We start from the raw sequence: 55,763 nt of genomic DNA, 5'->3' as shown, positions 1-55,763 counted from the left end.
ATGGCGTGCCGGCGGGGCTGACCGCGGTGATCGTGCAGAGCCAGGCGCTGTTCACCGTCGCGTTCGCCGCGGTGCTGCTCGGCGAGCGGCCGACCCGGGTGCAACTGATCGGCATCGGCGTCGCCGCGTGCGGCCTGCTGATGATCTGCTTCACCGTCGGCTACGATTTCACCTTCGTTGCCTTCGCCGTCACCATGACGGCGCCGATCGCCTTCGCCTTCACCAATCTGTTGCTGCGGCAGGCCCGCGACGTGCCGATGCTCGACCTGTTCGCCTGGATCAGCCTGGTGTCGCTGCCGCCGCTGGCGCTCGCCGCCTTCGCCGCCGACGGCGGCCCGGCGATCTGGCGGGAGGTGAGCGGTCTGTCGCCGGGGGTGATGGCGGCGATGCTGTCGCTGTCGATCGGCTCGACCACGGTCGGCTACTGGATCTGGGGCCGGCTGCTGCAGCGCTACAGCGCCGTCCAGGTGGTGCCGTTCGCGCTGCTGGTGCCGTTCATCGGGGCGGGGGCCTCCAGCCTGGTGTTCGGCGAGACCTTCGGCCCGCTGCGGCTGGCCGGGATGCTGATCGTGGTGGCGGGGCTCGCCATCATGCTGCTGTTCGGCCGGGCGCGACCGGCGCTGCCGGAGACCGCCTGAAAGTCGTAGGCGCCCCGTCTTCGCGGTGCGGCAGCCATGCCGCAGCCACAAAACACCGCCGCGGGCTTGTCTCAGGGCACCTCCCGCCCTAGAAACCGGCAGCAATTTCACGGTCGGCCGGGACTGGCCCGATCACCACAGCAGGGGGCGGGACGGGCCGCCGAAGAGAGGAACGAGAATGCGAGTTTACTACGATCGCGACGCCGACCTGAATCTGATCAAGGGCAAGAAGGTCGTCATCGTCGGCTACGGCAGCCAGGGCCACGCCCACGCGCTGAACCTCAAGGATTCCGGCGTCAAGGACGTCGCGATCGCGCTGCGCAAGGGCTCGGCCACGGCCAAGAAGGCCGAAGCCGCCGGCTTCAAGGTGATGGAAGTCGCCGAGGCCGCCAAATGGGCCGACGTGATGATGATGCTGACGCCCGACGAATTGCAGGGCGAGATCTATCGCGACCACCTGCACGACAACATGAAGCAGGGCGCGGCGCTGCTGTTTGCGCACGGCCTCAACGTCCACTTCAACCTGATCGAGCCGCGCGCCGATCTCGACGTGCTGATGGTCGCGCCGAAGGGCCCGGGCCACACCGTGCGTTCGGAATATCAGCGCGGCGGCGGCGTGCCGAGCCTGATCGCGATCCACCAGGATCCGTCGGGCAATGCTCACGACCTCGGCCTCAGCTACGCCTCGGCGATCGGCGGCGGCCGCGCCGGCATCATCGAGACCTCGTTCAAGGAAGAATGCGAGACCGATCTGTTCGGCGAGCAGGTGGTGCTGTGCGGCGGTCTGGTCGAACTGATCAAGGCCGGCTTCGAGACGCTGGTGGAAGCCGGCTACGCGCCGGAGATGGCGTATTTCGAGTGCCTGCACGAAGTGAAGCTGATCGTCGACCTGATCTATGAAGGCGGCATCGCCAACATGAACTACTCGATCTCCAACACCGCGGAATACGGCGAATACGTCACCGGCCCGCGCATCGTCACCGCCGAGACCAAGGCGGAGATGAAGCGGGTGCTGGCCGACATCCAGAACGGCATCTTCACCCGCAACTGGATGCTCGAGAACAAGGTCAACCAGACCTCGTTCAAGGCCACCCGCGCCAAGCTCGCCGCCCACCCGATCGAGGAAGTCGGCGCCAAGCTCCGCGACATGATGCCCTGGATCAAGAAGGGCGCGCTCGTGGACAAGAGCAAGAACTAAGCGCGCGACGCGCTCGGCGTCATCCTGAGGCGCCGCCGCAAAGCGGCGGCCTCGAAGGATGGACCGCTTGCACTCGCCGCCGCATCCTTCGAGGCTCGCCCTGCCGGGCGAGCACCTCAGGATGACGACACGATGATGGTGGCATCGAAGCGGGATCGCGGCGACGCGGTCCCGTTTTCGTTTGCGGCGGGCACTTCTTCACCCGCTCCCCGCGAAAAGCGGGGCGAGGGGGCGCGCCGTGCGCGGGGCGAGGCCGGACGGTTCAATCCGCCGCAGCCTCGGCGCCTTGATCTGGTCAGACCAGATTGGTAGGGTCAGTTATGGCGACCCCGCTCAATTCCGAGACCACCCACACGGTCCGCAGGACGCTCGAATTCGTCCAGCACCATCGGCTGGCGAAGGGCGACCGGCTGCCGTCGGAGCGGGAATTGTCGGAGCGGTTCGGGGTGGCGCGCAGTTCGGTGCGCGAGGCGCTGGCGGTGCTGGACGCGATGCGGATCACCGAGCGCAAGCCGAAATCGGGCATCTTCCTGCGCAACGCGGTCGAGGACGGCGGGCTCGATGCGCTGGTGCTGCAGGCCGATCTCGGGCTGGCGTTCGATCCGCAGGTGACGCGCGACGTCACCGAGGCGCGGATCATCTGCGAGGAGCAGGCGCTGCGGATTGCCTGCCGCAGGCGCACTGACGCTGATCTGGCGAAGCTGCACCGATTGCTCGACGGCTATGCCGGGCTGGTCGACGCCGACCGCAATCCCGCCGATGCCGACGTCGATTTTCACCTCGCGCTCGTCGCCGCGAGTCAGAACCGGATTCTGGTGCGCACGCTGACGCCGCTGATGCTGATGAGCACGAATTGGCGGCGGCGCTATTTCGATTCCGCCGCGATCCGCCGTCGTTCGCTCGACGATCACCGCGCCTTCGTGGCCGCGATCGAAGCGCGCGACGAAGCCGCCACCTCGGCGCTGGTGCAGCGCCACGTGCAGACCGCCGCGGCCGACGTGCGCGCTCTGGCGGAGCAGGGCGGCGCGACCGCGACCGACACGCCATCCAAATCAGACACGCGCGCATCCGACGCGCCGACATAACCCCGGTCAACGGGAGAACTTCGCGCGGCCAACAGCCGCTTCGGGGAAACGCAAAAAGAAGGATCAAAAATGCGTATGACGACGACTTCCGTGGCCGCGTTCGCGGCTGCGATCGCGATGCTGGCCGCGAGCCCGGCAGCGGCCCAGAAGAAATACGGCCCCGGCGCCAGCGACACCGAGATCAAGCTCGGCAACACAGTGCCCTATAGCGGCCCAGCCTCGGCCTACGGCATTCTCGGCAAGACCTATGCCGCGTATTTCGCAAAGATCAACGAGGAAGGCGGCATCAACGGCCGCAAGATCGTCCTGATCTCTTATGACGACGCCTATTCGCCGCCGAAGACCGTGGAACAGACCCGCAAGCTGGTCGAAAGCGACGAGGTGCTGGCGATCGTCGGCAATGTCGGTACCGCCTCCAACATCGCGATCCAGAAATATCTGAACGCCAAGAAGACCCCGCAATTGTTTCTCGCCACCGGCGCGACGCGCTGGAACGATCCGAAGCAGTTTCCGTGGACCATGGGCTGGCTGCCGAGCTACCAGGCCGAGGCCACGGCCTATGCGAAATATCTGCTGAAGGAGAAGCCCGACGCCAAGATCGGCGTGTTCTACCAGAACGACGATTTCGGCAAGGACTACGTGCGCGGCCTGAAGGAGGGGCTCGGCGACAAGGCGGCGACGATGATCGTCGCCGAATCCAGCTACGAGGTCTCCGAGCCGACGGTGGATTCCCACATCGTCAAGCTGAAGGCGGCCGGCGCCGACACGCTGCTCACCTTCGCGACCGGCAAGTTCGCCGCGCAGGCGATCAAGAAGGTCGCCGAACTCGGCTGGAAGCCGCTGCACATCGTGCCCAACGCCAGTTCGTCGCTCGGCAGCGTGCTGCGCCCGGCCGGCCTCGACAATGCGCAGGACCTGGTGTCCGCGACCTTCGCCAAGGACCCGACCGATCCGCAGTGGAACGAGGATCCGGGGATGAAGAAATTCCACGCCTTCGTCGAGAAATACATTCCCGAAGGCAAGGCGATGGAGAGCACCGTGCTGTCCGGCTACAGCATCGCCCAGACCATGGCGGAGGCGCTGCGGATGTGCGGCGATGATCTGACCCGCGACAACCTGATGAAGCAGGCGGCGAACATGAAGGACGTCAAGCTCGACGGCCTCTTGCCGGGCGTCACCGTCAACACCAGCGCCACCGACTTCGCGCCGATCGACCAGTTTCAGATGATGGTGTTCAAGGGCGAGCGCTGGGGGCGGTTCGGCGACGTCATCAAGGGCGAACTGGCCGTGGCCGGACGGTAAGCGCTTCGATCGCCACCGTCTTCACCTCTCCCCGCGCGCGAGGAGAGGGAGCTCGCTGTGCTCGGCGCAAGACTTCGCGTAGCATTCGATGCGAACGGGACCGCGGTGACGCGGTCCCGTCTTGCTGTGATAGGGTCGCGGCGCATTGGGGCACGGAGTTGAGCCATGAAGTCTGTCGTCGTCACCGGGGTGTCCAGCGGGATCGGTCACGCCATCGCGAAACTGCTGCTGGACAAGGGTTTTCGCGTATTCGGCAGCGTCCGCAAGCCGGCCGATGCGGAGCGGCTGATCCACGAATTCGGGGCGAACTTCACGCCACTGATTTTCGACGTCACCGACGAGGCCGCGATTCGGGCGGCGGCGGGCGAGGTCCGGGCGGCGCTCGGCGGTGAGCGGCTCGCCGGCCTGGTCAACAATGCCGGCATCGCGGTGTCGGGGGCGGTGGTCGATCTGTCGGCCGACGACTTCCGACGGCAGTTCGAGGTCAATGTGATCGGCCCGATCGTGGCGACGCAGGCATTCGCGCCGCTGCTGGGCACCGACGATACGCTGCGCGGGCCGCCGGGGCGGATCGTGATGATGTCGTCGATCGCAGGCCGGTTCGGCAATCCGCTGATGGCGGCTTACTCCGCGTCGAAACACGCGCTCAACGGCCTGTCGGACGGGCTGCGCCGCGAGATGATGCTGTTCGGCATCGACGTGGTGATCATCGCGCCCGGCGCGGTCAAGACGCCGATCTGGGCCAAGGCCGAGCACGAGGACGTATCGCGCTTCGCCAACTCACCGTTCTATCCGGCGCTGCAGACGATCCGCGCGATGCTGCCGAAGATGGACCAAAGCGGCCTGCCGCCGGAGACGATCGCGCAGCATGTGTTCGATGCGCTGACATCGCCGTCGCCGAAGGCCCACGATGTGATCACGCCGGGACCGCTGCAGTTCTGGCTGTCGACCAAGCTGCCGCCGCGGTGGATCGACAAGGTGGTGGCAAAGCGGCTCGGGCTGCGGCCCGCGAAGTAAGCGCGCGGCGATCAGCGCGCCTTGATGCCGTCCCACAGCGCCCGCGCCACCGCGTCGGGCGTGCCGTCGCCGCCGCCCGAGGCGGCGCGCAGATTGGCGGCGCGCATCGCGCCGATATCGATGCGGCCGACCAGCGGCGTCAGCGCATCGCGTAGCTTCGCGTCGCCGGCGCGCTTTGGTGAGATCAGCAGCACCGCGTCGTAAGGCGGGATCGCCTGCTTGGGATCGTCCAGCACGACGAGATCGTATTTGGCGATCAGCCCGTCCGAGGTATAGCCGGCGATCAGATCGACCTCGCCGGTGGCGACGGCCGCGTACATGAAGTCGGGCTGCATCTGCCGTTCGGCCTTGAAAGTGAGCCCATAGGTGCGGCGCAGATTGGCCCATTCCGGGCGGGAGAAGAACTCGTAGTCGCCGGCGATCGTCATCGCCGGCGCGCGCGCGGCGAGATCGGCGATCGAGCGGATACCGAGCGCCTCGGCCCTGGCGCGCGGCATCGCCAGCGCATAGGCGTTGGCGAAGCCGAGGTCGCCGAGCAGGGTGACGCCGTCCTTGGCGAGATCCTGCTTCAGATCGGCCAGCACCTGGTCGCGCGCGGCGATGCCGGGGTGCTTGAACTGATTGGCCCACAGCGTGCCGGAGTAGTCGACATAGGCGTCGATGTCGCCGCTCCTCAGCGCGTCGTAGATCACGCTGGAGCCGAGGCCGGCGCGCGTCGTGGCCGACAGCCCGGCGGCGTCGAGCCGCTGCTGGAGAAGGGCCGCGAGCACATATTGCTCGGTGAAGGTCTTGGCGCCGACGAAGTAGGTCGATCGCGTGCCGGCCAGCGACGGCGCCAGTGTCGCGATCAGCAGCGCGGCGAGGCCAAGGCCGCCGAGCGCGGTGCGGACGCGGCTGCGCAGCCGCAGGCCGCTCTCGATCAGCGCCAGCAGTTGATCGACCGCGAGCGCCAGCACTGCGGCGGCGGCGCAGCCGAACAGCACCAGCACCCAGTTCTGCGTCTGCAGCCCGGCGAAGATGTAGTTGCCGAGGCTGGTCTGGCCAATGGGCGTGGACAGCGTCGCGGTGCCGATCACCCATACGGCGGCTGTGCGAATGCCGGCCATGATCACCGGCAGCGCCAGCGGTACCTCGACCATCGTCAACACCTGCCGCGGCGTCATGCCGACGCCCTGCGCCGCCTCGACGAGCGCCGGATCGACGCCGTCGAGCCCGGTGATGGTGTTGCGCAGCACCGGCAGCATCGCATACAGCGCCAGCGCCAGCACCGCGGGCAGGAAGCCGAACGCCGAGAAGCCGACGCCGAAGGCGCGGAGACTCAACGCCGCCAGCGCCAGCAGCAGCGGATAGAACAGCGCCAGTAGAGCGAGGCCGGGGATGGTCTGGACGATGCCGGCGAAGCCGAGCAGGGCGCCGCGCAGGATCGGGCGGCGTCGCGCAACAATCGCCAGCGGCAGGCTGACGACGAGGCCGAGCGCCAGCGCGGCGAGGCTGACGCGGACATGCGCGCCGAGCGTGTCCGGCAGATTGGCCAGCGCCTCGTTCCAGCGCGGATCGCCGAACAGGCTCATACCGCGCCGTCCTGTGGCAGCAGCGCAGAGAGCCTGAGAGCCTGCCTGCGCGGCGTCTGCAGGAGTTCGGTGACATAGGGCTCGGTGCTGTGCGCCAGCTCCGCGGCGCGGCCAAGCGCCAGCAATCGGCCGGCGCGCATCACCGCGATGCGGTCGGCGAGCAAGAGCGCCTCGGTGATGTCGTGGGTGATCAGCACGGTGGTGAGCCCGAGCCGGTCGTGCAGCGCGCGAAAATCCTCGCCGAGCGCGTCGCGGGTCAAAGGATCCAGCGCGCCGAACGGCTCGTCCATCAAGACGATATTCGGTCCGGCGGCGAGCGCGCGGGCGACGCCGACGCGCTGGCGCTGGCCGCCGGAGAGTTCGTGCGGAAAGCGGTCGCGGTGCTGCGCGCGGTCGAGCCGCACCAGGTCGAGCAACTCGTCGACGCGCGCGGCGATCCTGTCGTGCGGCCAGCCGAGCAACTTCGGCGTGATGCCGATATTGTCGGCGACGGACAGATGCGGGAACAGCGCGCCGGCCTGGAACACGATGCCGATGCGCCGGCGCAGCGCGATCGGGTCGGCCGTTCGCACGTCCTCGCCCTCGATCCGGACTGTGCCCGCGTCGGCGTCGATCAGGCGATTGGCGAGGCGCAGCAGCGTGGTCTTGCCGGACCCGGAGCCGCCGACGATGGCGAGCAGTTCGCCGCGCATGACGGACAGCGAGACGCCGTCGACCGCCTTGATGCGGCCGCCGTCGAAGCTCTTGTCGACGCGGTCATAGGCGATCATCGGCGGGGGTTCGCGCGTCATGGCCGCCTAGATGACCGGCTTGCCGCGCGAAGCGCAAGCCGCACTTGCAGTTTGCCGCGCGGCGTTGAATGGTCCGCGCGGAATCGGAGGACGAGGCGTGAGCGGACAGGCATCGACGGCAATCGCGTTGCGGGACGCGACGGTGGCGTTCCGCCTCGCCGACGGCCGCGTCTACACCGCGGTCGAGAACGCGTCGCTCGACGTCGCCGACGGCGAGTTCGTCGCGATCGTCGGGCCGACGGGATGCGGCAAGTCCACGCTGCTCAACGTCGCGGCCGGGCTGCTGCAGCCGGTGGCGGGGCAGGCGCGGATCTTCGGCGCGCCGCTCGCCGGGCTCAATCGGGATGCCGGCTATCTGTTCCAGGCCGACGCGCTGTTTCCGTGGAAGACCGCGATCGACAATGTCGCGATCGGCCTCGACGTCGCCGGCACGCCGCGCGCCGAGGCGCTAACGCGCGCCCAGGGCTGGCTCGACACGGTCGGGCTCGGCGCCTTCGCCGGCCGCTATCCGCACATGCTGTCGGGCGGGCAGCGCAAGCGCGTCGGCCTGGCCCAGGTGCTGATCCGCGATCCAAAAATCCTGCTGATGGACGAGCCGTTCGGGCCGCTCGACGCGCAGACCCGGCAGATCATGGGCAATCTGTTGCTGCAGCTCTGGAGCGCGCATCGCAAGGCGGTGCTGTTCGTCACCCATGATCTCGAAGAAGCGATCGCGCTGGCCGATCGCGTGGTGATCATGTCGTCGGGGCCGTCGTCGCGCATCATCGGCGACTGGCGCGTCGCGCTGCCGCGCCCGCGCGACATCTTCGAGATCAGGCTGACGCACGAGTTTCACGCGCTGCACCGCGAGATCTGGGGCGTGCTGCGCGAGCAGGTGATGAAGGCTTACGGGGCGGTGGCGTGATGGGAGTGTTCGTGAAGGCCGCTGACTCAATCCTTGCACGGCGAACTCCCTCCCCCCTTGCGGGGGAGGGTTGGGGTGGGGGGTGGCCACGGGCTCAGTGCTCGCGGCCCCCCACCCCCGACCCCTCCCCGCAAGGGGGAGGGGAGGACGCGGGAGCCTCGCTATGTCGCGGCTGAAACTTGTGTCGTTGCAGCTTCTCGTCGCCGTCGTCGCGTTGGCGGTGTGGCAGGTGCTCACCACGGTGCCGATCGCCGGCAAATTGCTGCTGCCGCCGTTCTTCTTTTCCAATCCGGTCGATGTCGCCGCGCAAGTCTATGCCTGGTTCGCCTCCGGCATGATCTGGAAGCATCTGCTGATCACGCTGTGGGAATCGCTGCTGGCGTTCGTGATCGGCTCCGTGGCGGGCGTGCTGGTCGGGTTCTGGTTCGCGCGGCAGCCGCGGGTCGCCGCGGTGTTCGATCCCTATGTGAAGATGTTCAACGCACTGCCGCGCGTGGTGCTGGCGCCGATCTTCACGCTGTGGCTCGGGCTCGGGATCTGGTCGAAGGTCGCGCTCGGCGTGACGCTGGTTTTCTTCGTGGTGTTCTTCAACGTCTATCAGGGCGTCAAGGAGACCAGCGCGACGCTGGTCGACAATGCGCGGATGCTCGGGATGAGCGAGCGGCAGATGATGCGGCACGTGTTCTGGCCCTCGGCGCTGTCGTGGATGTTCTCGTCGCTGCACACCGCGGTCGGCTTCGCGGTGGTCGGCGCGGTGGTCGGCGAATATCTCGGCGCCGCGGCCGGGCTCGGCTATCTGATCCAGCAGGCCGAAGGCAGCTTCGATGTGGCCGGCGTGTTCGCCGGCATGTTCGTGCTGTCGGTGTTCGTGATCCTGATCGATCTTGCGGTCAGTATGGTGGAGAAGCGGCTGCTGGTGTGGCGGCCGCAGCCGGGCGGGGCCGTCCAGCAGACCGACTAGAGTCCTCGGCGGCTTTCGCCTATCCTGCGCCGCCTCGTCCCGGGAGAAACGCATGAAAACGATATTCGCCAAGATCGCCGCGGTGCTGTCGGCGCTGCTGCTGACCACCACCTTCGCGACCGCGCAGAGCAAGGTGACGATCGCGATCGGCGGCGGGGCGTGTCTGTGCTACCTGCCGACGGTGCTGGCCAAGCAACTCGGCGAATACGACAAGGCGGGGCTCAGCGTCGAACTGGTCGATCTCAAGGGCGGTTCCGATGCGCTGAAGGCGGTGCTCGGCGGCAGTGCCGACGTCGTCTCCGGCTATTTCGACCACACCGTCAATCTCGCCGCCAAGAAGCAGGAGATGCAGTCCTTCGTGGTCTACGACCGCTATCCCGGGCTGGTCCTGGTGGTGTCGCCGGGGCATACCGCGAAGATCGCATCGGTCAAGGACCTCGCCGGCAAGAAGGTCGGCGTCAGCGCGCCGGGCTCGTCGACCGATTTCTTCCTGAAATATCTCCTGAAGAAGAACGGCGTCGATCCGAACGACGTGGCGGTGATCGGCGTCGGCCTCGGCGCCACCGCGGTGGCGGCGATGCAGCAGGGCCAGATCGAGGCCGCGGTGATGCTCGATCCGGCGGTGACGATCCTGCAGGCGGCGCACGCCGATCTGCGCATCCTCAGCGACACGCGCACCGAACACGACACCCGCGAAGTGTTCGGCGGCGACTATCCGGGCGGCGCGCTGTATTCGACGGTGGCCTGGATCAAGGCGCATCCGAAGGAGGCGCAGGGCCTGACCAACGCCATCCTGAACACGCTGAGCTGGATCCACGCGCATTCGGCCGAGGAGATCGCCGACAAGATGCCGCCGAACATCGTCGGCAAGGACAAGGCGCAATATGTCGCCGCGCTGAAGAATACGATCCCGATGTATTCGACCACCGGGCTGATGGACCCGAAGGGCGCGGAGGCGGTTCTGGCGGTGTTCAGCACCAGCTCGCCGGATGTGGCGAAAGCCAATATCGACGTCACCAGGACCTACACCAACGCCTTCGTCGAGCAGGCGGCGAAGACGTCGGGCGCGGCGAAGTAGCGGCGTCCCCATGAGCGCGTCCGCGCCGGTCACGATCCATCGTGTGACGCAACTCGACCTGTGGGTCGACGACCATGTGTGGCCGTTCGCACAAACGCACCGGACGAAGATCGATGGCTATTTCGCGGCGCGGCAGCTCGAGCAGCCGAAGCTGTGGAACGGCCGCGTGCTGATGGGGCGTCGACCGCGCTTCGAAGGCGGCCGCTTCAGCGCCGACTATTTCGAGACCGACTTCGCCAGCTTCCTGTGCTGGCGCGAATGGGAGTTTCCCGATCTGTCGGTGTTCAACGGCTTCGGGATGGGGGTGATCCGCTCGAGCGACGGCGCCATCGTGCTCGGCGAGATGGGCGCCCACACCGCCAATGCCGGCAAGGTGTATTTCGCCGGCGGCACGCCCGACCCGTCCGATGTCCGCGGCAAGCGTCTCGATATTCCCGCCAGCGTCGCGCGCGAGGTCGAGGAGGAGACCGGGCTGCGGCGCTCGGATTATCGCGCGGCCGATCATTGGCACTGCGTCGAGGCCGGCCCCTACGTCGCGATGCTGCGCCTGCTGGATGTCTATCTGCCGGCCGAGGCGCTGCAGGGCCGGATCGAGGCGCATCTGGCGCGCGACGCGTTGCCGGAGTTCAGCCGGGTGCATCTGGTGCGGTCGGAGGCGGATTTTCTGCCGACGATGCCGCGCTTCGTCACCGCCTATCTCACCATGCTGCTCGACGGCGAGGATTGAGCAAAACTCTCCGTCATTGCGAGCGAAGCGAAGCAATCCAGAGGCACAGTGCTCGGCGCTGGATTGCTTCGTCGCTGCGCTCCTCGCAATGACGGGGAGAGGGCAGGCGTCGTTGAGACGCGAAGTAGCACTTGGCTCCGTCATGGCCGGGCTTGTCCCGGCCATCCACGTCTTGCCATAGGCTCAGTGCTCGCGTCCGTGGATGGCCGGGACGAAGCCCGGCCATGACGACCTTTGTGGGTCCGGGCCTCAGCTGTGGCTGTGGCCGTGATGATGGTCGTGGTGATCGTGATCGTGGTCGTGGCTGTGCGCCTCGACCGGGGCACCCTCGCGCGGGGTGATGCCGAGCCGGGCGAACAGCATGCGGTCCTTGCTGTCGCCGGGGTTCGGCGTGGTCAGCAGGGTGTCGCCGATGAAGATCGAATTGGCGCCGGCGAGGAAACACAGCGACTGCATCTCGTCGCTCATCGCGGTGCGGCCGGCGGCCAGCCGCACGTCCGACTTCGGCATCATGATCCGCGCCAGCGCGATGGTGCGGACGAACTCGAACGGATCGACCGGCTTGGCGGTCTTGGCGATCGGCGTGCCCTCGATCGGGATCAGCATGTTGATCGGCACGCTCTCCGGATGCTGCGGCAGGTTGGCGAGCGTGCGCAGCATCTCGACGCGGTCGGTCGGCTTCTCACCAAGGCCGAGAATGCCGCCGCAGCACACCTTGATGCCGGCGTCCTGCACCGTGGCGAGGGTGTCGAGCCGGTCGCCGAAGCTGCGGGACTTGACCACGGAGGAGTAGAACTCCTCGGAGGTGTCGATGTTGTGGTTGTAGTAATCGAGGCCGGCGTCGGCGAGTTGCTGCGCCTGATCGTCCGTCAGCATGCCGAGCGTCATGCAGGCTTCCATGCCGAGCGCCTTGACGCCCTTCACCATCTCGATCACCGGCGCCATGTCGCGATCCTTCGGCGATCGCCACGCCGCGCCCATGCAATAGCGGGTGGCACCTGCGTCGCGAGCCGCCTTGGCGCCTTCGATGACCTTCTTGGGGTCCATCAGCTTGGAGGCGGGCAGGGCGGTGTCGTGATGCGCTGACTGGCTGCAATAGCCGCAATCCTCGGCGCAGCCGCCGGTCTTGACGTTGAGCAGCTGATTGCACTGCACCTCGTTGGCGTCGAAGCTCTGGCGGTGGATGGTCTGCGCCCGGAAGATCAGGTCGGCGAACGGCAGGTTGTAAATCGCGGCGGCCTGTTCGCGTGTCCAGTCGTGGCGAAGGGTGGGGGTGGCGGCGGCCAGTGAGGCCAGATCAATCGAGTTCAACGTCGTACTCCAATGCAGTCGTCTCCCGGCTCAAGAGCCTTACGGCGTTTCAATCCGGGAAGGAACCGCTTACCGCGCGAAGAGGGCTAGGCCAAAGGTAGGTCAGTGTCTCTGTCGCTTTATCGTCGGTTGCAGCCAGAATTTGCCGTTGCGAAGCTGTGTCGAGGTCGTCTAGAACGATACTGGTTCGGTCCATCGGTTTCTTGCGTCAACCGTCTCTCAAGGGTTTTCGCCGACGATAAGGACCTGAAGGTGCAGGGAATGACGAAGCGCGGAAGCAGAATGGAGTTGGCGGGGACGGCGATTGCCGGTTCCGACGCGATTCCGGCTGCGGCGATTTCGGCAGAGTTTTCGTCCCCCCTCGCGCTTGGCGGGCTGCTTCTGCTTATTTGCCCCTGAGGGCCGTCTGGGCGTTTGCGCCTGGGCACTCAGGGGTCCGCACGAACGCCAGCCCTTCATGCGCCCGACGGCGCCCCGACCAAAGGAATTCTCTCATGACCACGACTCCGAAGTCCGAGCAGGACCGCGTCATCATTTTCGACACCACCTTGCGCGACGGCGAGCAGTGCCCCGGCGCCACCATGACGTTCGAGGAGAAGCTGAACGTCGCCAGGATGCTCGACGACATGGGCGTCGACGTCATCGAGGCCGGTTATCCGTTTGCTTCCGACGGTGACTTCGAGGCGGTGCACGAGATCGCCAAGCGCTCGAAGAATTCGGTGATCTGCGGATTGTCGCGCGCGTCGCACAAGGACATCGACCGCTGCGCCGAGGCGATCAAGCCGGCCGAGCGCGGCCGCATCCACACCTTCCTGTCCACCTCGCCGGTGCACATGAAGTACAAGCTGCAGATGGAAGCAGCCCAGGTCTACGAGATGGTGATCTCGTCGGTGACCCGCGCCCGCAACCACACCGACGACGTCGAGTGGTCGGCCGAGGACGCCACCCGCACCGAGTTCGATTTCCTGTGCCGCTGCATTGAGGCCGCGATCAAGGCCGGCGCCACCACCATCAACCTGCCGGACACGGTCGGCTACGCGGTGCCGGAGGAATATCGCGAGATGTTCCGCAAGGTGCGCGAGACGGTGCCGAATTCCGACAAGGCGCGGTTCTCGGTGCACTGCCACAACGACCTCGGCATGGCGGTGGCCAATTCGATGGCCGGCGTCGCCGGCGGCGCGCGGCAGATCGAGTGCACCATCAACGGCATCGGCGAGCGCGCCGGCAACGCCGCGCTGGAAGAACTGGTGATGGCGATGCGGGTCCGGCAGGACAAATTGCCGTACTGGAACAACATCGAAACCACGATGCTGACCCACGCCTCCAAGACGGTGTCGGCCGCGACTTCGTTCCCGGTGCAGTACAACAAGGCGATCGTCGGCCGCAACGCGTTCGCGCACGAGAGCGGCATCCATCAGGACGGCATGATCAAGAATGCCCAGACCTACGAGATCATGACGCCGGAGACGGTCGGCGTGAAGGGCACCTCGCTGGTGATGGGCAAGCATTCCGGCCGCGCCGGACTGATCCACAAGCTGGAAGAGCTGGGCTACAAGCTGTCGCGCAACCAGATCGAGGACGTGTTCGTGCGGTTCAAGGCTTTGGCCGACCGCAAGAAGGACGTCTACGACGAGGACATCGAGGCGCTGGTCGACGAGCAGTTGCTGCACGGCCAGGATCAGATCAAGCTGAACTCGCTGACGGTGATCGCCGGCACCCACGGCCCGCAGCGCGCCACCATGAAGCTCGACGTCGACGGCCAGATTAGAATCGAGGAAGCCGAAGGCAACGGCCCGGTCGACGCGGTGTTCAACTGCATCAAGGCGCTGGTGCCGCACGACGCCAAGCTGGAGTTGTATCAGGTTCACGCCGTTACCGAAGGTACCGATGCGCAGGCCGAAGTCTCGGTCCGGCTGTCGCACGAGGGCCGCTCGATGACCGCGCGCGCCGCCGATCCGGATACGCTGGTGGCGTCGGCCAAGGCCTATCTGGGCGCGCTCAACAAGATCGTCGCCAAGCGCCAGCGCGACGTCCGGGAGGCAGTGCCCGCGGTCGCGGCGGCCGGCTGAGCCGCCTTCATCACGCGATCACGAAGCCGGGGGCGGTGCATATTGCGCCGCCCTCTTTTGCGTTGCAGCAACTTTTTGCCGCGCCCCTGCTAAAGGGGCAATAGCCTTTCGTAGCGCTTCTCTATATTGGTGCGGCTGGTAGTCGAATGAAGGAGGGGCGCCGGGGCGCATTCCTCGAACGATTTGGGAGAGAACATGCGTAAATCGATATTCGTAGTTGCATCGATCGCAGCGCTCGCGCTGGTCGGCCCGGCCGCGGCGCAGCAGCCGATCGTCGTCAAATTCAGCCACGTGGTGGCGGACAATACGCCGAAGGGTCAGGCCGCGATCAAGTTCAAGGAACTGGCGGAGAAGTACACCAACGGCAAGGTGAAGGTCGAAGTCTATCCGAACTCGCAACTGTTCGGCGACGCCAAGGAAATGGAAGCGGTCGCGCTCGGCGACGTGCAGTTCATCGCGCCGTCGCTGTCGAAGTTCGACAAGTTCACCAAGCAGATTCAGGTGTTCGATCTGCCGTTCCTGTTCAACGACATCGCCGCGGTCGATCGTTTCCAGGCCGGAAAGCAGGGGCAGGCTCTGCTGCGCTCGATGGAATCGAAGAACTTCCTGGGCCTCGCCTACTGGCACAACGGCATGAAGCAGATCTCGGCCAATAGGCCGCTGCTGAAGCCGGAAGACGCCAAGGGTCTGAAGTTCCGCATCCAGGCGTCGGACATTCTCGCCGCGCAGTTCCAGGGCTTGAACGCCACCCCGCAGAAGCTCGCCTTCTCGGAAGTCTATCAGGCGCTGCAGGTCGGCACCGTCGACGGCCAGGAGAACACCTGGTCGAACATCTTCTCGCAGAAATTCTACGAAGTGCAGAAGGACATCACCGAGTCTGATCACGGCGTGATCGACTACATGGTCGTGGTCAACGCCAAGTGGTGGAACGGCCTGTCGAAGGATCTGCAGGACGCGATGAAGAAGGCGATGGACGAGGCCACCAAGGTCAACAACGACGTCGCCGGCAAGCTCAACGACGAGGCCAAGCAGAAGATCGCGTCCTCCGGCGCCAGCAAGATCCATCAGCTGACGCCCGAGCAGCGCAAGCAGTGGGTCGAAGCGATGAAGCCGGTCTGGGCCAAGTTCGAAAGCGCGATCGGCAAGGACCTGATCGACGCGGCAGTGGCGTCGAACGACACGAAGACCAACTGAGCAAACAGGACCAGTTGATTGATCGAACGACGGCGGTCGCGGATTCCCGCGGCCGCCGTTGTGACGACCTAGGGGGAGGAAGCCGGTGACGCTGCGGGTGATGTTCCATCACATCGAGGAGGCGCTGATCGCCTTGATTCTCGGCGTGATGACGCTTTTGACATTCGTGCAGGTCGTCCTGCGCTACGGCTTCAACTCCGGCTTCATCTGGGCGCTGGAGGCGAATTTCTATCTGTTCGCCTGGCTGGTGATGATCGGCATCGCCTATTGCGTCCGCGTCCGGGCCCATATCGGGGTCGACGCGGCCGTCAACCTGCTGCCCGCGGGCGGCCGGCGCGTCGTCGGCCTGATCGTGGTGGCGCTGGCGCTGCTCTATGCCGGCCTGATGATCTACGGCTCCTACGAGTACATCAACCGCTTGATGATCATCGACGTCGAGGCCGAAGACATTCCGGTCAAGCGCTGGATCCTCAGCATCTGCCTGCCGATCGGCTTCGCCGCGCTGTTCATCCGCCTGCTCGAAATGGGATGGCGGATCGTCACCGGCCAGTCCGGCGGCTACGAATTGGCCGACGAGGCCCGCGAGGCGGTGGAACATCACCTGCCGAATCACCCGGAACCCGACGCCACGACGGTGCAGCGATGAACACCATCTTCCTGTTCGCGACGCTGTTCGCGTTGCTCGGCATCGGCATGCCGATCGCGATGTCGCTCGGCCTGTCGTCGATCCTGACGATCCTGCTGTTCCAGAACGACAGCCTGGCCTCGCTGGTGCTGAAGTTCTTCCAGACCACCGAGCAGTTCACGCTGCTGGCGATTCCGTTCTTCATTCTGGCCGGCAATTTTCTCACCACCGGTGGCGTCGCCAAGCGGATGATCAATTTCGCGATCGCCGCGGTCGGCCATCTGCCGGGCGGCCTCGCGATCGCCTCGGTGCTGGCCTGCATGCTGTTCGCCGCGGTGTCGGGTTCGTCGCCGGCCACCGTGGTCGCGATCGGTTCGATCGTGATCGCCGGCATGGTCAAGGTCGGTTACACTCAGGCCTTCGCCACCGGCGTGATCGTCAATGCCGGCACCCTCGGCATTCTGATCCCGCCTTCGATCGTCATGGTGGTGTTCGCCGCGGCCACCGAATCGTCGGTCGGGCGGCTGTTCATCGCCGGCATCATTCCCGGCCTGCTGCTCGGCCTCGCGCTGATGGTGGCGATCTATGTCACGGCGCGGATCAAGAAGCTGCCGCGGCAGCCGAAGGCGTCCTGGGGCGAGCGGCTGTCGCTGTTCGGCCAGGCCTCGTGGGGGCTGTTGCTGATCCTGATCGTGATGGGCGGCATCTATGGCGGCATCTTCACGCCGACCGAGGCGGCCGCCGTGGCCGCGGTCTATGCCTTCGTCGCCGCGGTGTTCATCTATCGCGACCTCAAGATCGTCGAGGTGCCGCGGGTGCTGCTGGATTCCGGGCGGGTCTCGGTGATGCTGATGTTCATCATCTGCAATGCCTTCCTGTTCGCCCACGTCCTGACCACGGCGCAGATTCCGCAGGACATCGCCCGGCTGATCACCGACGCGCAGTTGCAGCCCTGGCACTTCCTGCTGATCGTCAACATCATCCTGCTGGTCGCCGGCAATTTCATGGATCCGACCGCGATCGTGCTGATCACCGCGCCGATCCTGTTCCCGACCGCGATGCAACTCGGCATCGATCCGATTCATCTCGGTATCATCTATGTGGTGAACATGGAGATCGGGCTGGTGACGCCACCTGTCGGGCTCAACCTGTTCGTCGCCTCGGGTATTACCGGCATGCCACTCACCAAGGTGGTGCGCGCGGCGGCGCCCTGGCTGCTGGTGCTGCTCGCTTTCCTGGTTCTCATCACCTATGTGCCGGTGATCTCCACCTTCCTGCCCAATCTCGTGTTCGGTCCGGCACTCAAGTAGCCGGGTGACAGAATGTTGCGATTGTTGCAGAACGCGGTCGATGTGTTTCCGGCAGATTACATCTTGGTCATCAGCGGCATTCTGTCGAAACCGTAAGTTGATCGGGCGCCCGCCCGATCACATCTTCAGGGCAGCTTTGAAGGAGGCTTCCATGAAGAAGGTTCTGTTCGCCGGCGCCACCGCTTTGGTCCTCGCCGGGACGTCCGCCGCCTACGCGCAGCAGCGCGGCTGGTTCGATCATCATCCCGAGCATCGCGCTGATCGTTCTTGGGCCAGCGCGGAGGACCGCGCCGCCTTCGCCGATGCGCGGATTGCCGCGGTGAGGGCAGGGCTGAAACTGACGCCGGACCAGGAGAAAATGTGGCCGCCGCTGGAGACCGCGGTGAAGGAATTCGCCAAGCTGCGGATCGACCGCGCCGAGGCGCGGATGAAGGCGCGCGACGACGACCGCGACAGCCGCGGTCCGGCCGACCCGGTGGCGCGGCTGCGCGACCGCGCCGACGGCATGGCCGCCACCGCGGCGGCGATGAAGAAGATCGCCGATGCGGCCGACCCGCTCTACAAGTCGCTCGACGACGCCCAGAAGCGCAGGCTGAAGGCCCTGACCCGGTTCGAGGGCGCCCACGGCTGGGGCATGGGTCGGCACCACCACGAGCGATTCATGCGCGATCGCGACGATCGTGGCCCGCGCCGGGATCGCGACTGGGATCGTGGTCCCGGACCCCGTCCGGGCATGATGGACGATCGCGACGACCTCGACGACGGCCCGGGCCCGCGCCAGCTCTGATCGCGCCGACAGACCCATCGGCCGCGAAAACCGCCGGAGATCCGGCGGTTTTCTGCATTTCAAAAAGATCGATGCGGAGCGGGAAAAAGTCGTCCGGCTTGCTGGACATCCCGGGCCCGCTTTGCTAAACGCAGCCGTCCCGAACGGGAAATTCCGGATCGGCTCCGGGCGCATAGCTCAGTTGGTAGAGCAGCTGACTCTTAATCAGCGGGTCCCAGGTTCGAGCCCTGGTGCGCCCACCAAAAACCCAGTAAAAAAAACGTGTTACGATAGGTAAGAAGCTCGCCATTTGGCGAGCTTTACCATTCGTATTGCTGGGGGACACTTGGGGGGACACTGATTTGGGGGCGCCGGTCGTTTACTCCCAGTGCCTCCGTTGAATCAGGGGATTCACTACGGCCCTATTTGTTCGTGACCACCATGTGGCGCCGAACCTTGGTGCGTTTCCGCCGCCAGCAATTCGGAGTCTTGGTCCACGGCCGCCATCTGGCTTGGGATTGTCAAACCCGGGTTTGTGGTAGTTCTATTCATTCATTGGCCTGTTTTCTGATTCTGTAGAGGGCGTATGTCGAGGGGAGTCGTGTTGGACATGCGCTGCGCAGAACCGAAAAAGCGCGAAGCCCCCGCTGCCGCACGAGCGCTGGCTAAGAGTGTGCCTCAAGTCCCGTTCAGTGTTGTGGATTTATTCTGTGGGGCTGGGGGCCTTTCTCAAGGCTTCCGAGATGCCGGCTTTAGGGTTGTGGCAGGCTCTGACAATGATCCGGACGCCATGGCGACCTACAGGGCAAATTTCCCTGAGGCTGCCGGCATCACTGGGGACATCCGGTCTGCCCCTATCAAGGAGCAACTTCTAGAGGCAGCGAGGCGCGCCACGGTGTTGATCGGGGGGCCGCCCTGCCAAGCATTCTCTCAGGTTCGCAATCACACCCGGATGATTGACGATCCTCGGAACTCGCTCTACCGAGAGTTTGTCGACGTTCTCAAACAATCTTTGCCACCCGCTTTTCTTATTGAGAACGTTACGGGCATGGACCAGATGGGCGTTCGTGATCAAATCGCGTCCGACCTGTCCCTTGATGGCGAATATACCGTACTTCCGCAAGTTGTGGACGCTGCCGATTTCGGCGTTCCGCAGACTCGAAAGCGCTTGCTCTTCGTCGGAGTGCGATCTCGCAGCCGAATGTCACCGCCCATCCTTATGGGGGCGGGAGCCACTGATGCCTTTGCACTTGAGCGAGTCAGCGCTGGAGGGCGCGCTCGTTATCGAGTGGTGTTTAAAGAAAGCGCTTGGGGTGAGCGCGCAAGTGCGATTCTTGCTGATCCCGACAATCTATCGGTTGTGAGTGCCGCAGACGCTATTGGTGATCTTGCCTGCCTACCTCTCGGCAACCGTCAAGATATCATCCCGTACAGCGATCTGCCTGACGCGCAAAGTGCTTACCAACGCCTCATGCGCAAAGGAGGCAAGGCTACGCTCTCTAATGTTCAAGTGCCTCGCATCAATGAAGATACTAAGCTGCGGCTGGGCGGCATCCCGCCGGGCGGAAATTATCGCGATCTGCGAGCAGGGTTGCAAGAGAGATATATAACGGGGCAACGGTGGGGGCAGGATAACGGCTCCGGAATGCTATCTAGAAAGCATTTTTATGCCTACCGTCGCCTTCATCCCGATTTGTGGGCCTGGACGCTCAATACAAAGGGCGATGCCGTGTATCACTACAATAAGCTTCGAGCTTTGTCGGTCCGCGAGTTCGCTCGGCTTCAGTCCTTTCCAGATCGCTTCGTATTCACGACCGATCAGCGTCGCGGGAAAATTGAAGGACGGCACGACGGCGGTCCTGCTCACTCCAGATACCGCCAAGTTGGAAACGCCGTTCCGCCCCTGCTTGCGCGTGCAGTTGCAGAAAGTCTGATCGCGCAGCTCAAGTTGCTTGATTTCACCGATCGAAGCCTCGTTGCGGCAGAGTAATGTCTGACCAAGCTGCTCAAGAGAAGGTCTCAGCCAAGACCAGCTCAATCAACTCAGCATTCGGTGCCAAGAACCGCGCACGCCTCATAAATGCGTACTTCGATGAAATGGGCGGAGACGAGATTCCGGCGGAATGCGCATGGGAACACGTATACCGGCTTCTGCTTTGGGTGGATCAGACGACGGGGCTCGGTCATTGTTACGAAAGCGACAAGAGCCAGCCCGGCAAACGCTGGTATTCACGTTCGCTTGCATTTCATGATTGGGTGTCGGCAGCTTTCGGTGCGCCGCCAGCCGAGCTTGCGCGGCACATCGATTGGCTATTCATGCGAGCTGCAGAAGATTTGGCGGCTCACGTACTCAAGAGAGCGAAAAGCGTCGCATCAAGAGCGGAACTGCAGAGAAAACCATACGAGGGACGAGATTTCCCTAAGCCCGGTGAAGACCCGGAGCTAATCGTCATATTTAAAGAGGTTCTTGGTCCGCATCTCGGTTCCGAGCCTACCCCGGAGGCTTGGAACCTTTTGGTTCAGCGCGTGCGGCAGTACCTTGCGCTCGATAACAAACGCAAGAACCTAGTTGGCGAGGGGTTTGAGGATGTCATTGCTCAAGTGATCCGGCGAACCTGTCCGCGCGCTGATATGGAAGTATTTGCTCGGCGGGCGCTTCATGAGCTACCTGGATTCAATCGCGTAAGGTCTGGTGACAAACCCAACAAGGTGGACGTAGCAGTGATCCGTCCATCAAAAAGGGTCCTTGTCACTGCGAAGTGGAGCGTTCGTGCCGATCGTGAAAAGCAGTTCATTACGGACTTCACGGATTACGTTAATGCTGAGTCGATGCGTCAACCATTCGAGTATGTGTTTGTAACTAACGAGTTCGATCCGGCTCGGCTCGTCCGCGCATGTGAGCAGCTTGTCGGAAATACTGCGATGTTCACCCATGTAGTGCACATCAGCACTGATGCACTTAAGGCGACGTACAAGCCTGCCGACACGGACCAGAAGGAAGCTTCGTCCGTCGAGAGAGTCCTGCAGCACATTGAGGAGGGGCGTTTGATCAGCCTGCAGAAGTGGCTCGATAAAATCGCAGGATAGCAGCTAGTACATGGGAATTAGTCGCAGCGAGAACATGCGGCGCATCCGCAGCAAAGATACCGCACCGGAGATGGTCGTGCGCCGTTTAGTGCATGGCATGGGATACCGCTACCGTCTGCATCGCAAGGACATTCCGGGCAAACCCGATCTCGCTCTTCTCAGCCGCAAAAAAGCAATCCTCGTTCATGGTTGTTTCTGGCATCAGCACCCGGGATGCCGGGAGGGGCGGCCGCCCAAATCTAACCGCGAGTATTGGCTTCCAAAGCTAAAACGCAACCAAGATCGCGACAGGGCTGCGCTTGTGAACCTTGCCGATTTGGGCTGGCGGGTGCTTGTGGTTTGGGAATGCGAAACGAAAGATGCCGTTGTCTTGCGAGAGAGGCTGGAGACGTTTTTGGAGCAGCCAGAACGTGTCCATCCATTCGCTGGCTAGGAATGACTTCTGGGGCTTTATCGCCTTGTGGCAGCGGCGTGCCGACTTTGTCTTATTGGCATCCGTCAACCTCAATCCAATCCGGCCAAGGCTGTCATCATTGAACGAACCGATCGGATCGTGGAGTCGCAGCCGCCTTTCCGAGTTATTCCGGACTTTCAACTCCGTCGCCGGGGGGCGGTCAGCCCAAGGTCGGCGAGGTGCGGCAAGCGTCAGCTTATCGTTCTCAACGGCTTTGAGCATGGTTGCGCCTGCGCCGACCGCATCGGGCGGCCTTGATCGCGGTCGCATGATCGCCGACTTTCCCATCGGAGCAAATATCCTACCACAGATCTGATCAATTTTTGCTCGGCATTCCCATCGTGCACATCATGTCGAATTGTTTACTATCAACTGTAGTGGTGACGTACTGCCAAGGAGCTAAATTTTTCTCTTTGCAGTAATCGTGCACTTGGGCTCGGGCCTGCATATCCCGTCTGGCCGAAGCTTCTAGCTCTGCCTTGTACTCCGACGTCTTGAACCTCGCATATGGATCGGGGCTTAAGAGGACCTTCAAGAAGAGTGGGCCAAGCAATAGGCAGAAAAAGACCAGTGCGAAGACGAGAAAAGGACGCGGGTTCCGCGACGCGGCGTCGGCGTACCAGAAGGTGAGAAAATTGAACACTGGCGGTCCCCACTCAATGTCGTTCAATCAATGCCGTTCGATGAGTATCACCTAAGTGTGAAAACAGCTTTTTCTCAGTTAGGCGCAATTCATTAAGAGTCTAATCGATTAAGTTGCAGGTCTCCGACGCCGTGATTGCCTTTTTCGAATCGATTGAGCAGCAATATCCGTTTCGGCTTTGGCATCCACTTAGAGACCCAAATGTATGGTCCCGGCAGACGATGCAGCCCCGCTCAGTCTTAGGTCACCTCGTTATCGGAGCGAGCTATCACGAACAATCACTGCACAGAGAATTAGATGGGGAGCCGGTGATGCGGCTTTCTTTAACCGCCAGCGTGAACCCTCTGATCTATTGAGCTTGGGGTATAACAGTAAACAAGAGTTTCGTTAGGTTTCATGCGGGCCTTGGCCGCCCCTTGTTCCGGCGGCGCACCTGCTCGTCGGCTTCTAGTTTTGCCATGGATAGCAAGTAGCTGACCATCTCGTATCCGGAGCGATCGGTTGCGATGATGGCCTGTTCGAGCAGTGCGAGGAGCGCATCCAGATCATCGGGGGGGTGCGGCACAGCAATTTCCCTTCTCTGCCAATCTATCTCTCTCGAATGCTGTCTTGATAGCAGCATAGGCAGAGCCCCGGAAGACGGCCGCTTGGTTATCGACTGGGCCTAAAGGGCTGGGATTCGGTTCGGCCACCCACTTAGCGCTCATCGCCAAGGTGATCGAGCGGATAGGGCGTGATCTCACGCTTTGCGGTCAGTTTTATCAACCGCACGGGCGGCCGGTAGCGCGGCGTCGCGCAGAATCGGCGGCGCAGTCCGGCCTCTAGCGCCCACACCGGGCTGTTCGACGGCCGGCGGATAGCCGACAATGGCAGGCTCACGCGTTTCCTACATCGGAGGCATTCGACCTCCAGCCACCCCATCCCGCCATTGAGGCATTGCCCGATCGTTGGAGAGGGTTGCGCTGAACCGCCGAAGCCACCATCCGAACTGACCACTCGGCGGCTGCGGCATGGCCTGCGCGTTTAGCGCAGTGGCACTCCCAGCGTCGCAGTCTGGTTGCGCAATTGCCGCGACTTGACCTAGGATTGCGTCGATCGGCGAGGGCGGCACAGATGTCTCGCGGCGCTCTAGAAGATACTCTTACTTTCGTAGCTGCGCTGGACCGGGCGAACACGCCGGACATCGTCGCCGACAAGCTGCTCGGCGTCGTCCGACCGTTTGGCTATTCGCAAGTGTTGGCGGGCATCATTCCGACGCCAAGGACTTCTGTGAAGCAGCAAATCGCTAACGTCGTGCTGCATCGTTGGCCTTTGCGCTGGAGCGAGCGCTACTTCTCCCGGGGGTACCTTTTCGAAGATCCTACCATTCGACGCGTCTCGACTTCTTCCGAGCCGTTTGTGTGGTCAGAGTTGCAGGTCGGTCCCGACGCTCGCGCGAACGAAATCATGAGAGAAGCCGGTGAGTTTGGGTTGGGCTGCGGCTTCACGGTTCCTATGATCACGTTGGATGGGCAGTCGGCGGGGCTGTCGATAGCGGGAGACCGTGCAGAGCTTCCGCCGTCGCATCGCGGTATGGTTCAGCTTGTCGCAATGTATGCCTTCCTGCGCTCCCTCAAGCTCGGCGAGAAGCCCACCCCGGCCATCACTCTGACCAAGCGGGAAGCCGATGTCCTGCACTGGATCGCGGAGGGCAAAACAGACTGGGAAATCTCGAAAATTCTTCGCGTCTCCGAGCACCTAGTGGACAAGATGGCGCGCCAAATTAGAACGAAGCTAGGCGCCGTTAACCGGATACAGGCTGTGGCACTTGCTATGAGATCAGGGATAATTCGTTGATTTGTCAAGGTACGGAAAGCCGTACTAGCTGAATCAGGAGCTTCACCAGATCATCTCCCCGCACAAATCAGAAGGGGAGAGTGCAATGATCCACCTCGTCACAGCAGAAAATGCTGCTGCGTATCACGAATTGATGGAGCAAGCGTTCCGGCTACGGCATGCGGTGTTTGTCGACGAATTGGGCTGGCACGACCTAAAGCGCGAAGATGGACGTGACGTCGATCAATTCGACGACGGCCGCGCGCTGCATATGCTGTACGTCGAGAACGGTCGCGTGCTCGGCTATCAACGTATGTTGCCTTCACTTCGCCCGCACCTGCTATCGGACGTACTGCGGCATTTGTGCGATGGCGATCTTCCGGTCGGGCCGCAGATTTGGGAATGGACACGCTATTGCGTCGCACCAGGCTGCCGGGATCGTGGCCGAATGCTGAGTCCGGTTGGCAACATGCTACTATCGGCGATTGTCGAGTGGGGTCTCGAAAGCGGCGTTTCCGAGATCATCATCGAAATGAATCCGATCTGGCTGCTGCGGCTGGTGCAGCTCCACTTCAGGGTGACGCCGCTTGGCATCCCGCAGAAGGTCGGGAAAGACGACGTCGTCGCCGTGACGGCCGCATTCGATCGTAGGACGCTGAATCGCCTTCGCGAAATGCGAGGTGACGAGCGAGAGGTGATTGTGTCGCGCCCGATATCGACTAGGCGGCTGCTCGCCTGACCGATGCCTAAGATCTGTAGTCAGTTCGATTTCTCAGCTTGACGGTCGACCGCATCCTGAGCAGCGGCAATGATCTTCAGCCGCTCCTCGCGATCCGTAATTTGAATGAAAAGCCGGGTGAGCCGCAGACCGTCGGCGACTATTTCGTCATCGCGGCCCCCGGCTTGATACCGTTTCAAATTGTCCATTATCCAAATCCTATCGGGTGGGTATCATGAGCACCAGAGACGATGATTTCGAGCAGCTATGCGATAGACTTGCGACCTGCATCGAGCAATGTCAGGCGCTGCATCTCGATCACGCAGTCTACCTCCTTAAGATGGTCGCCATGGAAATTGCGGACCCGCACAACGACCTCGCGGAAATAGAGGATTCCGCCGAAAGCTAAAGAGCGCTCGTACTTACACTAATTTCCAAAATAGAACACGCAAAAGTTGTGCACCGGGGTAGGCCCGGCTCTAGCATAGCCGCACTGCCACTGACGGACGGCGTGCTGGCCGTCGCCGTGGCGTGCGGTGAGCGGAAAGACGGTTGGGGAGGGCTACGGCTTCTCCGCCTGCGGGGCTCTCTGCGGCTGCCGCCACTGATTGGGCGTTCGCGGACAGCTCGTCGGGCCGCACATGAACGGCACGGCCAGCCCCTCCCGGATCAGTACGGTCCCGACTTCCACGCCGTCGGCCTTCAGCATCCCGCAGCGGCGGCCGAAGTTGCAGGCCATCGTTCCTTCTGTGCCGGGTCTACATGCGCAAGGCACGACCGTGTAGTCCAGCTTGCCGCCGCGCAGTATCTCGCGCAAACGGGCGGTAGCGCGGCCGCCAAGCTCCCGCTCCGCTTCGTTCTTGGCTCGGCGTGTCTCGGGAGCGTTGAAGCCGACAAGCCTATGATCCGGCTTCTGCCGGTCGATGCGGATCGTATCCCCGTCAATGACTCGGATTCTGGCTCCGTCGATAGGCTCCGCATGCGTCGCAGCGAGCGGGATAAGGCAAGTCAAAATCAAGGTCATGGCACGCAGTGTCATCAAGTCCCTCTAACACTAACGCATTCAACCGCCTCGATCGTCAGCCTTTGGTCGGCGTCGCAGCCGTACATCAGCATCGCCCTCGTCGGATCATGGGCAGCTTCGGTTGCGCTGCTGATCGTCACCTTGCCGCCAGCTTCCTTCGCCATCAACCAAATGAGGCGATCACTGTGGCGGAGCAGTTCTAGCAGCGCTTCATGCTCGGTGTCGTCCACCATTGGCTCCTCCGGTTGCGACAGTGTTTCAACGTATAATCAATCACTCGCGTTCGATCGCGAGGCTGCAGGTCGCGGTACATATCGGTCGCCCCCAAGCGGGACACCGATCTTTCAGAGAGGCCGGGATAGCGCGCGCCGAAGGTGCATACCTGTCAGACCCGCTAACGGAGAGCCCGGATTGCGTCCAAGACGAACTGAGCGGACACGTGGCACCCATATTTGTGGAGACTATCTCCCTTTGCAGTATCCGCCATATCAACAACGACCTTGGCACTGAATGAATGAATGGACTGACCGGACAGCTCAACGGCGCGATGAAAGCCAAATACCTCCATGTCCAAGCCGGCCACCTTCCGGTGCTGGTCTCGGACGTACTCCAGCCGTCTACCGTCTGCAATGACAGCCGAGCCCGTGGCGAACGGAGCCAATTTTGGTGCTGATATGTGCGTGGGTCTAACGTCACCTGAATAATTACGTTCAAGCCTGGCAACTAGCGACTCAGCCTCAAGGAGCTTGCTCAATGTAAGTCGAGTCGCCTGCGGGATACTCACTTGATAGGGTTCCGATTCGAATGCATCGTCCAGCCACTTACCAGATTGATATTCCCAAACAACATCGGCTGCCAAAAGTTGTCCCATTGTCGCATTTGGAGCAACACCAGCGCAGATCCCGCTCATAGCAACGGCATTTGGGGAATATGACTCAAGGGCGCGCGCCACCGTAACAGCGGCGTTGATTAGGCCCATCCGGGGGAGAAGAATTGCCGCACCGGGCCTTCCATCAATGTCAAATTCCAGCAAATCCAATCCAATGCGTTGCGTACTCTCCACACGCGATTGCATCAATGCGAGGTATGCATCGCGTTCTGCCTTGATAGATGTGAAGATTAGAAACTCGTATCGACCCTTCTCTTTGGCCTGCGCGATAAAGATGTCGAGCGCTTGCAACCACACGTGACGCTCGTTGTAGTCATAGATGATACATCCTCGGGCGGCGAATGCCTGGCGTTGCTGGTCCGCTTCTCCCGGAAATGCAGTAATGGCAAGCACCGGAATCCGCTGCATGCCGGAGAAGTCGAGCATCTGGAGAAGTTCACCGCCAGCGCTCCGGCAGTCACCGCCACGAACTCCGGGCATAAGGAGGTCAATGATGCAGAGGTCAATTTGTGCACGACAAATCTCCACAAATTGCGCGACGTTGTCGACGCGTCTGATCCCGGAGGCGCGGACTCCCTTTTCAACCAAAACCGAATTGATGTCGCTCCATTTGTCATCGTTGTCTTCAAAGACGACCACTCTCATTGTGCTTTCCTGACCAACGTGTCGAATGCCGTCTCCCAATCAGGGCTCTTATATGAATACAACACAGCGCCGAGAACGTTCTGTTTGTATTTTTTGGAAAGAACCCGCGCTGCGCTCGTAAGTCGAACCCTAGTTCCGCTCACGATAATGTCGGGATATTGGGTGACGATGATGATCGTGCTGCTGACGCCGGCTGCGAAAAGGGCCCGCAATACTTCTATGCCTCCTACCGCTTGGGCGTCGCCGCCTCCGCTTCCTTCACTAGAAATGTCCGAAAAAGTGGGTAGTGCCATATCCACGATGATCAATGAGAAGTGGCCTTCCGTCACATGAAGCACGGCGTGTCGCACGCCGCTCACCGTTGTCAAGTCGTGTTTCGCGATACCAAGTTTGTAGAGTCGAGCCGTCAAGTCATTGGCCTTGTGCTCCTCGTCCTCAACTAGCAATACTTTCATACATCTGGCCTTTCGAGATCAGCTAATTCGACCGCAAGTGTGAAGAAGACAGAGCAGGTGTCGGCATCAATAGTGTATCCGGCATTCGAATAGTTGTCGCCAGTTCGTGTTATATACCGTAGCTTTTTAATTCCTGAATATCCTTCAGTTACCATGGCTGACTCTGGATCTCCATATCCGAAGCTCTCTGCCAATCGCGCTATGTGTTTTGACCTGTCGCTTGTGCTGGAGAAACGAGAGGAAACGGTGGCCTTGAGGTGGCCGACGCTCTCGAAGGCCATGGCCTCCTGTGAGACCTGAATTGTTATGAGGCCGTTCTCTTGTCCGTGAGTAAGCGCATTGTGAAGAATAACGAAGAGGCAATCGTACATTCGGTGGACGGATAGACCATCGATTTCCAGGTCGAGAGCGTCACCGGACCACTCGACCGTTGGTGTGCCAAATAAGTTACTATCTGTGGCCTCGACAAGAACGAGTTCGCAGAGTTGACGAGTGCGTGCGCTCACAAAGCCATCCTCGGGTTGTCGAAACCAACTACCGAGTCGCATGAAGCGTTCGTGGACTAGCGCTCTGAGTTGTTGTCGGTATCGTCGCTGGAGATCGTCGGAATCGAAATGAAAGAAATGCTGTTCGATTTCTCTCGTGGCCTCTTTCACGAGGTCGATGGAAATCATGCGTGAGGCAGTTTGAAGCTGAGGGTTAATCTCTTGCCAGCAGAAGCGTATAAGCAGGTCGTTCATCAATAACGGATTGCGTCCATTCAATAGCATGTTTCGAAGGGATGCGATGGCGAGGTTGGTATTGTCGTCGCGCTTCAGAGTTGAGTTGAAGATTCCCAATGGCTTTGCGTCGGACCGAAACTGCAGTAGATCCTTCCGCAAGTGCTCAATCGTTCGGTGATAAGAAGCAACCCATCGCTTGTTGGCGTCAACAAAAGCGCTATCATATGTTAGCAAATCATAAGTGGGTGACTCGATTAGGTCGTCGATGCCGCCTCGCATCATCCCGCTCATAGTGTTGTGGCGAATGCGCCGACCAAGGTACGACTCAATCCCGAACTGCTTGTTTGTGCAGAACTGCTCAAACGCGGCTTTTCCGGCTTCGACTAAGACGTAGTCGAGATCGCTCCACTCCGTGATTACTAGTTTTCCGCTGGTTGATGTTGACAGGAATGTCAACGAGCTGAACTCGTGCTCAATCATCTTTACGTATTGTTGAGCGTAGGTGCTGGGGTTTGCGACCAGCCACTCTTTCATCGCTGGGCCGTCGACATAGATGCGGCTGTCATCGAAGAACTTTCGAAGTTTTGCGACTTGGCGCCGCGCTTCGATTGCGTCAGCCTCTATCAGATGTGCGATCTGATTTCGTTGTTTTCCGACGGTGCGCAGTAGCGATTGTCTCGTGCGATCCGCTTCGTCTGCTGATCTGACTATCCAGTAGAGTTTCTGGAGTGTTGGTCTGTCGAGTATTGTTAGGAGGTAGTCGGCAATGGAGGGGGTATTCGGAAGTAGCCAAGCAATGAAGGCTTCGAGGCTCCCATTGAATTGAGTGATTACTGTATTGCAGAGCGAGTGGCGAAATTTGAAATCGATGTCATCGTCGCGACTTTTTGCTTTATGTAGTGCGAGCGCGAGAACGGTTATCAGTGGGCGTGAGTCGTCGTCCGATGATGCGTAGAGCATCTCGATCTCTGAGTCGCACAATAGTATGTCGAGGGCGACGGTATGTTCGCAGATGAATCGGAAGTCATGGGCGGACAGGGGTGAGTAGTTTCGTTGAGTGTTCAGGAACTGTAGGAATTGCACGGTTCGGAGGAATGTCCCGCAGCTCTGTACTCGTTCGTAGTCGGTGGGAGAAACGAAGCCTTGTGTAGCCTTGATGAGGTCTGGCATCTTGGTATGGAAGTGCGGCGAGGTGTCTGTGTCGACGGGTGGTGAGATGTCTTCCATCAATCGTGGTACAAGAATTGCGTCCACTGAACGACGGAAGATGGCGCAATCTTTGAACTCGCAAAAGGCGGCTGCGCGCTGGTAATATACCACGTCCGCGTCCATGCGAGCGACGTCCGAATACAGAGCGGATGGGTCGAACGGAATCGACAAGAACTCAAGAAAGAGGTGTGCAATAGACGGATCGAGAAGGGCGATGGTCTGGTCAAATAAGGCTGGCCAGAACGATCTGAGATGTGCGGTTATAGCGAGTGCGGCGAGTTCATCGACAAGAGAACTTGAGTGGGAGCGACGAAGAAGCGCGGCAAGATCAGTCCGAGAGAGCGGGGTCGGAACGAGTTCGTTCAAGGGGAGATATTGGCGATAGTCGTCTTCAACATACTTTTGAAAGAGGCGGACGCGGGTGGTCGCGGTGGAACAGTAGCTGGAGTCGGTTTCCATCAATTGAAGGGCAGAAAAGTATGGCTCGGGATAAGCGGATTGGTTGAACGCTTTTGCAATCCGTTGGAATGCTGACTGGAGTGTTGAGTCGTCAGCGTAGCGGGACATTAGGTATGCAGTCTTCCGCAGGATATAGAAGGATGAGCCGTACGACTCCGCGAACGCGGCGAGCGCTTCCATTGCAAGGGATGGTTGGTACTGCGGCAATCGCGCTAGTTCCGACATGTCGGCGAGGATGCGTCTGGCGTTGTCCGCCCAGCCGTTCACGTGACCGACAACAAAAGCGACCTCGGAGTCGGGTTCTGTCGCCAGCATCGTGTGCTTGATAATGAGGTTACGGTAGGTGCCTCCGAGCTGCGGCAACGGAAATGGGCCGTTTTGACCTAGGAGGAGAGTTGTTGCGAGGCAAAGGTCCCCCGGATCTGCTTGGCGACGGAGAGTGTTGATCGAAAGCGAGGGCGACGAATCGGTGTTCCTCGCGATGGCTCCCCGTACTAGGTTGCGGGAGCGTTGGTCGCGAATCGTTCTGATTGCCTTGTAAACGGCGGCCTTGGCTTTTGAGTTATCGCGGAATGTGCGGTAGGGCGTTCGGGATTTCAATGGGGGCCTCAATGTGGTGAATGTATGCGATAGTATTGTTGATGGTAATCATATTCGGCTTTCCAAACGTTCATAGGGGGCATTGCGATTTTGTGTTGAAGGTGCGGTTGCCGCACGCGGTATCGTCGGCGCTCGGAGAGTTGCCGGACCGATTGTCGAGCGTTTGTATGTGCTCAAAGAGGGTTGGAGTCTGAGCTGCGGTATTCCATTGGTGGTTTGTGTTGGTCTCGGTGGCCGCGGTATTTTAGCTGCTGAAGCGATTTGCTTTCGACAGTGTTCGGGCGAGGGACAGATTTCAGTCGCTCAACAGCCCCCTTTGCTCGCTTTCAAGATCTGCAAGCAGCCTCCGGAACCGGCCGTCAATTTGATCGGCAATAGCGCGGGGATTTTCGGCGCCATTGATGGTCCAATGGTTGGAAAACGAATACGTGCTCGTGCGGGTCGTGGTCGTCGAGCCCGCGGCCGCCGCTGCCCCGCTGGAGGTCATTTGCCGCAGAGCGCCGTTCGTCTCGATTCGGCCGGTCGCGCCGGGCACGAACAGTTCGGGGCCGCGCTCACCGACCAGGTACGGCTTGCCATAGGTCACGGGGCCGCCAAGCGCGCGAGCGCCAGCAATGGGCGGCGCGGCGCGAGGCGCATTCGGCAACGCCTTCGGAGCTGACCACAGATTACGGATGGCACCGCCGAGCGCCACAGCCTTCTCGATGACCGTGCCGAAGAAGCCAATCAGGCTCTTGATCCCGTCGATCACCGCGTTGACACCTTGAGCGACGGCGCCGCCCATGGTCTCTCCCCACGACTTCCATTTGGCGCCGGACTCGTCCAACGGGCCAAGCAACTTGCCCAGCCACCCGAAGGCGGACGCGAGGCCGTCGCCAATGCTCTTGATCACCCCGGCGGCCGGACCAAGTCCCTTCATGAACCCGTCGCCGAAACCAGCAAAGAAGCTCTTCAGGCCCTCCCAATTGTTGGCGATCCACGTCCCAAGCGCGGCCAAGGCGGTGACAAGGCCCGTGAAGACCAGCCCGACCGGGTTCAACAGCAGCGCGCCCATCGCGAGCCCGACGCCACGCAGGGCCACCAGCGGGAACGTCAGGACCGCGCGGCCGAAGGCGAGCAAGCCCGTGCCGATGGCGGCGAGGCCCGTGCCAGCGCCGCCGACCGCCGTCAGGGCCAAGAGGCCGGCGAGTGCTGCACGGGTCCGCGCCACGGCCGCCACAAGCCCCACAGAGAGTGCAGCGGTAAGCCCGACGATGCCACGCGCCGCCATGCCGATCGGTGCCAGCAACAGTGCCAGCCCCGTGCTGAGGCCTTTCAGCGCGAACACCCCGAGCCGGCCGATTGCGCCAAGAGCGAACATCAGCGGGCCCGCCGCAGCGGCAGCCGCAACAAAGCCGATGCCGAGTTTCAGAACGGCCGGATTGCTCCCGGCGATACCCTTCAACGATGCGCCGATGCGATCGAAGATGGTCACAAGTTCGGGCGTCACCGCCGAAACCAGCGTGTTCTTCAACTCGAAAACTGCCGAGTTCAATTTCAGGATTTCGGCCGGCAAGCCTTGGTTTGCGATTTTGTAGCGGGCCTCAGCGTATCCATCGGCTTCCCGTCCGATCTTTTCGATCACGTCTGAAAGCTTGTCGCCGCGCAGCAACGCCATGTAGCGGCTGATATGCCGGGCCTCCAAGATCTGCGCAATGTCGCCGGTGGTCGCCGCTCCGCTTTCCAGCTTGGCGCGCAAATCCTCAAAGAACCTGGTAATGTCGATCTTCGATCCGGCCGCCGTATATGCGGCGTTCACCGACTCGGCAATCTCATTCGCGTCAACAGCCGACGAACTGCCCATGCCGCTCTGCACAGCTTTGGTGATCGCGGCAACCTGCGCGCTCTGTCCACCGCCGGCCTTGATGATCGCGGCGATCTGCTTTTCGACGGATTTGGATACGTCAATGCCGCCGGCCTGTAAGCCACCGACGATGCCACCCGAGGTGATCGGCCGTGCCGACGTGTAGTCGCCAAGGTTCATTCCGATCCGCGACAGTGCGGCCATGCCGCCCTTCGGCATCTTGACCAGCCGGACAAGCGCGCTGCGCAGCGCCACGCCGGCCTCGCTGCCAAGCACGCCGGCCTGCGCGAATTTCATGATCAGGCCGGTGGTCTGATCAAGCGAGCTACCCGTGCTACTCGCAATGCCAGCGGCAAATTTGAATGACTCGGACATATCGCGCATCGAAGCGGTGGTTGAGACAGCCGCATACACCATGCGGTCGCTCACCACCTTAGAAGATGCCGACGCCTGTTCCAGCGTCTTGAACGGCAATTGAAACTGTACGATGCTCTTGCTGATCGCCGCGCCGAGATCGGCTGCCGCCATGTCACCAGACAGCGCCGACGCGGCAAGCACTTGTTCAAGTGAACCGCGCGCCTGCGCATAGGTGAAGCCGGCTTTGATCAGTTCGGTCGCAGTCTTCATGATGCCGGTCGCACCGCCGGCATCGTATTTTGCCGAGAAGCTCTGAGCGATCTTCTCAAGCTCAAGGCGCTGCTCTTTGGGGATGTCGCCAAGCGCCTCCGAAAAGTTTCCGGCCTTCGCAAAATCAGCAACGTCCTTGACCATGTTCGCGCCAAACCATGCGGCCGGGGCCGTCACGGCCAACGACATATCGCGGCCCTTCCGCTGCACCGCTGCCATACGTTTCGACGTGGCGTCCAGGTGCTTGTTTGCGGCAATGAACGGGGCGTTCAAGCGCGCGCCAATGCCGGCGAGCGAAGCGCTAAGTCCGCCGACTTGCGCCTTCGCCTGGCCGACAGCGGCGGCAAGGCTCGGGTTGAGCTTGCCGCCGATGTTCACGAATACAGAGAAGCCGGTTGCCACGTTGGTTACGCCTTCTTCGGCCGGGGCCAAATGAAATCCTGCCCGAGCAGCGCAGGCGGCAAGACGATTTCCGAGAGGGACGGGAGATACGTGCCGGGACGGAACGAAACCTTTTCCACGACGATCTCACGTTCTTCCAGATGGTAAGTCCCTTGCCGCCAGCCCTGCCGATCGAACGGGTCCGGCTGCCCGATGGGTACAACTTCGCCGTCAGGCCCGATGGTGGCCTTGCGGATCGTCTCCGCGCCGTTGTAGGGGTCGGTCAGCACCCACACCTTGCAACGTTCCTTGCGGACCGATTCCGGCCGGTCCGGCGCTTTTCGATGCAGCTTACTGTAGGAAGGAAGCGTCTCGTCATGACGGCCGCGCTTGCGCAATTCTGCGTTCACGTCCTCCACTTCGGAAGAGATCGACTCGAGCGCGGCGAGCGCCGCCGCCACCGCGGTGGCTGCCTTCTGATATTCGCGAAGGTGCTTAAGTGCATCCGTGTTCACAGCGGCGCGCGCCGCTTTGAAGCGCGCATCGAACGCCGCTTCCTCTGCGGCGCGTTCAGCCGCTGCCTCTGCGGCCTTCACGGTCGCGAGGTCGGCGCTCAGGTCGGTGATACGCGCGACCAGGCGAGCTTCCGCCCGCTTCAGTTCCGCTTGCTTGGCTTCGGCGGCGATATGCTGTTCGTCAGTGAACGTCGCCAAGCCGGCCATCGCGGCCTTGATCTTGCTTCGCACGGTGGCGAGTTCGGCTTCGGCCTTGGTGATGGCTTCTGCGATTTGCGCACTGGTAGCGGTTGCGCCGCCGAACAGGGTATTGAGGATGCCCATCTGTCATCGTCCTTGAGTTGTGGTTGTTGCTTGTTCGAGCGAAATTAGCGCAGGGGTTCAAATTCGCCCCGATAATAGGCAGCGACGGCTTCGCGACCACGATCGAAGGTGGTCTCAACCTTCGGTGCGGCGGCCTGCGGTGCCGGCGCCGAAGCGGTGATGGGCGCTTTCGGTGCGACGACCGGCGGCTTCGGTTCGGTCGCGGCCAGCGCTTCGTGCGCACGAAGCCAACGATGGTATGCGACATGCTCGTGCGAGGTGGCGAACATCAAATTGTGAGCAACGCCGTGCCGGGCGTTGAATTGCTGATCAGCGAGCGACCGGCGGGCCGCCGCGAGTTGAGAAGTCGCGGCCTTGAGGTCGGCGAACCGCTCCTCGCGAGTCATCGGTCGCCACCGGCTGCGATGTAGGCCTCAAGATCGACGAGCGGGTAAACAGTGCGGCTCCCGATCTTGATCGTTCGGGGACCAAGACCTTGCGCCTCAAGGCTGCGCATCGTCTTGCGGCAGCGGTTCAACCGCCGCGCGGCTTCGGATCGGCTCAGGTAGTTCATGATTGTTCTTGTCCAATATCCCGGAAGTAGCTCCCGGCCGAAGCCGGGAGCCTTCCTGATGGTGTTCAACCCGTCAGACGGGAGGTCAAAACCGGCTGACTGGTGAAGATTGGACTATTCGAGGACAATCGAAGAGCCCATTCCGGTAGCCCTCAGTTCAGCGGCCTCGCGGCATCGATCTTGGCGAGCGTCTGCGCAGCGGCTTCGCGGGCCAACTGTTGGTTCGCCGCAAAGCTGACGATGGCCGCCCAAGCGTCAGGCATGGTCGTTTCGAGCTTGCTGGAAAGTGCAGCGAGGTCGGGAGCAATTTCGGTCGGGATGACTTCCGGCGCGGGAACGGGTACGAGGTCGTATCCGAGCGTGTTCAGCGTCGCCGTAATCGACGCGAGTCCGGGGGCATTCCTCTTGCGCCACGCTTTGATACTGGCGCGGCGCACGCCAGACGCGGTTTCGACGTCATCGTATCGGCGCGCTTGCCGCGACATCTCACCAAAGACCAGACGAACCAGCGGGTGCACGCTGCCAGCCGGCATCGTGACCGTGCGCTTCTTCGTTCGGGGCTTCCCATTCCAGCGGTAAAGCGGGCCATCGCCGGGCGCGTAGTAATTACTCTCCGTCATCGTAGGCATCCTTTGTAGGTCTTGGATGTCCCTACGATGCCGGTGGGGGATACTCGCTTGGAGCCCATTCGGCTCCCCCTTGATGGCCATTGTTTCTCTCGGCCGGTCCGGTCAGGCCAGCGTTGCCCGGGCTATCCCGCCAACTCGTGCAACAACAACCCACTTTAATGCAATTGCATCTACCAGAGGTCCGGGGTCGTCCGTCACCCGCAGCCCCCACCCCCTCTCAAAGTACCTTTTTTGCGGGGAAACGCGAAAAAGAGCCGAGAAATCAGTTGGATGCCAATCTTGGCTTGGATTTCGGAATCGTTCAGGCTCCGAGCGCCCTCATGGCGGCGACGGTCGCACCCATCAGCGCAGTTGCTGCGGCCATGCCAGTGAGGATCAGCGCGAACGGTGCGATCCAAGCGTCGCGCAGCAGTTTGGTCTGTTCGGCCATCAGCTTGTGCTGTTCTGAGACGAACTGGCGAACCTCAGCCTGTTGCCGTTCGATGCGAGCGATCTGGTCTTGCTGGTTCATTGCCGCAATCTCCCGTGGCGCAATCCTCGGTTCTTTGTCGTCATCTGCAGCTTCCGGATCATTCCGCGTTTGGACATTGGTTTCAATCTGCTTCGCTGGCGTCGGGCTCGGTCTCGATATCGGCAACCAGTCGCCAGCAGTTTGCGAGGATGGTGCGGCCATACGCGCTGTCCTTCGCTAGCACGCGTTCAATTTCGAGCGAGGCGAGGTCTATTCCCAGCTTGCTTTCCAAGACCTCCCGGACGGCCTTTTCGCCGCCGGGGATCACGTAGGGCAGGATCAAGGCCTGATTGACCTTCTGGCCCGGCCCGACCTTTCGGTATATCACCCGCCGCGTCTTTGCCGGCGCCCGCCGGCCACGGTTGGTGTCTTCGCCTGACCCCTTCGGTTGCTTGGGGGAGGTTGGGTTGGAATCCCTATAGGGGTTCTCTAATAGGGATTCCAACCCAACCTCGACCACCCCCCCGATTGATCGGGCTTCCCAATCCGAGACGCCGAACATAGCCATCGCATCGCGCTTGTTCGTCAGAACAACCCCAGCGGCCATCATGTCGGCCACCGCGCCGGGCGGGCTCCAATCGGTCGCGACGACGCTGGGCAAGTCGAGTACAACGTCATTGATGATCTCAAGCCAACACGGCCGGGACCGGCGGTGCGGCCGCAACCTGCCGACAGCCTGCAACAGCCCAGCATCGGTGACCAACCAGCGCAGAGCATCCACAAGCGGGTGGCGGTGCCGATTGACCGTGACAGTCCGACCGCCGACCTTTGCACGAACATTCTCAAAACCGGTGGGCTCGACCGGGTAGCCCAGCCATACCCCGGCCTCGCGTTCAACATTCGCCGGCCAAGGGGCCTGCCGACCAATGACGACGAGTCCGGCAACGTTGCGCATGTTGTTCATGCCCGCCAGCTTGCCGAAATGGAGCGGGATCACGTTCGGCGGCAGATCATCCCGGATGTAGTCAAGCAAGGCCTTCTGCGCGATTATCCCAATCCGAGCAGGCGCGGCCTCAGCCGCCAACACCCGGACGCGACGCAACAAGTCTCGGATGTTGCGCGTCGCCGGCTCCATACCCGGCCGAAGCCCGAGTCCGTTCTTGGACACAGTCGCCCCAAGCAACTGCCGCACCTCAACATGCTTCGGCCATTTCGCCAGCACGTCGGCAACGATGCGAGCCGTCGCGTCCGGGGCGCCGAACGCGATGTCAAGCAAGCTCAAATCCGGCGGGGGCGTGGCGTCGAGAACCAAGGTCGGCAGATGCCAATCCGGATGGACGGGGCGCAACGCGGTCACGGTGATAGCGCCGTTCTCAATCCTGATCCGGCCCGATAGGTCGTGGCCTTCCAAGTGGAAGGCCTCAACCTCGCGCCAGAGGTCAGATAGCGCGCGGCTTGCTTTGTTCTCGGCACCACGGCGCGCGACGGTCTTGCGCATCGCAGCGGGCGACATGCCGGGCGTGAGGTCGCCTGCGGTGATGCGTCGCAATTCAAGGTCGGCCAACCAACCAGCGTGCTCGGCATCGATCTCGCCGGCATCGAGCGATGCGCGCGACAACCAGACGCCCCCGACCTCGCACATCTTCATCGCAGCGGACACAAGCCATTGCCGGCCTCGGTGAAGCGCTGCACGCTCGATCGCGTTGTACGGACCATCGATCGAACCAACCAGCGAGGCAACCGGGATTGTGACCGGGGCGGCGATGCAGTTGTCGATGAAGCCTTCGTCGATGACCAGCGCGTCGAAATCGGCGATGAAGTCCGGCCGTTGGTTCGTCAGCATGACCGAAGGGAACACCCATACGCGCGCGGTGAGCTTGCGCTGTCGTTCGGCGCCGCACTCATCTGCGAAGGGACAGCGCTTCACCTCGCCACCGTCCGCAACGCAAACGGTTTTGCGGACCGAAACCGACAAAGCCTGCGCGGCCTTCAAAGCGGCGGGGTTGCGGCACATGGCGTGCCCAGGCGATTGCGGGTCCTGCGCGTCATAGCCTCGATACACTTCGGCGTTGACGCCGCGCGCGCGCAGATCGGCGACGGTTTGTTCGGCCAAGCCGTGGTTGGGCACCGCAACGGCAATTCGGCCCTTCATTTCGGCCAAAGCGTCTAGCAGCCCGAACGTCTTGCCGATGCCGGTTTCAACCTTCAGCACACTGACCGGCATCGCCGGCACCCAAAGTGGCGGGCGGCCAAGCCCCATGCTTGCCAGCGTGCGGCGACCCTCGTAGTCCCGCTTGGCTCTGATAGCAGCCGGCGCGCTCGCGAAGAAATCGGCGATGGCTTCACCTACAGCGGCCTCAGCCTGCGGCAAGGTTACACGACCGTCGCCACTGCCGTTGGTCAGGATGATCGGGGGCGGGACCTCGATGCCGAGCCGTTCGCACAGCCATTCTTCGGCATCCAACCACGGCAGTCCCAAGGCGAAATGCACAACGGCGGTTGCCGTATAGCCGCGATCGTCGCCGAAATCTCTGATGCCGGTCGGTGAAATTGAGAGGTTCGGTTGGCGCGCGGCACTGTCACGCCCCGACCCCGAGTTGCGCCAATGCGCAACGCCCCGATAGGCCGTGCCTTGCCAATGTCCTTTGGGCAGATTCAACGCCGGTGCCCAAGCGCCGATGTTCGCCAGCGCGGCGCTGTTCACGGCGTCGCTCAGGGCGAAGTAATCCGACACAGCGGAATGGGCGCTAGATCGCGCGGCCGTGACCGCTGTTCGGGCTTGCCGGTCTTCCTTGGGTTGCCAGCCGTGCGCAGCCAACACCGCTTCCATTGCCTTCCTATGGTCGGCAGTGAGCAGTGGCAGTTCTTCAACAGGCGTATCGAGCAGCGTCCGCTCGGTCGTCCACGCGTAAGGCTGGCCGGTGTCAGGGTGGATGGTCGGCGGGAGCACGGTTTGTGCGCCCCTTGCGATGAAATCCAGAAATCCAGTGTAGTTGGCCTTCGGCCAGTGTTCGGCACCTCGATAGAAGACCGTCAATCCCTTCCGGCCGCGCTTCGCGACGACCATCGGCGGTAGCACAGCTAACAGCGGTTCAATCAGGTCGTCGCGATCGATGTCCACCGCGACAAGATTGTTGAAGCCGCAAGCGATGCCTATGCCGCATTCGGGATCACGAAGCTCAGCGGTGAACGCGAACCGGTGCGGCTGCCGATCGCAGAAGGTCTCCCATTTTTTGAAGTGAAACCAAATCGGCTCGCCGCGCGCATTGCTACGAATCCGAGCCGGGCTCTTGCCCTGCGGACCGCGCGGGTCCGCGCTGCGCGGTCCGATCGGAAGCGGGCTGCAGCCGTTAGCGATTAGCCGATCGAAGACATCCCTGATGGCGAGCATGTCACTGCAGCGCGCTGATAAGATCGGGCGCGTCCCGTCTCACCATATGGGTTTCGATAGTCGCGTAGCGCAACAAGACGCGCTTCAGCCGAGCCTCAACCGTGCCGTGTCTGTCGTGTTGCAACCGACAGAAGAGATCGTATCGATCGCCACTGATCGTGCCGCCCTGGCGCGTCACGAAAGTCCAATCCATCGCCTCGTTGTCAATGCGCACCGTGAAGCGATACCGCGCTTCCGGATACTTGGCGAAGTATTGCGCGTCGCTGACGACGCTATGTACGAGGCAAATTTCGCCGCGATGCTCAACAGCAAACGGGACCGGTTCACCGGTCGGCGGAAGGTAGATTTCCCAGCCACGCCGCGTGCGAAGGCGGTAACGCTTCGGGCGATCCGTATAGCCTTGTCGCGCGGGTGCGGGGGGAGCATCGTTATTCACGTCATCTTCCTTCGTCATCTGACTCACAGCCCCGGCACCCAATGCCGGGGCTTCTTTTTGAGTTTTGTTGGGAAGTTTCGGAGCCGGACACCGGGTCTAACAGCCCATTCCGATCTCCCCTCAGCAATTGGAGTTCAACTGCACGGCCAAGCCGGCCTCAACCGCGACGATGCCGGCCATTCCCGCCGCGGGATCGCGTTTTGCCTTCTCCGACGCCGCCGCACCGGCTTCGGCGGCCGGACTGCCCGGCGGGTAGGTTTCGCGTTCGGCCTCAATGATGCCGAGCGCGCCGAAGGCGATTTCGCGGTCGGTAGCGAATTTCGTCAGATACGTGTCCATAGCTTTCCTTTGGGCGCGCGGGCGCCATCGTTCGCGCCAGAGCGTCCGGCGACGGGGGGCAGTTCGGATTGTTGGGGTGGTGGGGAGCGTCGGGCGTAGCTGGCGCGAGGTCTTAGGGCGCTACGCTATCGAGGTAGGCGGCGTGAAGCCGTAGCGCCTCAGCAGCGAGACGGGAGTCGGTCGGCCCCAAGGTGGTTTCGTCCGCGCCGTCGAGCGCGTCCGCGAGTTCGATCAGGTAGGCCGGTTCATTGATCTTGGTCGTGATTTCAGGCGGCATGGGTGGCCCCGCGCGCGTTTTCGTTGGCTGCCGTTGCCGTCGTCGGGCGCGCCGCCAGCCATGCTTCGACCTGGTCCAGGTCGAAACGCCGAGTCCGGCCGATGAAAATAGGACGCGGGAACGTCGGATCATTGGCGATATGCCGACTCAGCGTTGAACGGCTGAATCCCAGATAGGCGAGAAGTTCGTTTGCTTTGGTGTACCGTGCCACTGTCCAAAACTCCTTGATGCGTGGTGACGCATCAAGAGATAGCGGGGTAGGCTGGATCTTTCGCGGTCAAAAACGACCAACGGATTTGATCCCAAATCAACGGATGGTCCGTCGAACGCACCGGATGATCCGTTGCGGCAACGGATGATCCGGCACTATCCGTTTCGGTTGTGGCGCTTCCAAATGCGGTCGACGGTGTCTTTGCTCAGCCCGACGCCCTTCCGTTTCGCGACAGCCTCCTGCGCGTCCCCCACCTTCGTACCGTTGTTCACAAGCCCCCGCACAGCCCAATAAATCTGGTAGTCGCGCCATTCGTCCTGCATCGCGCCAACAGGATTGCCTTTGCAGGGCCCGCGCCAAAGCTTGCCGAGTTCTGCGGGTCGGAATTGAACTGGCTTTGCGCCGACTTCCGCCATCATCGCCTGTTCGGCCGCGTCGGCGACGCCCTCCGCAAACCGATCAATCTCGGCGGTGATGACCGCTGGCACCGGCCGGTCGGTTTTGCGGCACAGGCTGAACACGCGCCAAGCTGCAGCCGGGTTGCTGGTGCGGTTGAAGTAATCCGTAAGGTTCTCGATTTCGGAGCCAATTAAGTCGATCTTTGCCATATCAGCCTGCGACGGTCATGCGAACGACATTCGATTGCTGAGGAGCTACTATCCTCGCAATATGGTCATTCCAAACGGTGAGTGCGTGGAGCTTTTCGGGTAGGTAGTCGTACCGCTGATAGACGGCCATGACACCTTGCATCTTGTGCCCCAAGACGCGTTCAATCGTTACAACGTTAATTTTTAGGCGTGCCATGGTCGTTGCCATTGTGCGCCGCAGGTCGTGCAGACGCCATTCGATCTTTTCAATGGTAGCGGTGGATTCGCCCCGGGCCTTCGCTTCACCACAAGCTATTTCGTGCATGATTCCGGTGAGTTGAACTTTCGCTTTCGAGAAGCCGCTAATTGCGGTGCGGCCCGTCGTCGTGAAAACGAACGGCGACTCCTTGAGCGTCGGCGCACCGTCAATGATCTCAGTGAAGTGCATCCGACCGATGCTGCGGAGGATCGAGACGACAGCGGCGGGGAGGGGAACGGCGTGAGGTTGGCCGTTCTTGTATCGCGACGCGGCCATCAGCCACACCGGTTCGGCACAATCAAGGTCCAGCGCGTCCCAGCGCATCCCGGCAACCTCCTCGCGGCGCTGGCCGAGCATGAGCAGAACCGCAATGTACTCTCGCCATGGCCATTCAAGGCGGTCGTTCGCAAGCAACAAAATGCGCAGCTCGGCATCGCTCAAGACGCGATCACGAGCGATTTCCTTGGCTGCCCGCGTGGTGTGTTCGAATGGATTGATCTCAAGCAACCCCTTCTCAATACACCACTTGAAGAACTTACTTGCGTGCGCGCGGGTCCGGTTCGCGAGGATGGGTTTGTCTCGCTCTTGGATTGCTTCAAGTAATTTGACGGCATCGGCACGCGAAACATGATCGATCCGCCGCCGTGCCCAACCGCTTAGTTCGCGCGTCAAAATACGTTTCGTCTCCCGAGCAGAGAGAAGGCCGTTAACATGACTCTTGAAGTAGCGTTCCAAGACGAGCGCAACGGTGTCGTCTTTCCGGCGATTTTCGATCTCTTCGGCCCTGATTCGCGCAAGATTTGCGGCCCGTTCCACTCTGCGCTGGTCGGCAGGGTCCGCCCCCGTCAGCTTGAGCCGGCGGTGGGAGTCGGCCGCTTCGCGTGCCTGCCGCAAGGTGAGCGCGCCGGGACCGGCTGCGCGACCCAACATAATCCGCACATTTTTCGCAGCTTCCCCCGTCCCTCGTTTGTATCGGAACACGAACGACTTGATGCCAGACGGCTGCACGATAACGCGCAGGCCGGCGTGTCCGCCGTCGCTGATCTCATACCGGGTCGGCTTGGGCTTGGCGTTGGCGATCGCAAATGGCGTTAGGGGCGCGGGTTGTGATGGCATGGATTTCTCGCTTACGACCAGGGACGCCTCGGGGACACCTGAGGGGACACCTGCATCTTGACTGGCGTTGAGACACCTAGGGTTGCGTTGAACCTTGATAGGCCATTAAAATATTGTTTGTAAACGAGAAAAGAGAATTGTGCTGCATATATTGGGACGTGCTGACGCGTCATGAAAGTTGAATGCAGCTGACTCTTAATCAGCGGGTCCCAGGTTCGAGCCCTGGTGCGCCCACCATTCCATCCAGACTCAAGATCGATAGACCCCTCGGACCGACCGCGTGCGAGCGGTTGGTTCGAACGGCGGCTTCGGTTGTCCACGCCGGTTCATCTGGCGTGATGTTTGGATCCCATCAGCCGATCTCATCATCAGTGCGCATGGTCAGCGGACGCCCATGCTGCCGATCGCGCAGAGCTCGAACGGCCGCTCGGTTGCGTTGGTGCGAACTGATCGGTCGTCAGGCCGGCGGCCAGCCGCGTAGCGCCATGTCGGCGAGCTTGCGGAGCTGCTCGGGCGTGGCGGCGCCGGCGGCTTGCACCGCCATGCCCTGCAGAATAGCCGAGACATAGCGCGCCAGATCGCCGGCATTGGACTCGGCGGGCAGATCGCCGTCGGCGATGGCGCGGTCGAAACGTTCGCAGAGCTCCTGTTCACCTTTCGCCCGGCGCGCGGTCAGTTCCTGCTTGATCGTCTCGGCGGCCTCGCCACAGCACAACGCTCCCTGAACGGCGAGACATCCGGGATTGTTCGGATCGGTCATCGCCTCGACCGCTCCGTACAGGATGTGCTCCACCACCTTGCGGGCGGTGGGCTGCAGCAATCCGGCCTGGAAATAGCCGCCGGGTCCGTCGACGTAGCGGTCGAACGCCTTGCGGAACAGATCTTCCTTGTTGCCGAACGCGGCGTACAGGCTCGGCTTGGTGATCCCCATCGCCTCGGTCAGATCGGACATCGAGGTGCCTTCATAGCCCTTGCGCCAGAAGACGTGCAAAGCGAGGTCGAGCGCCTTGTCGACGTCGAATTCGCGCGGTCGTCCCATAACCATATCGGCGCCTCCAGAGATTTCTACCAATCGGTAGATAAGTCTCTTGACAGGGGATGTCGATGGCCCATCTATACCGGGCGGTACGAATGTGTGCATCGCAGCATGGTGTGATGATGCTCCCCGTTGTCGGAAGAGCATCCCAGTTACTGAAATTGCGCGGCTTGGTGCAAGTCGCAACGATCAAAGAGGTTCAGATGGCCAGCAAATCCGCTCGAAACGTCTCGCTGGGGGCCGGCCTTGTGGCGCTCTTCGCCGCCGTCGCCGGTGGCGCGACGCTGATCGACCGCTCTGGCGCGGCCGCCCGGGACACCCCGGCGCCGCCCGCCGTGGCTGCTGCTGTGGCCACCGTCGAGACCAGGCCGACCATGGCCGCCGATGAGTTTTCGGGGCGGCTCGAAGCCGTCGAGCGGGTCGAGATCCGCTCGCGCGTCGCCGGCGCGGTGCAGGAGATCCGATTCCGCGAAGGCGCGCTGGTGACCAAGGGCGACCTGCTGGTGGTGATCGATCCGTCGCTCTACGCCGCCGACGTCGATCGCGCGCAGGCGCAGCTCTCGTCTGCGCGCGCCCGCCTGACGCTGGCAAAGGCCGATTTCGAGCGGGGGCAGCAGCTGTCGAGCTCGAGCATCACCCAGCGCGAGCTCGACACCCGGGCCAACGCCTATCGCGAGGCGGAGGCCAGCCTCAGAACCGCCGAGGCGGCGCTGAAGACCGCCGAACTCAACCTCGGCTACACCAATATCCGCGCGCCGGTGTCCGGCCGGGTCGGCAAGGTGGAGATTACGGTGGGCAATCTGATCGCCGCCGGACCGAGTTCGCCGCTGCTGACCACGCTGGTGTCGGTCGATCCGATCTATGCCAGCTTCAATGCCGACGAGCAGGTGGTGACGCGTGCGCTGAAGACGCTGGCCGACGAGCGTGCGCCGACGGCGATCGACCGCATTCCGGTGCAGATGACGACCGGAGCGGGCGGTGCGCCGGTGAAGGGCCGGATGCAGTTCATCGACAATCAGGTCGATCCGCGCTCCGGCACGATTCGGGTGCGCGCGGTGTTCGACAATGCCGATGGCCGGCTGATGCCGGGCCAATTCGCGCGGCTGTCGATGGGCCAGCCGAAGCCGCAGCCGGCGCTGCTGGTCAGCGAGCGCGCGGTCGGCACCGACCAGAACAAGAAGTTCGTGATGGTGGTCGATGCCAGGAACCAGGCCGAATATCGCGAAGTCACGCTCGGCGCCTCGGTGGAGGGGTTGCGCGTCGTCGCCTCCGGCCTGAAGGCCGGCGAGCGCATCGTGGTCAACGGCCTGCAGCGCGTCCGCCCGGGCGTGACCATCAAGCCGGAGACGGTGGCGATCGACGCCGCATCCGGCAGCGCGGTGGCGCAGAACTAATCGTCACCCGTCGCGTCCGAGCGCGGCGGGGCGTCTTTCATTCACAGACCGACAGCAGCGCAGCCGCATCCTCGGCCGCGCAGGGATCTCTGCGCCCCGCGCGGGCCGATCGGCACGGACCACAGCCATGAATTTTTCCAAGTTCTTCATCGATCGCCCGATCTTCGCCGGCGTCTTGTCGGCCCTGATCTTCCTCGCCGGCCTGCTGTCGCTGCCGGTGCTGCCGATCTCCGAATATCCCGAAGTCGCGCCGCCCACCATCGTGGTGACCGCCAACTATCCGGGTGCCAATCCCAAGGTGATCGCCGAAACGGTGTCGACGCCGATCGAGGAGCAGATCAACGGCGTCGAGAACATGCTTTACATGAGCAGCCAGGCGACCACCGACGGCCGGATGACGCTCAACGTCACGTTCCGCCTCGGCACCGATCCTGACAAGGCGCAGCAGCTGGTGCAGAACCGCGTCTCGCAGGCCGAGCCGCGGTTGCCGGCGGAAGTCCGCGCGCTCGGCGTCACCACCATCAAGAGCGCGCCCGATTTGACCATGGTCGTGCATCTGATGTCACCGAACGACCGCTACGACATGACTTACTTGCGCAACTACGCGGTGCTCAACGTCAAGGACCGGCTGGCGCGGATCGAGGGCGTCGGCCAGGTGCAGCTGTTCGGCTCCGGCGACTACTCGATGCGGGTCTGGCTCGATCCGCAGAAGGTCGCCGAGCGCGGGCTGTCGCCGAGCGACGTCGTGGCCGAGATCCGCGCCCAGAACGTGCAGGCGGCGGCCGGGCAGGTCGGCAGCTCGCCGAGCCAGCCGGGGCTCGATCTGCAGTTGTCGATCAACGCCCAGGGGCGGCTGCAGACCGAAGAGGAGTTCGGCGACATCATCGTCAAGAACGGCGACAACGGCGAAGTGGTACGGCTGCGCGACGTCGCGCGGATCGAACTCGGCGCCGCCGACTACGCGCTGCGTTCGCTGCTCAACAACAAATCCGCGGTCGCGATTCCGATCTTCCAGTCGCCGGGCTCGAACGCGATCCAGATTTCCGACAATGTCCGCGCGACGATGAAGGAACTGCAGCAGAACATGCCGGACGGCGTCGCCTACGACATCGTCTACGATCCGACGCAATTCGTCCGCGCCTCGATCGAGGCGGTGATCCACACGCTGCTCGAAGCCATCGCGCTGGTGGTGCTGGTGGTGATCCTGTTCCTGCAGACCTGGCGCGCCTCGATCATTCCGCTGATCGCGGTCCCGGTCTCCGTGATCGGCACCTTCGCGGTGATGCACGTGTTCGGATTCTCGATCAATGCGCTGACCCTGTTCGGGCTGGTGCTGGCGATCGGCATCGTGGTCGACGACGCCATCGTCGTGGTCGAGAATGTCGAACGCAACATCGAGCGCGGGCTGACCCCGAAGGACGCCGCCTATCAGGCGATGCGCGAAGTCACGGGGCCGATCATCGCGATCGCGCTGGTGCTGGTCGCGGTGTTCGTGCCGCTGGCCTTCATCACCGGCCTGACCGGGCAGTTCTACAAGCAGTTTGCCCTGACGGTGGCGATCTCGACGGTGATCTCGGCGTTCAACTCGCTGACGCTGTCGCCGGCGCTCGCCGCGCTGCTGCTGAAGGGCCACGACGCGCCGAAGGATGTGCTGACGCGGTTCATGGACAGGACGCTCGGCTGGTTCTTCGTCCGCTTCAACCGGTTTTTCGCGCGGAGTTCGGAGGCCTATGGCGGTGGCGTCAGGCGGGTGATCTCGCGTCGCGCGATCGGCATGGCGGTGTATCTGCTGCTGGTCGGCGTCACCGGGTATCTGTTCCACGCGGTGCCGGGCGGCTTCGTGCCGGGCCAGGACAAGCAATATCTGGTCGGCTTCGCGCAATTGCCGGACGGCGCCACGCTCGACCGCACCGAAGAGGTGATCCGGCGGATGGGCGAGATCGCCCAGCAGGAGCCGGGGGTCGAGAACTCGATCCAGTTTCCCGGCCTGTCGATCAACGGCTTCACCAACTCGTCGAACTCCGGCATCGTCTTCATCGGCCTGAAGGATTTTGCGGACCGCAAGGACAAGTCGCTCAGCGGCAACGCGATCGCATTGTCGCTGAACAAGAAGTTCGCCGGCATCCAGGACGCCTTCATCGCCATGTTCCCACCGCCGCCGGTCGCCGGTCTCGGCACCATCGGCGGCTTCAAACTGCAGATCGAGGACCGTGCCGGTCTCGGCTACGAGGCGCTGAACGACGCCACCCAGGCGTTCGTCAAGAAGGCCTCGGCGCAGAAGGAGCTGGCCGGGCTGTTCACCAGCTACCAGATCAACGTGCCGCAGCTCTATGCCGACGTCGATCGCACCAAGGCGCGGCAGCTCAACGTGCCGGTGACATCGGTGTTCGACACCATGCAGATCTATCTCGGCTCGCTCTACGTCAACGACTTCAACAAATTCGGCCGCACCTATTCGGTGCGGGTGCAGGCCGACGCCAAATATCGGGCGCGCGCCGACGACATCGGCCAGCTCAAGGTGCGCTCCGACAGCAACGAGATGATTCCGCTGTCGACGCTGCTGCGCGTCAAGGAGAGCGCCGGGCCGGAGCGGGCGATGCGCTACAACGGCTTTCTCACCGCCGATCTCAACGGCGGCGCGGCGCCGGGCTATTCGACCGGGCAGGCGCAGGACGCGATCGCGCGCGTCGCCAAGGAGACGTTCCCGAAAGGCATCTCCTATGAATGGACCGAGCTGACCTATCAGGAGATCATCGCCGGAAACTCGTCGCTGATCGTGTTTCCGGTGGCGCTGTTGCTGGTGTTCCTCGTGCTCGCCGCGCAATACGAGAGCCTGACGCTGCCGCTGTCGATCATCATGATCGTGCCGATGGGGCTGCTGGCCGCGATGTTCGGCGTCTGGATCAGCAAGGGCGACAACAACGTCTTCACCCAGATCGGGTTGATCGTGCTGGTCGGACTGTCGGCCAAGAACGCGATCCTGATCGTGGAGTTCGCGCGCGAACTGGAATTCGCCGGGCGAACGCCGGTGCGGGCGGCGATCGAGGCCAGCCGGCTGCGGCTGCGTCCGATCCTGATGACGTCGATGGCGTTCATCATGGGCGTCGTGCCGCTGGTGACGTCGTCGGGCGCGGGCTCCGAGATGCGGCACGCGATGGGCGTCGCGGTGTTCGCAGGCATGATCGGTGTCACCGCCTTCGGCATCTTCTTCACGCCGATGTTCTACGTGGCTCTGCGCGCGCTGGCCGGCAACCGCCCGCTGACGCAGCACGATGAGGCGACCATCGATCCCGTCGCGCCGAGCGCCCAGGGATCGCGCGACTCCGCGCCCGGCGCGCATCCGGCGCCGGTCAAGCCTTCCTGATCCACACCCGGTTGTCGTGGAAACTGCCGCCGCCGGCCGGGGCCGACTGGTCGGCGCCGGTCAGGGTGTTGATGCCGCACCCGTCCTCGTGGGCGTCGTTGGGCCAGATCGATTCGGCGATCAGCACGCCGCGGCGCTGGCCCTCGTTGGCCCGGCAATGCAGCGTGACCTCGCCGCGCGCGCTTCCGAGCTTCACCTTGTCTCCGGAGGTCAGGCCGAGGGCGGTGAGATCGGCGGGATGCACCATCACGGTGGGGCGGCCCTCGCGCGTCTTGCTCGTTGCCGTCTCGTTGAACGTCGAATTGAGGAAGGTGCGGGCCGGACTGGTGGCGAGGCGGAACGGATATTCGTCGGTGGCGTCTTCGATCAGCGAGCAATGATCCGGAAACGGGGGCAGGGCCTCCCACGGACCGAGCGTGCGGGTTCCGAGATAGGCGGCGGTCTGCTGCCAATCCGGCTTGAAGTGATACTTGCCGTCGGGATGGCCGAACCCATCGAGGTTGTGCGCCGTCGCGAAGTCGGTCTGAACGTCGAGCCAGCCGTCGACCTCCAGCCGATCGAGCCCCGGCCGGTGTGACGCCGCGAGCGTCGCCTCGATGATGTCGCGCGGAGTCATCGCGAATCCGCGATGCGTCGCGCCGACACGATCGGCGATGGCGCTGATCACCTCGTGATTGCTGCGGCACTCGCCGGCTGGCGGGACCAGCCGGCGGCCGAGCAGGATGTGCTGGTGGCCGCCTCCCTGATAGACGTCGTCGTGCTCGAGGAACATCGTCGCCGGCAAAACGACATCGGCATAGCGCGCGGTTTCGGTCATGAACTGTTCGTGCACGCAGACAAACAGGTCGTCACGCGCCAGTCCGCGTTTCACGCTGGTCTGATCGGGCGCCACCGATGCGGGGTTGGTGTTCTGGATCAGCATCGCCTTGACCGGCGGGCCGCCCTGGAGGTCGTGTGGATCGCCCAGCAGAACCGCGCCGATCCGTGATTGATCGAGCATCCGGGCCGGCGCGACGCCGGCGTCGCGACCCTCGATCAAGGTCTTGTCCCATTTGTAGAGGCCGCTGTTGGTATGCAGCGCGCCGCCGCCTTGGTGGCGCCATGCACCGGTGACGGCCGGAATCGAACTCACCGCATGAATGTTCACGGCACCGTTGCGCGAGCGGGTGAAGCCGTAACCGATCCGGAAGAAGCTGCGGGGTGTGGCGCCGATGAGCGCCGCGAAAGCCTCGATCTCGGTCGCCGGGATATCGCAGATGCGCGACGCCCATTGCGGCGTCTTGTCGTCGAGGTGGCGCTCGAACGCATCCGGGCAATCGGTGTACCGATGCAGATATTCGCGATCCGCGTAGCCGTCGCGAAACAGTACGTGCATCACCGCGCAGGCCAGCGCACCATCGGTGCCCGGCCGGATCAGCAGCTTGATATCGGCCTGCTTCATGGTGCCGGTGTCGTAGACGTCGACGCAGGCGAGCTTGGCGCCGCGAGTCTTGCGGGCGATGCCCACATGCGTCATCACGTTGACCTGCGTGTTCACCGGATTGCCGCCCCAGACCACGATCAGGTCCGAGTGCCTCATCTCGCGCGGGTCGACCCCTGTCAGCCGGCCGACGCCCGCGTAGTAACCCGCCCACGACAACGGCGTGCAATAGGTGGCGTACATGCCGGAATAGCCCTTGGCATTGCGCAGCCGTTCGATTCCGTCGCGCATGACGAGGCCCATCGTGCCGGCGAAGTAGAACGGCCAGACGCTTTCGGCGCCGTGGTCCCGCTCGGCCGTCGTGAATGCCGTCGCGGTGAGATCGAGCGCTTCCTCCCAGGAAATGCGTACGAAATCGCCGGTCCCCTTGGGACCGCGGCGTTTCAGGGGATGTAGCAGACGGTCTGGATGATGAAAGCGCTCGGCGTAGCGCGCGACTTTCTCGCAGATCACGCCGAGCGTGTAGGAGTTGTCGCGGGCGCCGCGGATGCGCCCGATGCGGTCGTCATCGAGCAGTTCGACGTCGAGTGCGCACGCCGAGGGGCAGTCGTGCGGACAAACCGTTCTGCCGATCGTGATGTTCGCGCGTGTCTGGTTCATCGCGCCAACCTAGTCGTCGCCGCGCCGATCCGCAATCGAGCGGGAGACGTGGGAGCCCGCGATGAGGCGCGCGCGATCGGCTGCTATCCGTGCGAGTCCGGCATCGCGCGCGAACCCGTTTCGGACGATTGCGTCGGTCGTCCGGCTCATTCTCCGGGTTGTATCGGCGCGACCTCCGTATGATTGCGGATGAGGCCAAAGTAGCGTTGACCCTGTCGAACGCCGGTGACATAGCAGTTTCACGCTGATTGTCTCGGTCGAGGAGATCAGCTCAGAGAGCTTCGTGATCGACCACATCGTCTCTTCTCCGGCTCGCCTTTCCAACGAATGGGGCGTAGTCGGGAAGCCCCGCCAAGTGACTTCGAACCCGTGATGGCGTTCTGCTGAAGGCACGTGCCGCTCCAGGCAACGTGCTGCGAACGGATGTTTCTCGAGGCTTGCGCCTCCGAAACGCCCGGTCGTCCGGATCGTCGTCATGGACTGTTCACCATTTCACGCCGCGGATATCGCGCCCTATTTCGCCGACGGATTGGCTCCGAAGGCTTGGACGATAGGGTCGGCCTGTCTCAGCGGCATTCTCCTCGAAGTAGCAACTCATCCGAAGCCGGGTCTGGTGACGCCGCGTTCGATGGGTGCGCACACCGACATGGATCAGCAGACGTTCATGCTGACGTCGGCTGCCATCGCGCCGTGCTTCCACCGCTGCGCGTCGATCGGCTTCAGCCATCGCGGCGATGCCGTCAGTGCGCTGCCGCTGGTACGCGCGGTCGGCCGCGAGTACGACGCACTGTTGATGGCGGCGTCGAACGGCGTGAACACCCAACGCGGCGCACTGTTCGCGCTCGGTGTCACCGCCGCCGCCGCAGGACGCGCCGCGCGTGACGATGCGGCGCCGAGCGCACACCGGATCTTCGCCGAGGTCGCAGCGATCACCAGCGGGATGGTTCAGCGCGAGCTGATCGATCGGCGGACCGATCCCGTGACGGCCGGCGAGAAACTCTACGCGCGGCACGGCACGCGGGGCATTCGCGGCGAGGTCGAGGACGGCTTCCCGGCGGTCGCGCGGCACGGTCTGCCGACGCTGCGCGCCGCCATCGCCGCCGGGCACGGACTGAACCGCGCGCTGGTTCACACCCTGATCGAGCTGATCGCCGAAGCCGAGGATTCCACCGTGCTCTGGCGCGGTGGTCCCGACGCACTGGCTTTCGTCCAGGGCGAAGCCCGGCGCATTCGCGACCTCGGCGGCGGGCTGACGTCGCGCGGCGTCGAAGCGATCCACGCCTTCGGCGCGGAATGCGTCGCGCGCCGGATCAGCGCCGGCGGCGCCGCCGATCTGCTCGCTGTCACCATCGCCGTCCACCTCATCGAACACCGAACGTTTCCGTCGTCGGCGACGGCCGGATTCGAAACGCTTCACGCCACAGGAGACCACCCATGAACATCATCGTCTACGCGCTGATGGCCTACGCGCTCACAGCGACAATCTCATACGCCGTGATCGGCGTCATCGTTCTGCTCAGCAAGTTGCTCGGCGAAAACGAATCTTCCGAAACCGCCTGATCGAATACGGGACAACCTCAGATGCTACAGCAACTCTTCACGGTCTTTCCCGGCATCGGCACGATGTTCGTGCAGGAGCCGTCAATCGCCTTCGCAAGGCTCTTCCTGATCGTCGGCGGATTCTTTCTCGCCTATCTCGGCTTCAAGCGCACGCTGGAGCCGCTGATCATGGTGCCGATGGGCGTTGCGATGATGTGCGTCAATGCCGGCGTGATGTTCCTCGAGGGCAATCACATCGGCACCCTGATGCTCGATCCGATGATCTCGGACCCGATCAAGCTCGTCAACGAGATGCAGATCTACTTCCTGCAGCCGGTTTACAACTTCGCGTTCTCGAACTCGCTGGTCGCCTGCATGCTGTTCTTCGGCATCGGCTCGATGTCGGACATCTCCTTCATTCTCGCCCGTCCCTGGGCGGTGATCACCTGCGCGATCTTCGCCGAAATGGGAACCTTCGCAACGCTGGTGATCGGCTACTATTGCGGTCTGACGCCGGGTGAGGCGGCCGCAGTCGGAACGATCGGCGGCGCCGACGGCCCGATGGTGCTGTTCACCTCGCTGATGCTGGCCAAGGACCTGTTCGTCCCGATCTCGATCATCGCCTACCTCTATCTGTCGCTGACCTATGCGGGTTATCCGTATCTGATGAAGCTCCTGGTGCCGAAGAAGTATCGGGCCATGGACGTCGAGATGGAATTCCCGGACGTCTCGCAGAAGGCGAAGTTCGTCTTCACCATCGTCGCCGCCGCGCTGCTCTGCCTCCTGCTGCCCGTCGCGTCGCCGCTGATCCTGTCGTTCTTCCTCGGCGTCGCCATCAAGGAAGCCCAGATCGAAGTCTACCAGGATCTGCTCGAGAAGACCGTCACCTACATGTCGACGCTGATGCTCGGCCTGGTGCTCGGCGTGCTGTGCGAAGCCTCGACGCTGCTCGACAGCCGCGTGCTGATCCTGCTGGTGCTCGGCATCACCGCGCTGCTGATCTCCGGTGTCGGTGGTCTGATCGGCGGCTGGTTCGTCTATCTGATCAGCAAGAAGGCCTTCAATCCGCTGATCGGCATCGCCGGCGTGTCCTGCATCCCGACGACCGCCAAGCTCGCTCAGAAGATCGCCGCCGAGGACAATCCCTACGCGATGATCTTCCCGGTGGCGATGGGCGCCAACATCTGCGGCGTGATCGTCTCCGCCATCGCGGTCGGCATCTTCGCCTCGACGATCTCCCTCGTGGCACCGCACTGAGCCGCATCGGGAAAGCTGGAGAACGATCATGGTCCGCTTCGCTGACATCATCCCGAACGCAAAGCGCCTCGCTGCGGTCGAGCAGGCCGATGGCATCGGGCGGACCGTTCTCCACGTCGCCGAGATCGACAGCACCAATCGGGCTCTGATCGATCTCGGCAAGGCCGGCGCCGACCACGGCACCGTCCTCGTCGCCGATCATCAGACCCGCGGCCGCGGCAAGGGCAGCCGCGCCTGGTTTTCCCAGCCGTCGGGAAGTCTGTGTGTCTCGACACTGATCCGCACCGCGCGGCCGATCGAGGAGGCGCCGCAATTGGCCCTGCTCGGCGCCGTCGCGCTGTGGGAAGCGATCGCGGCCCACACCGGCGTTGCCGCCGGCATCAAATGGCCGAACGACCTGTTGGTCGACGGCCGCAAGATCTGCGGCATCCTGGCCGAAGCGCACACCGACGGCGCGGGCGAGCTCGACTTCGTCGTGCTCGGCTTTGGCCTGAACGTCGCGATCGCGCAGGCGGAGTTTCCCGAAGAGCTACGTCGTTCTGCAGCGTCGCTCGCGGCGCTGGCGGGTCGGCCGATCGATCCGATCGGACTGCTGAGAGGCTTCCTGGAGTCGCTCGGGGTGTGGCTGCCGCTGTGGGAACGCGACGGTGTCGCGTCGTTCGCCGGCACCTGGACCCGGCACGCCGAACATCTCGGCCAAATGGTTCGCGTCACCGACGGTGACGAACCCGTCACGGCACGACTGATCGGCCTCGCCGACGATGGCGCTCTTCGAATTCTAGACGAGACGGGCGTCACCCGCCTCGTTCACTCCGGCGAAATCGCCACGGGCATCTCCGTTGGCCGGGGGCCCGACTACATCTCCACGAAGCACACGGGTGTAAGCTCATGAAGACCGAACGCAAATGGGACACGCTGGCATCGGATACACGCCAGCGAATGGAGGCCGCGGCGCGCTACATCGGCCCCGGCAAGCAGGTGAAGAAGGAAGACACCGTCGCGCTGCTGAAGTCGGTGATCCGCTCCTTCGATCGCGTCAACATCGAGGGCAACAATCAGAAGCAGGCGGATTTCCTCGCCGACTGTCTGCTGCAGGTCGATCCGGCCGAGATCAACAATCTGCACATGGTGCAGTCCTGCGTGCCGCTGGCCTCGCATCTGGACATGTTCGAGAAGGGGATCGCCAAGCGTCTGGACTTCGCGTTCGGAGGGCCGCAGGCCGCGCGGGTCGCCAAGTTCATCCGCGAGGGCAAGATCGAGCTGGGCGCAATTCACACCTATCTCGAACTGTTCGGCCGCTACTTCCTCGATCTGACGCCGCGGGTGTCGCTGATCTGCGCCTACGAGGCCGATCGTGAGGGCAATCTCTACACCGGCTTCAACACCGAAGACACGCCGGTGATCGTCGAGGCGACCAAGTTCCGCCAGGGCATCGTGATCGCCCAGGTCAACAAGATCGTCGACAAGCTGCCGCGCGTCGATATTCCGGCCGGCTGGGTCGACGCCGTCATCGAGAGCCCGAAGCCGTTCTTCATCGAGCCGCTGTTCACGCGCGATCCGGGGCTGGTGACCGACAACCACATTCTGCTGGCCATGATGGCGCTGAAGGGCATCTACGGCGAGTACAAGGTCAAGCGCCTCAACCACGGCATCGGCTTTCTCACCTCGGCGATCGAACTGATTCTGCCGACCTATGGTGAGGAACTTGGGCTGAAGGGGGAATGCTGCACCCACATGGTGCTGAACCCGCACCCGACCATGATCCCCGCGATCGAGGCCGGCTGGGTCGACACCATTCACTGCTTCGGCGGTGAGCTCGGCATGGAAGAGTACGTCCGCGCCCGCTCCGACGTGTTCTTCACCGGCCCCGACGGATCTCTGCGTTCC

At 62.7% G+C, this 55,763-nt stretch carries 53 protein-coding genes and 1 tRNA gene (2 of these 54 only partly in view); 28 read left to right on the top strand and 26 right to left on the bottom strand.

Annotated elements, in window-relative coordinates; all coding sequences use genetic code 11:
• The 5 genes from RPB_RS16865 to RPB_RS16845 all read left to right on the top strand — a co-directional run.
• Positions 1–638 carry the 3' portion of an EamA family transporter gene (locus tag RPB_RS16865; RefSeq protein ID WP_011442222.1) on the top strand. Its footprint begins 238 nt before the window's first position, so only the last 638 of its 876 coding nucleotides appear in the window; the start codon falls outside the window, past its left edge; the stop codon is at positions 636–638.
• Positions 639–816: 178 nt separating this feature from the next.
• Positions 817–1,836 carry a ketol-acid reductoisomerase gene (ilvC, locus tag RPB_RS16860; protein ID WP_011442221.1) on the top strand — a complete coding sequence of 340 codons (1,020 nt, stop codon included), beginning with the start codon at positions 817–819 and terminating at the stop codon, positions 1,834–1,836.
• Between the two features lie 320 nt (positions 1,837–2,156).
• On the top strand, positions 2,157–2,921 hold the full coding sequence (locus RPB_RS16855) for a FadR/GntR family transcriptional regulator (RefSeq protein WP_011442220.1): 765 nt from the start codon (positions 2,157–2,159) through the stop codon (positions 2,919–2,921).
• Positions 2,922–2,990: 69 nt separating this feature from the next.
• Complete coding sequence (locus tag RPB_RS16850; protein ID WP_011442219.1) at positions 2,991–4,223, top strand: ABC transporter substrate-binding protein; 1,233 nt, start codon at positions 2,991–2,993, stop codon at positions 4,221–4,223.
• A 165-nt stretch (positions 4,224–4,388) separates the two neighbouring features.
• Positions 4,389–5,240, top strand: coding sequence for an SDR family oxidoreductase (locus RPB_RS16845; protein WP_011442218.1), 852 nt, complete (start codon positions 4,389–4,391; stop codon positions 5,238–5,240).
• 11 nt (positions 5,241–5,251) lie between these two features.
• On the opposite strand, the gene RPB_RS16840 is transcribed toward RPB_RS16845, so the two are convergent.
• Positions 5,252–6,811: an ABC transporter permease/substrate-binding protein gene (locus RPB_RS16840; RefSeq protein ID WP_011442217.1), complete on the bottom strand. Its 1,560-nt coding sequence runs from the start codon at positions 6,809–6,811 to the stop codon at positions 5,252–5,254.
• Entirely contained in the window at positions 6,808–7,602 is a 795-nt protein-coding gene (locus RPB_RS16835) for an ATP-binding cassette domain-containing protein (RefSeq protein WP_011442216.1), read from the bottom strand. Before RPB_RS16835 ends, RPB_RS16840 begins: the two co-directional genes overlap by 4 nt.
• A 97-nt stretch (positions 7,603–7,699) precedes the next feature.
• On the opposite strand from RPB_RS16835, the gene RPB_RS16830 reads away from it, so the two are divergent.
• The 4 genes from RPB_RS16830 (at position 7,700) to RPB_RS16815 (ending at position 11,272) form a co-directional block, all read left to right on the top strand.
• On the top strand, positions 7,700–8,506 hold the full coding sequence (locus RPB_RS16830) for an ABC transporter ATP-binding protein (protein WP_011442215.1): 807 nt from the start codon (positions 7,700–7,702) through the stop codon (positions 8,504–8,506).
• Positions 8,507–8,669: 163 nt separating this feature from the next.
• Positions 8,670–9,467 (top strand): ABC transporter permease, encoded by a 798-nt coding sequence (locus tag RPB_RS16825; protein WP_011442214.1) that lies wholly within the window; start codon positions 8,670–8,672, stop codon positions 9,465–9,467.
• A gap of 52 nt (positions 9,468–9,519) precedes the next feature.
• Positions 9,520–10,545 carry an ABC transporter substrate-binding protein gene (locus RPB_RS16820; RefSeq protein WP_011442213.1) on the top strand — a complete coding sequence of 342 codons (1,026 nt, stop codon included), beginning with the start codon at positions 9,520–9,522 and terminating at the stop codon, positions 10,543–10,545.
• Between the two features lie 10 nt (positions 10,546–10,555).
• Positions 10,556–11,272 (top strand): NUDIX hydrolase, encoded by a 717-nt coding sequence (locus RPB_RS16815; protein ID WP_011442212.1) that lies wholly within the window; start codon positions 10,556–10,558, stop codon positions 11,270–11,272.
• 249 nt (positions 11,273–11,521) lie between these two features.
• Here the strand turns inward: RPB_RS16815 and bioB are convergent, their stop codons facing one another.
• Positions 11,522–12,583: a biotin synthase BioB gene (gene bioB, locus RPB_RS16810; protein WP_011442211.1), complete on the bottom strand. Its 1,062-nt coding sequence runs from the start codon at positions 12,581–12,583 to the stop codon at positions 11,522–11,524.
• Between the two features lie 494 nt (positions 12,584–13,077).
• Here bioB and RPB_RS16805 point away from each other — a divergent pair, with 494 nt between their 5' ends.
• The 9 genes from RPB_RS16805 to RPB_RS24240 all read left to right on the top strand — a co-directional run bounded on the left by RPB_RS16805 (position 13,078) and on the right by RPB_RS24240 (position 22,067).
• Complete coding sequence (locus RPB_RS16805; RefSeq protein WP_011442210.1) at positions 13,078–14,652, top strand: 2-isopropylmalate synthase; 1,575 nt, start codon at positions 13,078–13,080, stop codon at positions 14,650–14,652.
• 195 nt (positions 14,653–14,847) lie between these two features.
• Positions 14,848–15,846 (top strand): TRAP transporter substrate-binding protein, encoded by a 999-nt coding sequence (locus RPB_RS16800; RefSeq protein ID WP_011442209.1) that lies wholly within the window; start codon positions 14,848–14,850, stop codon positions 15,844–15,846.
• Positions 15,847–15,931: 85 nt separating this feature from the next.
• Entirely contained in the window at positions 15,932–16,492 is a 561-nt protein-coding gene (locus RPB_RS16795) for a TRAP transporter small permease (RefSeq protein WP_011442208.1), read from the top strand.
• Positions 16,489–17,781 carry a TRAP transporter large permease gene (locus tag RPB_RS16790; RefSeq protein WP_011442207.1) on the top strand — a complete coding sequence of 431 codons (1,293 nt, stop codon included), beginning with the start codon at positions 16,489–16,491 and terminating at the stop codon, positions 17,779–17,781. Before RPB_RS16795 ends, RPB_RS16790 begins: the two co-directional genes overlap by 4 nt.
• Before the next feature lie 151 nt (positions 17,782–17,932).
• Positions 17,933–18,568 (top strand): Spy/CpxP family protein refolding chaperone, encoded by a 636-nt coding sequence (locus RPB_RS16785; protein ID WP_011442206.1) that lies wholly within the window; start codon positions 17,933–17,935, stop codon positions 18,566–18,568.
• A gap of 166 nt (positions 18,569–18,734) precedes the next feature.
• Positions 18,735–18,810: transfer RNA gene (locus tag RPB_RS16780), tRNA-Lys, on the top strand.
• A gap of 410 nt (positions 18,811–19,220) precedes the next feature.
• Positions 19,221–20,537 carry a DNA cytosine methyltransferase gene (locus RPB_RS24245; protein WP_011442205.1) on the top strand — a complete coding sequence of 439 codons (1,317 nt, stop codon included), beginning with the start codon at positions 19,221–19,223 and terminating at the stop codon, positions 20,535–20,537.
• Positions 20,537–21,634: a hypothetical protein gene (locus RPB_RS16770; protein WP_011442204.1), complete on the top strand. Its 1,098-nt coding sequence runs from the start codon at positions 20,537–20,539 to the stop codon at positions 21,632–21,634. The genes RPB_RS24245 and RPB_RS16770 overlap by 1 nt, the downstream gene beginning before the upstream one ends.
• A gap of 10 nt (positions 21,635–21,644) precedes the next feature.
• Positions 21,645–22,067 carry a very short patch repair endonuclease gene (locus RPB_RS24240; RefSeq protein WP_011442203.1) on the top strand — a complete coding sequence of 141 codons (423 nt, stop codon included), beginning with the start codon at positions 21,645–21,647 and terminating at the stop codon, positions 22,065–22,067.
• Positions 22,068–23,125: 1,058 nt separating this feature from the next.
• On the opposite strand, the gene RPB_RS24685 is transcribed toward RPB_RS24240, so the two are convergent.
• Together RPB_RS24685 and RPB_RS25280 are read right to left on the bottom strand one after the other, a co-directional pair.
• Complete coding sequence (locus RPB_RS24685) at positions 23,126–23,296, bottom strand: hypothetical protein (RefSeq protein ID WP_157038849.1); 171 nt, start codon at positions 23,294–23,296, stop codon at positions 23,126–23,128.
• Positions 23,297–23,427: 131 nt separating this feature from the next.
• On the bottom strand, positions 23,428–23,610 hold the full coding sequence (locus tag RPB_RS25280) for a hypothetical protein (protein WP_198135120.1): 183 nt from the start codon (positions 23,608–23,610) through the stop codon (positions 23,428–23,430).
• 234 nt (positions 23,611–23,844) lie between these two features.
• On the opposite strand from RPB_RS25280, the gene RPB_RS16755 reads away from it, so the two are divergent.
• Together RPB_RS16755 and RPB_RS16750 are read left to right on the top strand one after the other, a co-directional pair.
• Positions 23,845–24,567, top strand: coding sequence for a helix-turn-helix transcriptional regulator (locus tag RPB_RS16755; RefSeq protein WP_011442201.1), 723 nt, complete (start codon positions 23,845–23,847; stop codon positions 24,565–24,567).
• An 85-nt stretch (positions 24,568–24,652) separates the two neighbouring features.
• Positions 24,653–25,285 carry an acyl-homoserine-lactone synthase gene (locus RPB_RS16750; RefSeq protein WP_011442200.1) on the top strand — a complete coding sequence of 211 codons (633 nt, stop codon included), beginning with the start codon at positions 24,653–24,655 and terminating at the stop codon, positions 25,283–25,285.
• 20 nt (positions 25,286–25,305) lie between these two features.
• Here the strand turns inward: RPB_RS16750 and RPB_RS24680 are convergent, their stop codons facing one another.
• Positions 25,306–25,473, bottom strand: a complete 168-nt coding sequence (locus RPB_RS24680; RefSeq protein WP_157038848.1) for a hypothetical protein — start codon at positions 25,471–25,473, stop codon at positions 25,306–25,308.
• A gap of 26 nt (positions 25,474–25,499) precedes the next feature.
• On the opposite strand from RPB_RS24680, the gene RPB_RS24675 reads away from it, so the two are divergent.
• Positions 25,500–25,673, top strand: a complete 174-nt coding sequence (locus tag RPB_RS24675) for a hypothetical protein (protein ID WP_157038847.1) — start codon at positions 25,500–25,502, stop codon at positions 25,671–25,673.
• 153 nt (positions 25,674–25,826) lie between these two features.
• On the opposite strand, the gene RPB_RS16745 is transcribed toward RPB_RS24675, so the two are convergent.
• The 19 genes from RPB_RS16745 to RPB_RS16665 form a co-directional block, all read right to left on the bottom strand.
• Entirely contained in the window at positions 25,827–26,303 is a 477-nt protein-coding gene (locus tag RPB_RS16745) for a thermonuclease family protein (protein ID WP_011442199.1), read from the bottom strand.
• Entirely contained in the window at positions 26,303–26,521 is a 219-nt protein-coding gene (locus RPB_RS16740) for a hypothetical protein (RefSeq protein WP_041798305.1), read from the bottom strand. Before RPB_RS16740 ends, RPB_RS16745 begins: the two co-directional genes overlap by 1 nt.
• Before the next feature lie 161 nt (positions 26,522–26,682).
• The gene (locus RPB_RS16735) at positions 26,683–27,822 is read right to left on the bottom strand and encodes a transcriptional regulator (protein ID WP_011442198.1); all 1,140 of its coding nucleotides are present in this window, start codon (positions 27,820–27,822) and stop codon (positions 26,683–26,685) included.
• Positions 27,819–28,277 (bottom strand): transcriptional regulator, encoded by a 459-nt coding sequence (locus RPB_RS16730; protein ID WP_011442197.1) that lies wholly within the window; start codon positions 28,275–28,277, stop codon positions 27,819–27,821. Before RPB_RS16730 ends, RPB_RS16735 begins: the two co-directional genes overlap by 4 nt.
• Complete coding sequence (locus RPB_RS16725) at positions 28,274–31,267, bottom strand: hypothetical protein (protein WP_157038846.1); 2,994 nt, start codon at positions 31,265–31,267, stop codon at positions 28,274–28,276. Before RPB_RS16725 ends, RPB_RS16730 begins: the two co-directional genes overlap by 4 nt.
• A 295-nt stretch (positions 31,268–31,562) precedes the next feature.
• Positions 31,563–34,169, bottom strand: a complete 2,607-nt coding sequence (locus RPB_RS16720) for a phage tail tape measure protein (RefSeq protein WP_245258246.1) — start codon at positions 34,167–34,169, stop codon at positions 31,563–31,565.
• Positions 34,145–34,957, bottom strand: coding sequence for a mucin-associated surface protein (MASP) (locus tag RPB_RS16715; RefSeq protein WP_011442194.1), 813 nt, complete (start codon positions 34,955–34,957; stop codon positions 34,145–34,147). Before RPB_RS16715 ends, RPB_RS16720 begins: the two co-directional genes overlap by 25 nt.
• Before the next feature lie 44 nt (positions 34,958–35,001).
• A complete protein-coding gene (locus RPB_RS16710) occupies positions 35,002–35,343 on the bottom strand; it encodes a hypothetical protein (RefSeq protein WP_011442193.1) in 342 nt (113 codons plus the stop codon).
• Positions 35,340–35,510 carry a helix-turn-helix transcriptional regulator gene (locus tag RPB_RS24670; protein WP_157038845.1) on the bottom strand — a complete coding sequence of 57 codons (171 nt, stop codon included), beginning with the start codon at positions 35,508–35,510 and terminating at the stop codon, positions 35,340–35,342. Before RPB_RS24670 ends, RPB_RS16710 begins: the two co-directional genes overlap by 4 nt.
• A gap of 152 nt (positions 35,511–35,662) precedes the next feature.
• Positions 35,663–36,130 carry a hypothetical protein gene (locus RPB_RS23870; RefSeq protein ID WP_157038844.1) on the bottom strand — a complete coding sequence of 156 codons (468 nt, stop codon included), beginning with the start codon at positions 36,128–36,130 and terminating at the stop codon, positions 35,663–35,665.
• A 310-nt stretch (positions 36,131–36,440) separates the two neighbouring features.
• Positions 36,441–36,650, bottom strand: coding sequence for a hypothetical protein (locus tag RPB_RS16700; RefSeq protein WP_041798303.1), 210 nt, complete (start codon positions 36,648–36,650; stop codon positions 36,441–36,443).
• 82 nt (positions 36,651–36,732) lie between these two features.
• Positions 36,733–39,981, bottom strand: coding sequence for a bifunctional DNA primase/polymerase (locus tag RPB_RS23865; RefSeq protein ID WP_011442191.1), 3,249 nt, complete (start codon positions 39,979–39,981; stop codon positions 36,733–36,735).
• Position 39,982: 1 nt separating this feature from the next.
• A complete protein-coding gene (locus RPB_RS16690) occupies positions 39,983–40,435 on the bottom strand; it encodes a hypothetical protein (protein WP_041798302.1) in 453 nt (150 codons plus the stop codon).
• Between the two features lie 102 nt (positions 40,436–40,537).
• A complete protein-coding gene (locus RPB_RS16685; RefSeq protein ID WP_011442189.1) occupies positions 40,538–40,756 on the bottom strand; it encodes a hypothetical protein in 219 nt (72 codons plus the stop codon).
• A 112-nt stretch (positions 40,757–40,868) separates the two neighbouring features.
• Positions 40,869–41,033: a hypothetical protein gene (locus RPB_RS24665; protein WP_157038843.1), complete on the bottom strand. Its 165-nt coding sequence runs from the start codon at positions 41,031–41,033 to the stop codon at positions 40,869–40,871.
• Complete coding sequence (locus RPB_RS24660; protein ID WP_198135119.1) at positions 41,023–41,244, bottom strand: helix-turn-helix transcriptional regulator; 222 nt, start codon at positions 41,242–41,244, stop codon at positions 41,023–41,025. The genes RPB_RS24665 and RPB_RS24660 overlap by 11 nt, the downstream gene beginning before the upstream one ends.
• A 155-nt stretch (positions 41,245–41,399) precedes the next feature.
• Positions 41,400–41,852, bottom strand: coding sequence for a hypothetical protein (locus RPB_RS16680; RefSeq protein WP_011442187.1), 453 nt, complete (start codon positions 41,850–41,852; stop codon positions 41,400–41,402).
• Position 41,853: 1 nt separating this feature from the next.
• Positions 41,854–43,206: a tyrosine-type recombinase/integrase gene (locus tag RPB_RS16675; protein WP_011442186.1), complete on the bottom strand. Its 1,353-nt coding sequence runs from the start codon at positions 43,204–43,206 to the stop codon at positions 41,854–41,856.
• A 457-nt stretch (positions 43,207–43,663) separates the two neighbouring features.
• Positions 43,664–44,251: a TetR/AcrR family transcriptional regulator gene (locus RPB_RS16665; protein WP_011442185.1), complete on the bottom strand. Its 588-nt coding sequence runs from the start codon at positions 44,249–44,251 to the stop codon at positions 43,664–43,666.
• 194 nt (positions 44,252–44,445) lie between these two features.
• Here RPB_RS16665 and RPB_RS16660 point away from each other — a divergent pair, with 194 nt between their 5' ends.
• Together RPB_RS16660 and RPB_RS16655 are read left to right on the top strand one after the other, a co-directional pair.
• Positions 44,446–45,636 (top strand): efflux RND transporter periplasmic adaptor subunit, encoded by a 1,191-nt coding sequence (locus RPB_RS16660; protein ID WP_011442184.1) that lies wholly within the window; start codon positions 44,446–44,448, stop codon positions 45,634–45,636.
• Between the two features lie 127 nt (positions 45,637–45,763).
• Positions 45,764–49,000: an efflux RND transporter permease subunit gene (locus RPB_RS16655; RefSeq protein WP_011442183.1), complete on the top strand. Its 3,237-nt coding sequence runs from the start codon at positions 45,764–45,766 to the stop codon at positions 48,998–49,000.
• Here RPB_RS16655 and RPB_RS16650 read toward each other — a convergent pair.
• The gene (locus RPB_RS16650) at positions 48,987–51,080 is read right to left on the bottom strand and encodes a molybdopterin-containing oxidoreductase family protein (protein ID WP_011442182.1); all 2,094 of its coding nucleotides are present in this window, start codon (positions 51,078–51,080) and stop codon (positions 48,987–48,989) included. The genes RPB_RS16655 and RPB_RS16650 overlap by 14 nt on opposite strands.
• Before the next feature lie 475 nt (positions 51,081–51,555).
• On the opposite strand from RPB_RS16650, the gene mdcB reads away from it, so the two are divergent.
• The 5 genes in view from mdcB to mdcA are tightly spaced (at most 28 nt apart) and all read left to right on the top strand, a layout consistent with a single transcriptional unit that may run on beyond the window.
• A complete protein-coding gene (mdcB, locus tag RPB_RS16645) occupies positions 51,556–52,518 on the top strand; it encodes a triphosphoribosyl-dephospho-CoA synthase MdcB (protein WP_011442181.1) in 963 nt (320 codons plus the stop codon).
• A complete protein-coding gene (locus RPB_RS25185) occupies positions 52,515–52,640 on the top strand; it encodes a hypothetical protein (RefSeq protein ID WP_283804832.1) in 126 nt (41 codons plus the stop codon). Before mdcB ends, RPB_RS25185 begins: the two co-directional genes overlap by 4 nt.
• A 21-nt stretch (positions 52,641–52,661) precedes the next feature.
• The gene (madB, locus tag RPB_RS16640; protein WP_011442180.1) at positions 52,662–53,876 is read left to right on the top strand and encodes a Na+-transporting malonate decarboxylase, carboxybiotin decarboxylase subunit; all 1,215 of its coding nucleotides are present in this window, start codon (positions 52,662–52,664) and stop codon (positions 53,874–53,876) included.
• Between the two features lie 28 nt (positions 53,877–53,904).
• Positions 53,905–54,768, top strand: coding sequence for a biotin--[acetyl-CoA-carboxylase] ligase (locus tag RPB_RS16635; RefSeq protein WP_011442179.1), 864 nt, complete (start codon positions 53,905–53,907; stop codon positions 54,766–54,768).
• A protein-coding gene (gene mdcA, locus RPB_RS16630; RefSeq protein ID WP_011442178.1) for a malonate decarboxylase subunit alpha crosses the window boundary here: on the top strand, positions 54,765–55,763 show its 5' portion. The gene runs 666 nt beyond the window's last position; the window shows 999 of its 1,665 coding nt (coding positions 1–999); it begins with the start codon at positions 54,765–54,767; its stop codon lies off the right edge, out of view. Before RPB_RS16635 ends, mdcA begins: the two co-directional genes overlap by 4 nt.

The sequence above is a fragment of the Rhodopseudomonas palustris HaA2 genome (assembly GCF_000013365.1).
GTDB classification, from domain to species: Bacteria; Pseudomonadota; Alphaproteobacteria; order Rhizobiales; family Xanthobacteraceae; genus Rhodopseudomonas; species Rhodopseudomonas palustris_J.
This window is presented reverse-complemented; position numbering and strand designations above follow the sequence as displayed.

What these genes read in the sequence shown, in the direction of transcription:
- RPB_RS16740 (WP_041798305.1), bottom strand. Translation starts at nt 26,521, where the DNA reads ATGGTGGACGACACCGAGCATGAAGCGCTGCTAGAACTGCTCCGCCAC.
- RPB_RS24680 (WP_157038848.1), bottom strand. Translation starts at nt 25,473, where the DNA reads ATGGACAATTTGAAACGGTATCAAGCCGGGGGCCGCGATGACGAAATA.
- RPB_RS25185 (WP_283804832.1), top strand. Translation starts at nt 52,515, where the DNA reads ATGAACATCATCGTCTACGCGCTGATGGCCTACGCGCTCACAGCGACA.
- RPB_RS16845 (WP_011442218.1), top strand. Translation starts at nt 4,389, where the DNA reads ATGAAGTCTGTCGTCGTCACCGGGGTGTCCAGCGGGATCGGTCACGCC.
- RPB_RS16785 (WP_011442206.1), top strand. Translation starts at nt 17,933, where the DNA reads ATGAAGAAGGTTCTGTTCGCCGGCGCCACCGCTTTGGTCCTCGCCGGG.
- RPB_RS16835 (WP_011442216.1), bottom strand. Translation starts at nt 7,602, where the DNA reads ATGACGCGCGAACCCCCGCCGATGATCGCCTATGACCGCGTCGACAAG.
- RPB_RS24670 (WP_157038845.1), bottom strand. Translation starts at nt 35,510, where the DNA reads ATGAACTACCTGAGCCGATCCGAAGCCGCGCGGCGGTTGAACCGCTGC.
- RPB_RS16635 (WP_011442179.1), top strand. Translation starts at nt 53,905, where the DNA reads ATGGTCCGCTTCGCTGACATCATCCCGAACGCAAAGCGCCTCGCTGCG.
- RPB_RS16650 (WP_011442182.1), bottom strand. Translation starts at nt 51,080, where the DNA reads ATGAACCAGACACGCGCGAACATCACGATCGGCAGAACGGTTTGTCCG.
- RPB_RS16690 (WP_041798302.1), bottom strand. Translation starts at nt 40,435, where the DNA reads ATGACGAAGGAAGATGACGTGAATAACGATGCTCCCCCCGCACCCGCG.
- RPB_RS16680 (WP_011442187.1), bottom strand. Translation starts at nt 41,852, where the DNA reads ATGGCAAAGATCGACTTAATTGGCTCCGAAATCGAGAACCTTACGGAT.
- RPB_RS16675 (WP_011442186.1), bottom strand. Translation starts at nt 43,206, where the DNA reads ATGCCATCACAACCCGCGCCCCTAACGCCATTTGCGATCGCCAACGCC.
- RPB_RS16665 (WP_011442185.1), bottom strand. Translation starts at nt 44,251, where the DNA reads ATGGTTATGGGACGACCGCGCGAATTCGACGTCGACAAGGCGCTCGAC.
- RPB_RS16715 (WP_011442194.1), bottom strand. Translation starts at nt 34,957, where the DNA reads ATGGGCATCCTCAATACCCTGTTCGGCGGCGCAACCGCTACCAGTGCG.
- madB (WP_011442180.1), top strand. Translation starts at nt 52,662, where the DNA reads ATGCTACAGCAACTCTTCACGGTCTTTCCCGGCATCGGCACGATGTTC.
- RPB_RS16840 (WP_011442217.1), bottom strand. Translation starts at nt 6,811, where the DNA reads ATGAGCCTGTTCGGCGATCCGCGCTGGAACGAGGCGCTGGCCAATCTG.
- RPB_RS16805 (WP_011442210.1), top strand. Translation starts at nt 13,078, where the DNA reads ATGACCACGACTCCGAAGTCCGAGCAGGACCGCGTCATCATTTTCGAC.
- RPB_RS23865 (WP_011442191.1), bottom strand. Translation starts at nt 39,981, where the DNA reads ATGCTCGCCATCAGGGATGTCTTCGATCGGCTAATCGCTAACGGCTGC.
- RPB_RS16820 (WP_011442213.1), top strand. Translation starts at nt 9,520, where the DNA reads ATGAAAACGATATTCGCCAAGATCGCCGCGGTGCTGTCGGCGCTGCTG.
- RPB_RS16790 (WP_011442207.1), top strand. Translation starts at nt 16,489, where the DNA reads ATGAACACCATCTTCCTGTTCGCGACGCTGTTCGCGTTGCTCGGCATC.
- mdcB (WP_011442181.1), top strand. Translation starts at nt 51,556, where the DNA reads ATGGACTGTTCACCATTTCACGCCGCGGATATCGCGCCCTATTTCGCC.
- RPB_RS16710 (WP_011442193.1), bottom strand. Translation starts at nt 35,343, where the DNA reads ATGACTCGCGAGGAGCGGTTCGCCGACCTCAAGGCCGCGACTTCTCAA.
- RPB_RS16655 (WP_011442183.1), top strand. Translation starts at nt 45,764, where the DNA reads ATGAATTTTTCCAAGTTCTTCATCGATCGCCCGATCTTCGCCGGCGTC.
- RPB_RS16825 (WP_011442214.1), top strand. Translation starts at nt 8,670, where the DNA reads ATGTCGCGGCTGAAACTTGTGTCGTTGCAGCTTCTCGTCGCCGTCGTC.
- RPB_RS16750 (WP_011442200.1), top strand. Translation starts at nt 24,653, where the DNA reads ATGATCCACCTCGTCACAGCAGAAAATGCTGCTGCGTATCACGAATTG.
- RPB_RS23870 (WP_157038844.1), bottom strand. Translation starts at nt 36,130, where the DNA reads ATGACGGAGAGTAATTACTACGCGCCCGGCGATGGCCCGCTTTACCGC.
- RPB_RS16660 (WP_011442184.1), top strand. Translation starts at nt 44,446, where the DNA reads ATGGCCAGCAAATCCGCTCGAAACGTCTCGCTGGGGGCCGGCCTTGTG.
- RPB_RS16685 (WP_011442189.1), bottom strand. Translation starts at nt 40,756, where the DNA reads ATGGACACGTATCTGACGAAATTCGCTACCGACCGCGAAATCGCCTTC.
- RPB_RS24665 (WP_157038843.1), bottom strand. Translation starts at nt 41,033, where the DNA reads ATGCCGCCTGAAATCACGACCAAGATCAATGAACCGGCCTACCTGATC.
- RPB_RS16770 (WP_011442204.1), top strand. Translation starts at nt 20,537, where the DNA reads ATGTCTGACCAAGCTGCTCAAGAGAAGGTCTCAGCCAAGACCAGCTCA.
- RPB_RS16800 (WP_011442209.1), top strand. Translation starts at nt 14,848, where the DNA reads ATGCGTAAATCGATATTCGTAGTTGCATCGATCGCAGCGCTCGCGCTG.
- RPB_RS16745 (WP_011442199.1), bottom strand. Translation starts at nt 26,303, where the DNA reads ATGACACTGCGTGCCATGACCTTGATTTTGACTTGCCTTATCCCGCTC.
- RPB_RS24675 (WP_157038847.1), top strand. Translation starts at nt 25,500, where the DNA reads ATGAGCACCAGAGACGATGATTTCGAGCAGCTATGCGATAGACTTGCG.
- RPB_RS16730 (WP_011442197.1), bottom strand. Translation starts at nt 28,277, where the DNA reads ATGAAAGTATTGCTAGTTGAGGACGAGGAGCACAAGGCCAATGACTTG.
- RPB_RS24240 (WP_011442203.1), top strand. Translation starts at nt 21,645, where the DNA reads ATGGGAATTAGTCGCAGCGAGAACATGCGGCGCATCCGCAGCAAAGAT.
- RPB_RS16855 (WP_011442220.1), top strand. Translation starts at nt 2,157, where the DNA reads ATGGCGACCCCGCTCAATTCCGAGACCACCCACACGGTCCGCAGGACG.
- RPB_RS16735 (WP_011442198.1), bottom strand. Translation starts at nt 27,822, where the DNA reads ATGAGAGTGGTCGTCTTTGAAGACAACGATGACAAATGGAGCGACATC.
- RPB_RS16815 (WP_011442212.1), top strand. Translation starts at nt 10,556, where the DNA reads ATGAGCGCGTCCGCGCCGGTCACGATCCATCGTGTGACGCAACTCGAC.
- RPB_RS16755 (WP_011442201.1), top strand. Translation starts at nt 23,845, where the DNA reads ATGTCTCGCGGCGCTCTAGAAGATACTCTTACTTTCGTAGCTGCGCTG.
- ilvC (WP_011442221.1), top strand. Translation starts at nt 817, where the DNA reads ATGCGAGTTTACTACGATCGCGACGCCGACCTGAATCTGATCAAGGGC.
- RPB_RS16850 (WP_011442219.1), top strand. Translation starts at nt 2,991, where the DNA reads ATGCGTATGACGACGACTTCCGTGGCCGCGTTCGCGGCTGCGATCGCG.
- RPB_RS16700 (WP_041798303.1), bottom strand. Translation starts at nt 36,650, where the DNA reads ATGAACCAGCAAGACCAGATCGCTCGCATCGAACGGCAACAGGCTGAG.